53 protein-coding genes and 1 riboswitch (2 of these 54 running past the window's edge) are annotated in these 56,938 nt (G+C 61.1%); of the genes, 36 read left to right on the forward strand and 17 right to left on the reverse strand.

Annotated features, from left to right (window positions below; genetic code table 11):
* The 8 genes from MRK42_RS02620 to MRK42_RS02655 form a co-directional block, all read left to right on the forward strand.
* On the forward strand, positions 1-182 hold the 3' portion of the coding sequence (locus tag MRK42_RS02620) for a hypothetical protein (protein WP_042070494.1). 133 nt of this gene lie to the left of the window's left edge; the window shows 182 of its 315 coding nt (coding positions 134-315); the start codon falls outside the window, past its left edge; the stop codon is at positions 180-182.
* A gap of 351 nt (positions 183-533) precedes the next feature.
* A riboswitch (cyclic di-GMP riboswitch) is annotated at positions 534-612 on the forward strand.
* 158 nt (positions 613-770) lie between these two features.
* Entirely contained in the window at positions 771-3,155 is a 2,385-nt protein-coding gene (gene pgaA, locus MRK42_RS02625) for a poly-beta-1,6 N-acetyl-D-glucosamine export porin PgaA (protein WP_338611726.1), read from the forward strand.
* Positions 3,155-5,158: a poly-beta-1,6-N-acetyl-D-glucosamine N-deacetylase PgaB gene (gene pgaB, locus MRK42_RS02630; RefSeq protein ID WP_338611727.1), complete on the forward strand. Its 2,004-nt coding sequence runs from the start codon at positions 3,155-3,157 to the stop codon at positions 5,156-5,158. Before pgaA ends, pgaB begins: the two co-directional genes overlap by 1 nt.
* Positions 5,151-6,401: a poly-beta-1,6-N-acetyl-D-glucosamine synthase gene (pgaC, locus tag MRK42_RS02635; RefSeq protein ID WP_042070492.1), complete on the forward strand. Its 1,251-nt coding sequence runs from the start codon at positions 5,151-5,153 to the stop codon at positions 6,399-6,401. The genes pgaB and pgaC overlap by 8 nt, the downstream gene beginning before the upstream one ends.
* Positions 6,388-6,702 carry a hypothetical protein gene (locus MRK42_RS02640; RefSeq protein WP_042070490.1) on the forward strand — a complete coding sequence of 105 codons (315 nt, stop codon included), beginning with the start codon at positions 6,388-6,390 and terminating at the stop codon, positions 6,700-6,702. The genes pgaC and MRK42_RS02640 overlap by 14 nt, the downstream gene beginning before the upstream one ends.
* A 461-nt stretch (positions 6,703-7,163) precedes the next feature.
* Positions 7,164-7,826, forward strand: coding sequence for a hypothetical protein (locus MRK42_RS02645; RefSeq protein WP_338611728.1), 663 nt, complete (start codon positions 7,164-7,166; stop codon positions 7,824-7,826).
* 21 nt (positions 7,827-7,847) lie between these two features.
* Positions 7,848-9,191, forward strand: coding sequence for a M12 family metallo-peptidase (locus MRK42_RS02650; protein WP_338611729.1), 1,344 nt, complete (start codon positions 7,848-7,850; stop codon positions 9,189-9,191).
* Between the two features lie 237 nt (positions 9,192-9,428).
* Positions 9,429-10,712: a ferric reductase-like transmembrane domain-containing protein gene (locus MRK42_RS02655; RefSeq protein ID WP_354688884.1), complete on the forward strand. Its 1,284-nt coding sequence runs from the start codon at positions 9,429-9,431 to the stop codon at positions 10,710-10,712.
* Here the strand turns inward: MRK42_RS02655 and MRK42_RS02660 are convergent.
* The gene (locus MRK42_RS02660; protein ID WP_354688885.1) at positions 10,695-13,862 is read right to left on the reverse strand and encodes a S41 family peptidase; all 3,168 of its coding nucleotides are present in this window, start codon (positions 13,860-13,862) and stop codon (positions 10,695-10,697) included. The two genes, MRK42_RS02655 and MRK42_RS02660, sit on opposite strands and share 18 nt — an antisense overlap.
* Before the next feature lie 280 nt (positions 13,863-14,142).
* Here MRK42_RS02660 and MRK42_RS02665 point away from each other — a divergent pair, with 280 nt between their 5' ends.
* The gene (locus MRK42_RS02665) at positions 14,143-14,619 is read left to right on the forward strand and encodes a L,D-transpeptidase family protein (RefSeq protein WP_026457107.1); all 477 of its coding nucleotides are present in this window, start codon (positions 14,143-14,145) and stop codon (positions 14,617-14,619) included.
* An 84-nt stretch (positions 14,620-14,703) separates the two neighbouring features.
* Here MRK42_RS02665 and MRK42_RS02670 read toward each other — a convergent pair whose 3' ends face one another.
* The 6 genes from MRK42_RS02670 to MRK42_RS02695 form a co-directional block, all read right to left on the reverse strand.
* Positions 14,704-15,150, reverse strand: coding sequence for an ion channel (locus MRK42_RS02670; protein ID WP_082043381.1), 447 nt, complete (start codon positions 15,148-15,150; stop codon positions 14,704-14,706).
* 76 nt (positions 15,151-15,226) lie between these two features.
* Positions 15,227-16,258, reverse strand: a complete 1,032-nt coding sequence (locus tag MRK42_RS02675) for a DUF2955 domain-containing protein (RefSeq protein WP_354688886.1) — start codon at positions 16,256-16,258, stop codon at positions 15,227-15,229.
* A 34-nt stretch (positions 16,259-16,292) separates the two neighbouring features.
* Entirely contained in the window at positions 16,293-17,420 is a 1,128-nt protein-coding gene (locus MRK42_RS02680; protein ID WP_201980924.1) for an HlyD family secretion protein, read from the reverse strand.
* 18 nt (positions 17,421-17,438) lie between these two features.
* Entirely contained in the window at positions 17,439-18,968 is a 1,530-nt protein-coding gene (locus tag MRK42_RS02685) for a TolC family protein (protein ID WP_354688887.1), read from the reverse strand.
* A complete protein-coding gene (locus MRK42_RS02690) occupies positions 18,958-20,088 on the reverse strand; it encodes an AI-2E family transporter (protein WP_354688888.1) in 1,131 nt (376 codons plus the stop codon). The genes MRK42_RS02685 and MRK42_RS02690 overlap by 11 nt, the downstream gene beginning before the upstream one ends.
* A 362-nt stretch (positions 20,089-20,450) precedes the next feature.
* Complete coding sequence (locus tag MRK42_RS02695) at positions 20,451-21,431, reverse strand: IS5-like element IS5 family transposase (protein ID WP_279458731.1); 981 nt, start codon at positions 21,429-21,431, stop codon at positions 20,451-20,453.
* 386 nt (positions 21,432-21,817) lie between these two features.
* Here MRK42_RS02695 and MRK42_RS02700 point away from each other — a divergent pair, with 386 nt between their 5' ends.
* The 5 genes from MRK42_RS02700 (at position 21,818) to MRK42_RS02720 (ending at position 25,865) form a co-directional block, all read left to right on the forward strand.
* Complete coding sequence (locus tag MRK42_RS02700) at positions 21,818-22,540, forward strand: AzlC family ABC transporter permease (RefSeq protein WP_201941925.1); 723 nt, start codon at positions 21,818-21,820, stop codon at positions 22,538-22,540.
* A gap of 2 nt (positions 22,541-22,542) precedes the next feature.
* Entirely contained in the window at positions 22,543-22,875 is a 333-nt protein-coding gene (locus MRK42_RS02705; RefSeq protein WP_042070476.1) for an AzlD domain-containing protein, read from the forward strand.
* Between the two features lie 125 nt (positions 22,876-23,000).
* Positions 23,001-24,527, forward strand: a complete 1,527-nt coding sequence (locus MRK42_RS02710; protein ID WP_354688889.1) for a YjjI family glycine radical enzyme — start codon at positions 23,001-23,003, stop codon at positions 24,525-24,527.
* 11 nt (positions 24,528-24,538) lie between these two features.
* Positions 24,539-25,429 (forward strand): YjjW family glycine radical enzyme activase, encoded by an 891-nt coding sequence (locus MRK42_RS02715; RefSeq protein WP_354688890.1) that lies wholly within the window; start codon positions 24,539-24,541, stop codon positions 25,427-25,429.
* A 112-nt stretch (positions 25,430-25,541) separates the two neighbouring features.
* Positions 25,542-25,865 (forward strand): DUF1820 family protein, encoded by a 324-nt coding sequence (locus MRK42_RS02720; RefSeq protein ID WP_026456223.1) that lies wholly within the window; start codon positions 25,542-25,544, stop codon positions 25,863-25,865.
* A gap of 47 nt (positions 25,866-25,912) precedes the next feature.
* Here the strand turns inward: MRK42_RS02720 and MRK42_RS02725 are convergent, their stop codons facing one another.
* The 3 genes from MRK42_RS02725 to MRK42_RS02735 all read right to left on the reverse strand — a co-directional run bounded on the left by MRK42_RS02725 (position 25,913) and on the right by MRK42_RS02735 (position 28,669).
* Entirely contained in the window at positions 25,913-26,845 is a 933-nt protein-coding gene (locus MRK42_RS02725) for a LysR family transcriptional regulator (RefSeq protein WP_354688891.1), read from the reverse strand.
* A 209-nt stretch (positions 26,846-27,054) separates the two neighbouring features.
* Positions 27,055-28,251 carry an amino acid aminotransferase gene (locus MRK42_RS02730; RefSeq protein WP_354688892.1) on the reverse strand — a complete coding sequence of 399 codons (1,197 nt, stop codon included), beginning with the start codon at positions 28,249-28,251 and terminating at the stop codon, positions 27,055-27,057.
* A gap of 142 nt (positions 28,252-28,393) precedes the next feature.
* Positions 28,394-28,669 (reverse strand): metal/formaldehyde-sensitive transcriptional repressor, encoded by a 276-nt coding sequence (locus MRK42_RS02735; protein WP_026456226.1) that lies wholly within the window; start codon positions 28,667-28,669, stop codon positions 28,394-28,396.
* A 70-nt stretch (positions 28,670-28,739) separates the two neighbouring features.
* Here MRK42_RS02735 and dmeF point away from each other — a divergent pair, with 70 nt between their 5' ends.
* The 5 genes from dmeF to MRK42_RS02760 all read left to right on the forward strand — a co-directional run bounded on the left by dmeF (position 28,740) and on the right by MRK42_RS02760 (position 34,761).
* Positions 28,740-29,687 carry a CDF family Co(II)/Ni(II) efflux transporter DmeF gene (gene dmeF / locus MRK42_RS02740; RefSeq protein ID WP_338611742.1) on the forward strand — a complete coding sequence of 316 codons (948 nt, stop codon included), beginning with the start codon at positions 28,740-28,742 and terminating at the stop codon, positions 29,685-29,687.
* 274 nt (positions 29,688-29,961) lie between these two features.
* Complete coding sequence (locus tag MRK42_RS02745; protein WP_338612418.1) at positions 29,962-30,969, forward strand: Fe(3+) ABC transporter substrate-binding protein; 1,008 nt, start codon at positions 29,962-29,964, stop codon at positions 30,967-30,969.
* A 39-nt stretch (positions 30,970-31,008) separates the two neighbouring features.
* Positions 31,009-32,634 carry an iron ABC transporter permease gene (locus MRK42_RS02750; RefSeq protein ID WP_338611743.1) on the forward strand — a complete coding sequence of 542 codons (1,626 nt, stop codon included), beginning with the start codon at positions 31,009-31,011 and terminating at the stop codon, positions 32,632-32,634.
* Between the two features lie 97 nt (positions 32,635-32,731).
* Positions 32,732-33,766, forward strand: a complete 1,035-nt coding sequence (locus MRK42_RS02755) for an ABC transporter ATP-binding protein (protein WP_042070466.1) — start codon at positions 32,732-32,734, stop codon at positions 33,764-33,766.
* Between the two features lie 89 nt (positions 33,767-33,855).
* Positions 33,856-34,761: a Dyp-type peroxidase gene (locus MRK42_RS02760; protein ID WP_338611744.1), complete on the forward strand. Its 906-nt coding sequence runs from the start codon at positions 33,856-33,858 to the stop codon at positions 34,759-34,761.
* A 99-nt stretch (positions 34,762-34,860) separates the two neighbouring features.
* On the opposite strand, the gene argR is transcribed toward MRK42_RS02760, so the two are convergent.
* The gene (argR, locus tag MRK42_RS02765; protein WP_005340378.1) at positions 34,861-35,331 is read right to left on the reverse strand and encodes a transcriptional regulator ArgR; all 471 of its coding nucleotides are present in this window, start codon (positions 35,329-35,331) and stop codon (positions 34,861-34,863) included.
* Positions 35,332-35,533: 202 nt separating this feature from the next.
* Between argR and MRK42_RS02770 the strand changes: the two genes are divergently transcribed.
* The 6 genes from MRK42_RS02770 (at position 35,534) to MRK42_RS02795 (ending at position 40,469) form a co-directional block, all read left to right on the forward strand.
* Complete coding sequence (locus tag MRK42_RS02770; RefSeq protein ID WP_338611745.1) at positions 35,534-36,274, forward strand: ATP-binding cassette domain-containing protein; 741 nt, start codon at positions 35,534-35,536, stop codon at positions 36,272-36,274.
* 24 nt (positions 36,275-36,298) lie between these two features.
* Positions 36,299-37,036, forward strand: a complete 738-nt coding sequence (locus MRK42_RS02775) for a transporter substrate-binding domain-containing protein (RefSeq protein WP_338611746.1) — start codon at positions 36,299-36,301, stop codon at positions 37,034-37,036.
* A gap of 3 nt (positions 37,037-37,039) precedes the next feature.
* Positions 37,040-37,690: an arginine ABC transporter permease ArtQ gene (artQ, locus tag MRK42_RS02780; RefSeq protein WP_026456672.1), complete on the forward strand. Its 651-nt coding sequence runs from the start codon at positions 37,040-37,042 to the stop codon at positions 37,688-37,690.
* 3 nt (positions 37,691-37,693) lie between these two features.
* Positions 37,694-38,356, forward strand: coding sequence for an arginine ABC transporter permease ArtM (artM, locus tag MRK42_RS02785; protein ID WP_338611747.1), 663 nt, complete (start codon positions 37,694-37,696; stop codon positions 38,354-38,356).
* 221 nt (positions 38,357-38,577) lie between these two features.
* Positions 38,578-39,513: a malate dehydrogenase gene (gene mdh, locus MRK42_RS02790; protein WP_042070459.1), complete on the forward strand. Its 936-nt coding sequence runs from the start codon at positions 38,578-38,580 to the stop codon at positions 39,511-39,513.
* A gap of 407 nt (positions 39,514-39,920) precedes the next feature.
* Positions 39,921-40,469 carry a flagellar protein MotX gene (locus MRK42_RS02795; protein WP_224212266.1) on the forward strand — a complete coding sequence of 183 codons (549 nt, stop codon included), beginning with the start codon at positions 39,921-39,923 and terminating at the stop codon, positions 40,467-40,469.
* 97 nt (positions 40,470-40,566) lie between these two features.
* Here MRK42_RS02795 and hmpA read toward each other — a convergent pair whose 3' ends face one another.
* Positions 40,567-41,760 (reverse strand): NO-inducible flavohemoprotein, encoded by a 1,194-nt coding sequence (gene hmpA / locus MRK42_RS02800; RefSeq protein WP_338611748.1) that lies wholly within the window; start codon positions 41,758-41,760, stop codon positions 40,567-40,569.
* A gap of 112 nt (positions 41,761-41,872) precedes the next feature.
* Between hmpA and MRK42_RS02805 the strand changes: the two genes are divergently transcribed.
* Positions 41,873-42,340, forward strand: coding sequence for an Rrf2 family transcriptional regulator (locus tag MRK42_RS02805; RefSeq protein WP_026456667.1), 468 nt, complete (start codon positions 41,873-41,875; stop codon positions 42,338-42,340).
* Positions 42,341-42,373: 33 nt separating this feature from the next.
* Here the strand turns inward: MRK42_RS02805 and MRK42_RS02810 are convergent, their stop codons facing one another.
* Together MRK42_RS02810 and ccsA are read right to left on the reverse strand one after the other, a co-directional pair.
* Positions 42,374-43,654, reverse strand: a complete 1,281-nt coding sequence (locus tag MRK42_RS02810; protein WP_042070453.1) for a CNNM domain-containing protein — start codon at positions 43,652-43,654, stop codon at positions 42,374-42,376.
* Positions 43,655-43,695: 41 nt separating this feature from the next.
* Entirely contained in the window at positions 43,696-44,484 is a 789-nt protein-coding gene (gene ccsA, locus MRK42_RS02815; RefSeq protein WP_042070546.1) for a cytochrome c biogenesis protein CcsA, read from the reverse strand.
* A 205-nt stretch (positions 44,485-44,689) separates the two neighbouring features.
* On the opposite strand from ccsA, the gene ffh reads away from it, so the two are divergent.
* From ffh to rplS, 5 genes are all read left to right on the forward strand, one after another.
* On the forward strand, positions 44,690-46,066 hold the full coding sequence (gene ffh, locus MRK42_RS02820; protein WP_026456580.1) for a signal recognition particle protein: 1,377 nt from the start codon (positions 44,690-44,692) through the stop codon (positions 46,064-46,066).
* 179 nt (positions 46,067-46,245) lie between these two features.
* Positions 46,246-46,494 carry a 30S ribosomal protein S16 gene (rpsP, locus tag MRK42_RS02825; protein ID WP_042026671.1) on the forward strand — a complete coding sequence of 83 codons (249 nt, stop codon included), beginning with the start codon at positions 46,246-46,248 and terminating at the stop codon, positions 46,492-46,494.
* A 24-nt stretch (positions 46,495-46,518) separates the two neighbouring features.
* A complete protein-coding gene (rimM, locus tag MRK42_RS02830; protein ID WP_042026670.1) occupies positions 46,519-47,040 on the forward strand; it encodes a ribosome maturation factor RimM in 522 nt (173 codons plus the stop codon).
* 34 nt (positions 47,041-47,074) lie between these two features.
* Positions 47,075-47,824 (forward strand): tRNA (guanosine(37)-N1)-methyltransferase TrmD, encoded by a 750-nt coding sequence (trmD, locus tag MRK42_RS02835; RefSeq protein WP_005308699.1) that lies wholly within the window; start codon positions 47,075-47,077, stop codon positions 47,822-47,824.
* Between the two features lie 32 nt (positions 47,825-47,856).
* Positions 47,857-48,204: a 50S ribosomal protein L19 gene (gene rplS, locus MRK42_RS02840; RefSeq protein ID WP_005308701.1), complete on the forward strand. Its 348-nt coding sequence runs from the start codon at positions 47,857-47,859 to the stop codon at positions 48,202-48,204.
* Between the two features lie 108 nt (positions 48,205-48,312).
* Here rplS and MRK42_RS02845 read toward each other — a convergent pair whose 3' ends face one another.
* Together MRK42_RS02845 and mutH are read right to left on the reverse strand one after the other, a co-directional pair.
* Positions 48,313-48,636 carry an isoamylase early set domain-containing protein gene (locus MRK42_RS02845; protein ID WP_042070451.1) on the reverse strand — a complete coding sequence of 108 codons (324 nt, stop codon included), beginning with the start codon at positions 48,634-48,636 and terminating at the stop codon, positions 48,313-48,315.
* 82 nt (positions 48,637-48,718) lie between these two features.
* Positions 48,719-49,393: a DNA mismatch repair endonuclease MutH gene (gene mutH, locus MRK42_RS02850; RefSeq protein ID WP_216993098.1), complete on the reverse strand. Its 675-nt coding sequence runs from the start codon at positions 49,391-49,393 to the stop codon at positions 48,719-48,721.
* Between the two features lie 733 nt (positions 49,394-50,126).
* On the opposite strand from mutH, the gene rppH reads away from it, so the two are divergent.
* The 4 genes from rppH (at position 50,127) to thyA (ending at position 54,633) form a co-directional block, all read left to right on the forward strand.
* Positions 50,127-50,654 (forward strand): RNA pyrophosphohydrolase, encoded by a 528-nt coding sequence (rppH, locus tag MRK42_RS02855; protein ID WP_042070448.1) that lies wholly within the window; start codon positions 50,127-50,129, stop codon positions 50,652-50,654.
* Positions 50,655-50,668: 14 nt separating this feature from the next.
* Positions 50,669-52,948 carry a phosphoenolpyruvate--protein phosphotransferase gene (ptsP, locus tag MRK42_RS02860; RefSeq protein WP_042070447.1) on the forward strand — a complete coding sequence of 760 codons (2,280 nt, stop codon included), beginning with the start codon at positions 50,669-50,671 and terminating at the stop codon, positions 52,946-52,948.
* A 66-nt stretch (positions 52,949-53,014) separates the two neighbouring features.
* The gene (gene lgt / locus MRK42_RS02865) at positions 53,015-53,839 is read left to right on the forward strand and encodes a prolipoprotein diacylglyceryl transferase (RefSeq protein WP_338611749.1); all 825 of its coding nucleotides are present in this window, start codon (positions 53,015-53,017) and stop codon (positions 53,837-53,839) included.
* On the forward strand, positions 53,839-54,633 hold the full coding sequence (gene thyA, locus MRK42_RS02870) for a thymidylate synthase (RefSeq protein ID WP_026457734.1): 795 nt from the start codon (positions 53,839-53,841) through the stop codon (positions 54,631-54,633). The genes lgt and thyA overlap by 1 nt, the downstream gene beginning before the upstream one ends.
* A gap of 124 nt (positions 54,634-54,757) precedes the next feature.
* Here thyA and MRK42_RS02875 read toward each other — a convergent pair whose 3' ends face one another.
* Entirely contained in the window at positions 54,758-55,171 is a 414-nt protein-coding gene (locus tag MRK42_RS02875) for a hypothetical protein (protein WP_042026667.1), read from the reverse strand.
* Between the two features lie 263 nt (positions 55,172-55,434).
* On the opposite strand from MRK42_RS02875, the gene pulA reads away from it, so the two are divergent.
* Positions 55,435-56,938, forward strand: the start of a protein-coding gene (gene pulA, locus MRK42_RS02880; protein ID WP_354688893.1) for a pullulanase-type alpha-1,6-glucosidase. 2,180 nt of this gene lie beyond the right edge of the window; the window shows 1,504 of its 3,684 coding nt (coding positions 1-1,504); it begins with the start codon at positions 55,435-55,437; its stop codon lies off the right edge, out of view.

Consider the following 56,938-nt stretch of genomic DNA (forward strand, 5'->3'; position numbering starts at 1 on the left):
GGTTCAGCTACCTGGAAACGGGGGCGGAGGGAAACTTCATCGGCTCGCTCGATATGGTGGAGGTGGGGCAGCTGTTTCTGGCGCTGCTGTTCGGCATCTTCCTGCTGATCCACTCCTGGGCCAAATACAACAAGTTGTTGTACCGCCTGATGCGAAAGCGGGCGGCACAGCAGGACAAGTAAGCGAGAGGGGCCATGGGCCCCTCCGCCATTTTTGATATTCATCTATGGCGGGTTCAAGGCCTTTTCACTGAATTATTGTTGTCGCCTTGCTGCTGACCTGTGTTGCCTGGCCGCAACCACTGCCGGTTAAAGACGTCCTTGGGGTATTGGCGAGATATCGCCTTGCAATGGGACGACGCTGTTTCCTCTTCATACCCCATTTCGCCGCTCATTATCACCGGAATTAATCACTCAAGATAAAGTGCGGCATAGCCGAGAATTGGTGGTCTTTTCTTATGGCTGTAAGGGCAAAAGATAGCTTGTTGATACATTTATTATTATTGTTGATTAATAATTGTGCTTTGGCACAATGAATTTCATAGCCACTCCCGATGTGAGTCGGGTTCGGAAAGCCACAGATCTCCGTTTGCGAGATAGCTGGGCCGCACAAGGAAAGGTGTCGGCGTCATGGCCACCCTGATTACCCTCGAAGTTACTACAGAGGTGAGTCAGTCACTCTGCTCACCAGGCAGTATCGGTCACATCTGTCTATCTGCTTGAACGCTCAAGAGCGATGCTGCCCTCGTTTGTCATGGGGGAGTGTGTCGAATGAATAGTTATTTCTGGTTGTTGGCTCTGTGCCCTCTGCTGGCCTGTGCCAATGAAGTGGATCGCCAGCGGGAGGCCTGGGTACTCCAGGCCCGGGCTGGGGATCTCGAGTCTGCAGCAAAGGGACTCGATGCCCTCTACCGCCAATCCGGTGATCACAAGGTACTCGACGATCTGATTGCGGTGCAGCTCTGGCGCGGGGATCGCAAGGGGGCGCTGGCGGCCTGTGCCCCCTGTGATTTCAAGCCCATCGCCAACAGCACCCTGGAAGGGGTGGCCCGCGCCGCCCGGGACGAGGGGCGCTATTTTGAAGCCATCAGCTATTACCGCATCCTGCAAAGGCGCGATCCCGCCAACCCCGACGGCTGGCTCGGGCTGCTTCTGACCGCCAGCGATCAGGGCAATCACGAGTTGGCTCGCCAGGTGGCCGACCAATATGAAGCCCGTTTTGGTCGCGATCGCGCCATTCTCGACGCCCGTATCTATGCGGCCCGCCAGCAGGACGACGCCATGGGAGAGTTGCTGGCCCGTCAGCAGTGGCTCGAACTGGAGCCCGGCAATCCCGATCAGGTGCTGGCGCTCTATCGGGTGGCGGTCAGTCTGGGCGCCGGTCCGGCGGCGGCCGATCTGATGGTGCGTTATCCCGCCCTGTTCAAACCGGTGGACAGGCTCTGGCTCGACTATTACCAGGCCACCAATTTGCTGCGTCATTCGACCCAGGGAGGGGATCCCGCCCAGATCCGCCGATCTCTCACGCAAGCCCTGCGACTACAGGAGGGGCTGGTTGTCCGCGCCCCCCCTGATCATGTGCTCCACATCAGCGCCCGGCGGGATCGGGTGGTGACCCTGGTTGCCCTCGGCGAGTTTGAACGGGCAGAGCGGGAGTCCGCCATCCTGCAAGGTGAAGGGCCGCTCCCCGACTATGTGCAAGAGGCGCGCGCCGATGCCCTGGCCGGGCTGGGGAGAACGGCTGAGGCCTCGGCTCTCTATGAACGTCTTGCCACTCCCGCGTGGGGGAAAGACAGAGATTTGCTGGAGAAGCGTTTCTACACCTACACGGATGCAGAGCACTACGATGTCGCCCAGGCGTTGCTGGACGGCTGGCAGGAGCCTCCGACCCGCTGGGATTTCACCGGTAACCAGCGCATGGCCAACGATGACTACGAGAAGCTGCTGCAACTGCAAACCCTGCTGCAGGCCTGGCGGGGTCAGGCCGAAGAGGCGGAGGCGCGGCTGGCACGCTTGTTGGCTACGGCGCCGGCCAACCCCTGGCTCTGGTTGCAGATGGGGGATATCCGGCGCTGGCGCGGTCATCCTGACGGAGCCGAGCAGGCCTACAGAGAGGCGATACGCTGGTTGCCGCCGATGCAGCAGGTTCAGGCCGCGCCGGGACGCCTCCATGCCCGGCTCGACCGGGGGGAGTGGCAGCAGACGCCACAAGCGGTGCGAGCCCTTGGCAACCTGACCCGGGATCGCCGGGAGCTGCAACAACGGCTGGCTCTGGAGCAGGCCCCCATGCTCACGACCGAACTGACCCACGGTCGCAACGAAGGAGGCTCGGTACAGGCGAGCCGGGAGTGGTATTACGAGGCCAGGGTATACAGCGGGCGCAGCGATGCAGGTCATCGCTTGTTTGCACACCATCAGGGCAGTTTTGGCGACTATGAGGAGCAAGGGGAGAGAGCCGCCTACAGCGGGATCGGGGCCGAGATCTCCTTCTATCCGCTGCTGCTGACCCTGGAAGGGGGGGCGGGCAGCGAGCTCAACCACAAGGGCTACCTGTGGAGCCGTCTCGACTGGCGGCTGGACGATCAGTGGCAACTGGGGGCCGCCGTCAATCTCAACAGTGCCGACACCCCGCTGCGAGCCCTGGCGCGGGGCCACTACGCCGATCAATACCTGCTGGATCTTGGCTGGCGCCGGGACGAAACCCGTGAGGGTGGCCTGCGTCTCGAGCGCATGGACATAGACGATGGCAACCGGCGGCTCACTGCCTCCGGCTGGCTGCGTCAGGATCTCTGGCGCCGGGATCGCTGGTGGTTTGACGGCACCCTGCGGGCCGCCACCTCCCGCAACGAGGAGGTGGACGCGGACTACTTCAACCCCTTGAGCGATCGCAATCTGGAGCTGGAACTGGCGGCGCGCTACCGCTTGCCGCTGGATGGTCGTCGCTCCCTGCTGCAGAGCCTCACCATGAGCGGCAATCACTACTGGCAGGAGGGCTATGGCAGCGATCAGGGCTGGCAGCTCAGCTATCGCCATGACTGGGTGCTCAGTCCTGCGCTGAGCCTTGGCTATGGTCTGGGGCGGCGCATGGCCATATACGACGGGCATCCCGAGTCGGGCAATTTCGTCTTCGCCCATCTGCAATGGAGCTTCATGTGATGAGACGCAAGCTTGCTCACCTTATCCTTATCTTCTGCTGGCTGGTGTCGCCGTTTGCAGGTGCCGCTCGCCAACCCGACGACTACGTGGTGCTCTGCTATCACGATATCGTCGACCTAAAACTGACCCCCAACCTCAAGCTTTACCCCCAGACGATCCGGCGCGACACCCTGATCCGCCACTTCAACTGGATCCGGCTGCACGGCTATCAGCCGGTCAGCTTCCAGCAGGTGCTGGACGCCAGGGCGGGCAAGGTGCCGCTGCCGGACAAGGCGATCCTGCTCAGCTTCGACGATGGCTACGAGAGTTTCTACCGGCTGGTTTACCCCCTGCTCAAGCTCTACCGCTATCCGGCCGTGCTGGCGCTGGTGGGCAGCTGGCTGGAGGTGGCGGATGACCAGATGGTTTCTTATGGCAACGACAAACTGCCCCGCAGCTATTTCGTCAACTGGCCGCAGATCCGCGAGATGCAGGCCTCCGGGCTGGTGGAGATCGCCTCCCACTCTTTTGCCTCGCACTACGGCTTGCCGGCCAACCCCCAGGGCAACGTACAACCGGCGGTGACCACGGCGGGCTGGAGCCAGGCCGGTTACGAGTCCATGGCCGCTTACCAGGCGCGGGTGAAGGCCGACTTCGACGCATCGGCTCGCCAGTTGAAGCGGCAGACGGGGCAGGCACCGCGCATCATGGTCTGGCCCTATGGCGCCTTCAACGAGACAACGCTGGCGCTGGCCCGGGAGGCGGGTATGCCCTTTGCTTTTACCCTGACGGAGGGGATCAACCGGCTGGATGAGTCGGGCAATACAGTGCGCCGCTATCTGCTGGATGAGGACACCAGCCTCGAGACCCTGGACGAGATCCTGGGAGGCAATACCTGGGAGTCACCGGTTGAGCGGCTGGTGCACGTGGATCTGGATTATGTCTATGACCCGGATCCCCGCCAGATGAACAAGAACATCGACATGCTGCTGGACAGGATCAAGGGCTACGGCATCACTACCGTCTATTTACAGGCCTATGCCGATGACAACGGGGATGGGGTGGCGGAGGCGCTCTACTTCCCCAATCGCCATATGCCGGTCAAGGCGGATCTGTTCAACCGGGTGGCCTGGCAGCTCAAGACCCGGGCCGGGGTCAAGGTGTATGCCTGGATGCCGGTGATGGCCTACGACATGGGGCCGAACCATGCCTATGTGACCGACAGCCGCACCGGTAAACCCGCCAGGGGGCAGTATCTGCGCCTCTCACCCTGGGATCCGGCCAGCCGCCGGATCCTGCTGGATATCTACGAGGATCTCGGTTTCTACACCAAGTTCGACGGCCTGCTGTTCCACGATGACGCCTTTCTCAGCGACTACGAAGGCCCCTTCCCCCTGGAGCGCACCCCAGAGGCACTGCAGGCACAGGGAGAGCGCAAGACCGACCTGCTGATCGACTTCACCATGGAGCTTCGTGATGCCGCCGCCCGTTACCGTCAGGGGGGCGCGGATGGCCTCAAGACAGCCCGCAACATCTACGCGACCCTGGTGACCGAGCCTGAGTCCCAGCAGTGGTTTGCCCAGAGCATGGCCGCGTTTGCCAAGGCCTACGACTACACTGCCGTGATGGCCATGCCCTACATGGAGCAGGCGAAAAATCCGGACGAGTGGCTGGCCAGACTGGCGGAGGATTCATTGGCTCAGGTGCCAGCCGAGCGCCTGGTGTTCGAGCTGCAGAGTCGCAACTGGCGCACCGAACAGCCCATACCCGACGCCGAACTGGCGCGCTGGATGCAGATCATCCAAAGCAAGGGGGTGAACAACTTCGGCTACTACCCGGATGATTTTCACAACAACCAGCCGGATCCGGCGGTGCTCAGACCGGTCTTTTCGGTGCAGACCCGACCCCGGCCAATGCTCTTGCCGCAGGTATCTGCCTCTGCGAAGGGGGGCGCTGATGCGTCCATAGAGAGCGCCGGCCAGCCTGCGGTATCAGGCAATCGACGGGAGGTGAAGGATGAATGAACTACTTCACGGTATTGCCATGTTCACCCTGGCCTATCCGAGCGTGATGGCCATGGTGTGGATCTGTGGCGGCCTCTACTACTACGTCCAGTGGGAGCGGCGGGACATAGCGCAGGCCAAAGCCGGTCTGGTGCTGCCCCGTTATCCCAAGGTGACCCTGATGGTGCCCTGTTACAACGAGGGGGACAACGTGGAGGAGACCATCAGTCACCTGCTTCGTCAGCGTTATCCCGATTTCGAGGTGCTGGCCATCAATGACGGCAGCAAGGATGACACCGGCGAACGGCTGGATCGGCTGGCGGCGCAGGACCGCAGGATCACAGTGCTGCACCAGCCCAACCAGGGCAAGGCCATGGCCCTCAACAACGGATTGGCGCTGGCCAGGGGGGAGATCCTGGTGGGGATCGATGGGGATGCGGTGCTCGACTATGACGCCGTGGCCTGGATGGTGAAAAACTTTATCGAGAGTCCCCGGGTGGGCGCCGTCACGGGCAATCCCAGGGTACGCACCCGCTCCACCATCATTGGCAAGATCCAGACCGGGGAATTCAGCGCCATCATAGGCCTCATCAAGCGGGCCCAGCGCATCTACGGTCGGGTCTTTACCGTTTCCGGCGTGGTGTCAGCGTTTCGCAAATCAGCGGTGGAGGAGGTGGGCGGCTGGAGCACCGACATGGTGACCGAAGATATCGACATCAGCTGGCGGTTGCAGCTGGCGGGCTGGCGCATCCACTACCAGCCCCAGGCGCTGTGCTGGGTGCTGATGCCCGAAACCCTGGGCGGACTCTACAAACAGCGGCTGCGCTGGGCCCAGGGCGGGGCCGAGGTCTTCCTGCGCTATGGTCTGCAGGCACTGCACTGGCGCAATCATCGCTTCTGGGTGCTGCTGCTGGACTATCTGTTCAGTGTCTTCTGGTGCTACAGCATGCTGTTCCTGTCGCTCATCTGGGTTATTGAACCGGATCTGAGCGGCCTGACCAACGGGCACCTGTTCGAGTGGACCGGCGTGGTGATGACGGTCATGTGCCTGCTGCAATTCTCCGTCAGTATCTTTATCGACAGCCACTACGACAAGACCATGATCCGCAGCTTTCTATGGTGTGTCTGGTATCCCCTGATCTACTGGCTGCTCAATCTGGTGACAGTGGTCGTCGCCGTCCCCAAGGCCATCTTGCGCCGCCGTGGTCGACTGGCGGTCTGGGAAAGCCCCGACAGAGGAGAGTCATTCCGTGACAGAACCTAAGCTTGCCAAGAAGATGATCATCGAAAATGGTTCGCGGCGCAGCTGGCAGTATCGGCTGCGTGACCTGCTGATCCTGCTGGTGACCTGGGGAGGATGGCTGTTTTTGGTGTTGCAGCCCTGGTTCAACTACCTGGAGACGGGGGGAAGGGGAGACTTCATCGGTTCGCTCGATATGGTGGAAGCAGGGCAGCTGTTTCTGGCTCTGTTGATAGGTATCTTCCTGCTGATCCACTCCTGGGCCAGGTACAACAAGTATTTGTATAGGCTGGTAAGAAAGCGCAAGGCGCGCAAGAAGAAGTGACAGAGGGGCCATGGGCCCCTCCGCCGTTTCTGGTGGCCGCACAGGGCCATCCATAAAAGCTGCCGGTGCCGGGATCTCCCGTGGGTGTGACCAGAGAAAATGCCAGTCTGTCGCCCGACGCATTCACTTTGATAAACCTGAGGGCCATCAGAGGCTGATAGCGTCTTTGCCTGATCTGCCGACGCAGATTGTCGCGAGCGAGGCGCTGATGGATGTTCCCGGCACCCGATTGCAACCCGCTTACTCTCCTGTCCTGGTCAGTGCCGCGAGGGGATCTCCTTCCTTTAAAAAGCTCCTCTTGGCCCCTGTTTCTTTGTCATCTCGCTCAGTGTTGTGGCGACACTCCATCTAGGAAGGGTTTCAAAAGACTATTGCCATCCCTTGTGGTTCATGTTTAGTATTCCAGCTCTAAATTTTTTAAGTCATTGTTTTATAAGGTTGTTTTTGACATGGATATCAGTATGAACCGAAAGAGATGGGTTGGCGTGCTGGTTGTGTGTGCTCTGTTGGCGGGGTTGGCCTGGTGGGTCAGGGGACCGCAATCCAAAGAGACAAACGACACTGTTGCCATCGGTGTGGAGGCAGAAACCGCCATGGAGCCTCTGGTATTGGCCGAACCCGTGGCTTCGGCTGCCTTGCCGGTACCGAAGCTCAAACCCATGCCGGTGGCAGAGAAGCCCGGTCGGCTCGGCGCACAGGGGGGTTATGAACTGGATGAGCCCTGGCAGGCCGCCGAGGTAGATGCCGACTTCCCGTTGGCGGAGCCGGGCGAGGGGGTTGAGCTGCTTCAACCCATCGCCCTGCAGGGTGACGAGCTGGGACGGGCCCAGATCGGTGACAGCGTGACTCTGCCGCTGCCCGATGGCAGCACCCTGAAAGCCAGGGTAACCAAGGTGCAGTTGCAACGGGGCGGTGAGCGCAACTGGCAGGGCGAAGTGCAGATCGACGGTGGCAGCTATCCGGTCAATTTCACCGTCGGCAAGCAGGCCACCTTCGGGTTTATCGGCACGCCGCAAGGCAGTTATTCCGTCGAGACCCTGGGGGGCAAAGGGTGGGTTTACAAGAACCCGCCACTGGATCGGGGTCATGGTGACAATGACGGCCTGATCCCGACACATCAATAACAACAGAAAAAGGAAAATCACATGCAAAGAACCACATTGGGAATCGTGGTCGCAGGCTTGTTGGGTGCTACACCGGCAGTGGCCAATACCATCGATCTGATGGTGCTGCACACCCCCGGGCTGGCCGCCCGCTATCAGGGGGATGCCCAGACCCGGATCCAGCACATGGTGAACGTCACCAACCAGATCTACGCCGCCAGCGGCCTGGATCTGACGGTGCGCGCCGTGCACAGCGTCGAGGTGGACTATCCGGATGGTGGCACCGACAACTCGGCGCTCAATGCCGTGACCAAACAGACCCACAAGGCGTTCAAGGAGGTGCCGACCCTGCGCACCCGCTATGGCGCCGACATGGTGGCGCTGTTGCGTCCCGATACCGGTAATCACGGTAGTTGCGGTCTGGCCTGGGTCGGCGGTTCGACGACCTATGCCGACGGTCGCAAGGTCTACGCCGACGGGGATCTCTCCAAGGAAGCGGACAAGATGTTCAGCCATGTCACCGCCACCGGTTGCGGGGATGTGGTGCTGGCTCACGAGCTGGGCCACAACATGGGGCTCAACCACTCCCGTCTGCAGGATGGCACGGGCGGCACCTATCACTATGCGCTGGGCCACGGAGTGAAGGGATCGTTCGCCACCGTGATGGCCTATCCCTCCAGCTTCGGGGTCTTCAGCAACGAGTACAAGTTCTCCAGCCCCGACCTGGTCTGCAAGGGCCAGCCCTGTGGCGTGGATCACCTCGATGCGGCCAATGGCGCCGACGCGGTGCGAGCCCTGAAGGTCACTACGCCGCAGATCGCCGCCTTCTATCCCACCATGGTGACGGAGGAGGTGCCGGATCTGGGCGAGCTGGAGCGCACCCTCGAGCAGCGTCGTCAGGAGCTGGAGACGGCACGAACTCACTATAGTGAGCAGCTGGCGGCCCAGACTGCCCTGAAGGAGCGGCAGGAGACGCTGCTGGCCAACTTCGAGCGTTACCAGCGCGAGCAGGCGGATCTCAACCAGCGCAGCAACAAGGCGATCAAGGAGAGCAACCGGCTGGTACAGCAGTACAACAGCTACAACGGCCGTTACAGCCTCGCCGAGTACCAGAAGATCCGCGTGATCCAGAACGACCTGCTGGCGCAAATCAACCAGCTGCGCAGCGAGAGCAACGAGCTGATCCGCCAGTACAACGGGATCAGCCAGCGCTATAACGACGAGGTGAAGGAGTACAACGGCAGTTGGGATCGTTACAACCAGCTGATTGCGGCTGTGAAGAGTGCCGATGGCAAGGTGGAGGGAGCCCGCCGCGAGGTGGAGCTGGCCGAGCACAGATACCAGTTGGCACTGCTGCGCCAGCCGGCCGAGGTGCTGCCAGCCTGACAAGGCCTACCCGGGCTTGCCGGCCCGGGCGTGGTGATTGACACCGGGAGACCGAACCGCCTCGTGGGCAGTTCGATCTCTGGGGGAAGGGGCCTGCGGGCCCCTTCGTTGTCTGCGCTTGTCACACATTGCCACAAACTTTCCCCCTGCTGGCAAAGTCTTGTGACCTGATGGGTCTGTAATGAAACCATGGACAGGGAGACGAGGCCCTGTGGTATGCAAACCAAGGAGCATGTGATGACGGGCAAACAGATGCTGTGGGGATGGCCACTGCTGGCGGTGGCCATCTGGTGGCTTGGCTATGGGGGGGATGCCGGCAATTTCTGGCCCTGGCGCCATGAGATGTTGCTGCTGACCGGCCTGCTGGGGATGGGATACATGGCGATCTCGCTGGTGCTGGCGCTGCGTCTGCCGCAGCTGGAAGCCTGGTGTGGCGGGCTGGATCGGATGCTGCGACTGCATCGTCACAGCGCCATTGCGGCGGCCCTGACCCTGACCGGCCACTGGTTTCTGGTGGAGGCTCCCAAGTGGGCGGTCTCGGCCGGCTGGTTGACGCGCCCCGCCCGCCGTGGCGCGGGTGGTGGCAACGGTGGGGGCGTTTCCCTCCATGCGCTGGGCAATGAACTGGGAGAGTGGGGTTTTTATCTGCTGATCGCCCTGGTGGTAGTGAGCCTGCTGGCGCTGGTGAGCTACGGGCGTTTTCGCCTGATCCATCGGCTGGCGCCCCTCATCTATCTGGCGGGCTGGATCCACGGGCTCTGTCTGCTGCCCAACATTGGCTGGTTGAGCCCGCTCGGCATCGCCATCTGGCTGCCCGGCGGGGTGGCGGCCCTCGGTGCGTTTTACTCCCTGCTGGGACGGGTGGGGGCCAGCGATCGACATGCCGGCCGCTTGGTTGCCGTGCGGGAGCTGGCGGATCAGACCTGCGAGCTGACCATGGCCCTTGAGACACCACTCGCCCACTATCGCCCCGGTCAGTTCGCCTTCTTCGAATTTGATGCCAAAGAGGGGCCGCATCCCTTCACCCTGGTGCGGGTCTCGCCGGATCGGCGCGAACTGGTGATCGCGGTGCGGGCGCTCGGGGATCATACCCGCGAGCTGGTAGCGGCGGCCCGGGTCGGGGATCCGGTACGGGTGACCGGCCCTTACGGCGCCTTCGTCGCCCCCCTTGGCCGCGGGCGGTCACTCTGGCTGGGAGCCGGGATCGGCATCACCCCCTTCGTCGCCTGGCTGGAGGCAATGGCGGCCCGTGGTGAGCGCGGCGAGGGGATCACCCTGATCCAGTGTGCCCCCGACAAGGCCGGCGCCGTCTATCGGGCGCGGATCGCAGAGCTGTGCCAGCGCACCGGGGTGCGTTATCAGTTGCATCTGGACAAGGAGGCGGGACGGCTGGATCTGGCGCGGGTCGCCGAAGGTGCGCCCGGCCAGGTCTGGTTCTGCGGCCCAGAGGGGATGGCAGACGCCCTGACCCGGCTGCTGCCGGACGGGCGTCTGCACCGCGAGTTATTTCGCTTTCGCTGACAACTGCTCGAGGGCAGCCTGTACCGCGGCCTCCAGCTGGGGGTCGCGCCCCGCCAGCATGTCGGTCGGGGTGAGGGGAACCTGGCGATCCGGGATCAGCTCCTGATTTTCGTAGAAACTGCCGTCGGGTTTGCGCAGCCCCAGGCTCGGGATGCCGTAACCGAGCCCCGGGATCAGGCGGGACTCATGGGCATAGACGGTGGTGCCGGTGCCGGGAACCGGCTCACCTATGATGGGGCCAATCTTGAGGGCGCGGTAATACTCGGGAAAGGCGGAACCTTCCGAGTAGCTGCCTGCATTGGCCAGCACCACCGAGGGTTTGGTCCACTGGCGGGTGGCGGCATCCGTCGCCCCCTTGCCAAGGCGTGGCCAGTTGACCGCCATCCCCTTGGCGCGGCCGTTGCCGGTGAGAAACTCCACCAGGGTATTGGCAAGATAACCCCCCTTGTTGAAACGCACGTCGACGATCAGGGCCTCGCTGCCGCGCAGCCGCCCGAGCGCCTGTGCCACCAGCTCCTCGTAGACGGCGTTGCTCATCTCCGGCAGATAGACGTAGCCGACGCGCCCCTTGCTCAGGGTCGCCACCCGATCGCGCCGCTTGGCGACCCAGGCATCGAGTTGCAGGGCATACTCTTGCTGCAGATCGATGGCGGTCACCTCCACCTCGTCAGGCTCCTTCTGGCCCGCCTGCAGGAAGGTGAGGGCAAGCCGGGTCCCGGCCTGGTGGTTGAGCGCCTGATCGAGGGCGGCCAGATCCGGGATGGGGGTGTCGTTGATGGCGAGCAGGCGCGCGCCGACCCGGATATCGCTCTCCTGATCCAGCGGGCCGCCGGCCAGCAGGCTGGTCAGCATCACCCCCTGTTTACTCTCCTGCCAGTAGCCCCCCAGGCTGGCAGTGTCATCCGCCAGACGCTGGAAGGGAGCCGGGCCATAGCCCCAGGTGTGGGAGACGTTCAGCTCGCCGGCCAGTTCGGCCAGCAGATTGCCGAAGTCGCGGCCATTGCTGATGCCGGGCAGCAGGGCACGGTAGCTGGCGACATAGCCGTCCCAGTCCACCCCGTTCATGTCGTCGCGATAGAACTCCTCCCGGGTGAGCCGGGTGATCTGGTCGAAGGCTGCATTCATGCGGGCCTGCCAGCCGCTGTCCGATGGCAGGGCAAAGGGGGCGCTGATGGCTTCGCCAGATTCGAGCGCTACCTGGGTGACCTCTCCCTCCCGTACCAGGGTGGCGAGGGTGGCCTCCTTGTTGAGGCTGGCCAGGGCAGGACCGGGTTGTTCGGCAAACAGTTGGCGAGTCTCTCCCTTGCGCAGATCCAGGGTGTAGCCCTTGATCTCGCTCTGTTCGCCGGTGCCAGGCTCTTCCACCAGATAGGTCAGCTGATCATTGACCAGACGGCTGGCGAGCAGGGTGCCGGCGGGCAGCAGTTGCAGTGCCTCCCGATGGGCCAGGCGATCGGTCTCGAAGCCATAGCCCTCCTTGGGCGGATCCTGTTCGGCCAGGAAGTCGGCCTTGGCGGCGCGGCTGCTGTAGATGCCGAGCAGGTTGTTGCCAAGAGGCTCACCATCGGCCCCCAGGACGCCGTACTTGGTCGATTGCCAGTAGAGGATGCCGCCATCCTCGCTCCAGGCGGGGGCACTCTCCTGATAGCCGCTCAGGCTCACGTTGACCGGCTTGGCCTTGGCATCGCCGGTGTCAATGACGGCGATCTCCTGCTGGGCCGAGTCGGGGCGCAGGGTGAGCGCCAGATAGCGGGAGTCGGGGGCGAAGGCGAGATCCACCTCGTGGCGGGCGGGGTTGAAGCTGGCGGGCACCAGTTCGCGCTGCTTGTTGCTCGCCAGATCCAGCAGGTGGATGGCCTGGCCGTCCACCACGAAGGCGAGCTGCTTGCCATCAGGGGAGAGTACGGGCCGGCTGATCCCCTTGCCGGGAATGGCCAGCAGCAGGCTCTCTTGCAGGCTGCCCGGATCGCTGAAGAGGCGTTCCGGATCCGCCTTGCGCAGGCGATAGAGGGCGGCTGGCCCCTGCTGTTCGGAGAGATAGATAAGCGAGCGCTCCTTCTCGGCGTAGAGGGGGCTCGACTGCTCGCCGGGATCCCGGGTCAGCCGGCGTACCCGCTCCCGCTCCGGATCGACGGCAAACAGGTTGCCTTCGCTCACCAGGATCAGCTCCTTGCCCTCCTCGTTGACCAGCGCCTCGTCGGCATGGGTCAGGGACTGGCTCTGTTCATCCGGCGCCGTCGCCACCTGCGGCGCGATGGCCAGCTTGCGTGGCTGGGCGCTGCCGGCGTCGAGCCGGTAGAGCTCTCCCAGCCAGGACCAGACCAGATCGCCACTGCGGGAGGCGCTGAGCCCCCGCACTGGATGGCCCTGGTAGTGGGTGAGCTGCTGCTCCTTGCCGCTGACGAGATCCCGTTGCCAGACGTTGAAGTCCCCGCTGCGCTCGCTGAGATAGAAAAGGGCGTTCCCGTCGTCGCGCCAGACCGGATCGCTGGCGGCGATCCTGTCTTCGGTCAGCTGTCGGTGCTGCTTGCCGTCAAACAGCCAGAGGCGGGAGACGGCGAAGGATTGCTGGTGTTTGCGAAAGGGTTGATCCATGGTCGGCATCTGGTAGGCCAGTCGCTCCCCGTTGGGGCGGGCCAGGGTGGCTGGCAGCGGCAGATCGGCCTGCAGCTTGCCGCCAGTCACCGGCGTCCAGTAGAGGGCGCTGCCCTGCATCCCTTCGGCGACGAAGTGGTCGGCCTTGGGATCCCAGGGGCGCTGGCTGCTCAACAGCAGGCGCTTGCCATCCGGGCTGAAGGCCTGGGGCAGATCGGCGCGCGAGTCGCGGGTGAGGCGCACCATCTCCCCGCCGCTGGCAGGTACCACAAAGACGTCTTCGTTGCCGTAGAGGTTGGCGGCAAAGGCGAGCAGCTTGCCATCCGGCGACCAGATCGGTCGCTGGCTCAGGTAGTCGCTGCCGGTCAGCGCAGTGGCGGGCCCCCCGTCGGCGCTGCCGACGAAGATGCGCCCCTGCCAGGTGAAGGCGAGTTGCTTTCCATCGGGGGAGAGGGCGGGCTCGCGTAGCCAGAGTGCCTCGGCGGCGAAGCTGGCGGGCAGCCAGAGCAGCAGGGGAGAGAGCAGCAGGGGGATGAAACGGCACGAAGAGCGCATGGCGGGGTCCTGTCGAAGAGTCGAATCCTTATCTTCGCCGATCATCGGTGTGGGGGCTAGCTGGAATTGCACTCGTATCTTGTTGTTTTAATTATTAATTAATAAAAAACAAACAGGCGACTCAAGGAAAGGCACAGCGGGGACGCAAGATATGTTTATCTGACATATTGAGTATTGATGGCGATCCAATATCATGGCGCTCGCTTGCCAGTTGGCTGGCGAGATTCAGATGATGAGATCAAACGCAAAAGCCCGCACCAGAGGCTTGCCGAGGGATGGAATGAGAGCCGTATTGCTGTGTCTGTTGGGGCTTTGGCCCGCATTGAGTTTTGCCACCCTGTCTGCCGACATGGTGGTGGTGAAGAAATCCACCTATAGCCTGACCCTGATGAAGGATGGCAAGGAGGTGAAACGCTACTGGATTGCCCTGGGGCCGGCTCCCATGGGACACAAGCAGCGGGAAGGGGATCAGCGCACACCGGAAGGGCGCTACACCCTGGACTACAAGAAGACCAACTCCGGCTTCTACAAGGCCATTCATATCAACTACCCGAACCTGCAGGACATCCAGCGTGCCAATGAGCTGGGGGTCAATCCTGGTGGCATGATCATGATCCACGGTCAGCGCAACAACGTGGGCAACGTTAGAGTACAGCCCTCCAACTGGACCAACGGCTGCATCGCCATGCTGAACCACGATCTGGATGAGATCTGGGATGCCATCGAACCTGGTACGCCCATCGTCATCGAGCCCTGATCTGGGTTGAGACAGGTAGAAATACAAAAACGGCAGACCCTGGGTCTGCCGTTTTTTATTGCCATTTTTTATTGAAAAATAGCCTTACTTCAACCGGTTGGCGTTGTTGAGCTGGGTCTTGATCAGCGCTTGCAGCACGGCCATCAGGGCCGCCCCCGTCATGCCGAACATCAGCACGCCATTGGCCGCCTCCAGCGGCCCCAGCATCTTCCACTGCTGCTGCATCACTATGTCGCCATAGCCGAGTGAGGTGAAGTTGACCCCGGAGTGGTAGACGGCCTCATAGATCTGGTCGAACTGGCCAAGGCCGAGAAACAGCAGGCCCCAGATCATGATCTGGATGAAATTCCCCAGCATCAGCAGGACCATCACCACCAGCAGGGGGCCGACGCCACGGCCCAGCCAGCCCGGGGTGGGGTTGTTGTGGACCTGGTTGATATAAAAACGCACCGCCCGAAAGGTCAGGCTGGCTTGCAGGACAAGGCAGATCAGCATGGTAGGCAATCCCACCAGCAGGTTCATCAGCATCATGGGTGGCCCTCATGGTTGGTTGGATCAAACGGGATGGCGGTCCCGGGGATCGGGCCCGCCAGTAGTGACATCATCGTCATGGGTGACGCTCCCCGGGGATCATAGAGATCCTGTTTCTGCGCCCCGCCCGCCAGCGCTCCAGCACCCAGATGGCGCCCCAGGCGTAACAGGAGACCAGGATGAACAGGGCGAGCCGGAACAGGGAGGCCTGCATCACATCCTTGCCGTTGGCGCTGTCCTGGATCGCCGGCCCCAGCAGGATGATCACCGTCATCAGGGCGTTGCTCCAGAAGGAGGCGGGCAGACGGCTCGGCACTATCCTGAACAATCGACGGCCGAGCCAGAGGCAGATCAGCATGACCCATAGCATCAGCATCCAGAGGCTGGGCAGCAGGGCCAGGCCGAACCAGGCGAGAGCCGCGATCAGGGCGCCCATCAGGGTCGAGCCCACCAGCTCCTTGCCGGCGTTGCGCGCCTGGGTGGTGCAGGCCTGCTGGCTCAGCGCCACCGTCTTCATGATGGCGGCCAGATAGTGGGCCGGATCCTGCAGTGCCATCACCAGCACGGGCAGCACTATGATGACGGCGCGTAGCGCCACCCAGCCAGCATTGTCCGGACTGAGGTGTTCGGGTTTGGGGAGGGGGGCCCCCTCATCCGGAAACAGGTTGTGGGAGACCGAGCTGATGAAGGCGCCCAGTATGATGCCGATCGCCAGCGCCTGGATCACCACGAAGGCGAGGGCCTGGCTTGCCGTGCCTGCCACCGGGATCAGGGTGAGGGTGGCCACGAGCAGCAACAGCAGCGGGTTGCCGTTTTTCAGCCCCAGATAGAAGAGGCCGAACAGCAGCAGGGCGATCAGCAGTATGGCGCTGGTGCCATAGTGCTGGAGCAGGGGCACCATCAGCACGCCGGTGCCCATCAGCACCATGAGTGCGCCCCCTATCATCAGCCCCTTCACGGTGGAGAGTGGCGGGCCCGGCTTGCACAGCAGCATGATCACCACCAGGTTGCTGAGGTGGGGCAGGGGCAGCGCCAGGCCATAAGTGATGAGGATGCACAGCCCCATGCCCAGGGTCAGCCTGAGGATTGCCTTGTCGGCCCTGTGCATCAGCCTTTTCCTCGCTGGTTCATGACGGGCACGCTCAATAGAGATAGGAGAGCAGGCTCATCAGCCTGATGAAGAGTGCTCCCAGGCCGTTCATCAGCCAGTTGTCGCCACTGTAGACCAGTACTTCGGCCTGGCCGCCGACCCGGATCCCCTGCAGCCGGGCCAGCTCTTCCTTGTCGAACTCGATGGCCACCGGGAAGCGCTGGGCCTGGCGCAGCCAGTCGCGGTTGTTCTGCACTGTGGGCAGGCTGCCCGCCGCCGTCTGGTTGCCGGCACTGACCCCGTTGCCCAGGCTGCGGATCCGCCCCTTGAACACCTGACCCGGCATCACATCCAGCACGATGGCGACCTCGTCGCCCGGGGCCAGATTGCCCAGGTTGTTCTCCGTCATGTCGGCGCTGATCCAGACGTCGTGGATGGCGATCAGCGTCATGGCGGGAGCCCCTGCCGAGACAAACTGGCCGACGTCGGTACGCAGATCCGTCACCAGCCCGCGGGAGGGGGCGAGCACCCTGGTGTGGGCGAGATCCAGCTCGGCCTTCTCGATGGCGGAGCGGGCACTCATCAGCTGGGAGTTCTTGTCACCGCTGTTGCCGGCGGCCTCCTTGGCCTGGATCAGGCTGGCCTCGGCCGCCTTGACCTGGCTCTGGGCCTGTACCCTTGTGGCGCGGGCCACTTCGAGGCGGCGCACCGAGATGGCGCCCGGATCCTCGGCATAGAGCCGCTCCTGGCGATTGGCATCCTGCTCGGCCTTGAGGCGGTTGGCCTTGGCGGCCTGGAGCGAGGCCTCGGCGGCGGTGACACCGGCCGAGGCGGCGTTGACCGAACGCAGCACCGAGTCGTAATCGGATCTGGCCCGTTGCAGCGCTATCTGGTACTGGCTCGGATCAATCTCGAACAGGGGCTGGCCCTGGGCCACGTCGTCATTGTTCTTCACCAGCACCTGCTGTACCTGGCCGGAGACCTGGGCGGCGATGGGGACCACGAAGGCCTGCACCCTGGCCTGTGAGCTGTAGGGAGTCAGGCGATCGGCGGCAAAATACCAGAGCAGGCTCAGGCCGATGAGGGCGAGCAGCAGCTGGGTCGCGACGCGGCTCCCCTTGCCCGCAGGGGCTGGGGGAGCAGACGGAGTGGGTTGGGAAGGCTGGGGATCTTGGCTCATGGTCTTCTCGTCATCACATTAGGGGGCACGGGCGGCGGGCAGGGGATCGGTCAGCATGGGGCCCCAGTCGCTGCGCGATTGCATCTCCTGGCGGCTCTGCTCGTCGAGCAGGGGACGAGTGCGTCCTTGTTGCCAACCGCCTCCCATCGCCTTGTAGAGGGAGATCAGGCTGAGCATCACGTTGCCGCGGCTGCTGACCAGTCGCTCCTGCTGACTGAACAGGGCGCGCTGGGAATCGAGCACCCGCTGGAAGTCGGCCATGCCCTCACGATAGCGGATATTGGCTATCTCGAGGGAGCGGCGGGCGGCCTGCTCCGTCTGCTCCAGCAGCACTATCTGCTCTTCGTTTTTGGCAAGGCCGATGGCGGCGTCGTCGATCTCGCGGGCCGCAGTCAGCAGGGTGTTCTGGTAGCTCTCCTTGAGCTGCTGGAAGCGCGCATCCTGCACCAGCACGGCATTGCTGAGCAGGCCATGGTCAAACACATTCCATTTGAAGCTTGGCCCTATTCCCCAATCCAGGGTGGTGCTACTGCCGGAGAGTGAGGTGGCCGAGAGGCCGAGGGATCCCAGCAAGGTCAGGGAGGGGTAGAGCTCGGCCTCGCTGACGCCGATCAGGGCCGACTGGGCCGCCATCAGCCGCTCGGCACTGCGCACATCGGGGCGACGGCGGATCAGATCTGCCGGCAGCTCACTGGCCAGCTGCAGGCTGGCGTGCGGGATTTTGCCTGTGTTGTCGCTCATCTCGGGCAAGGGGCCGGGGGCGCGAGCCAGCAGGGTGCTCAGGGCATTCTGGCTCTGCCGCAGGCTGGCCTCCAGCGCCGGGATCCCGGAGAGGGTGCTCAGGTACTGGGTCTTGGCCTGCTGCACGTCCAGCTCGTCGCTGTTACCGCTGCGAAACTGCTTCTGGGTGATCTCCAGACTGCGCTGTTGCAGGCGGGCGTTCTCCCGGGAGATCTGCAGCCGCGCCTCCAGGGTGCGGATGTTGACGTAGAGAGTGGCGACCTGGGCGGTCATCAGGACCTGGATGTCGTCGTACTGGGCCAGGGTCGCAAAGTAGCTGGCATCGGCCGCTTCAATGCTGCGCTGGAATTTGCCCCAGAAATCGATCTCCCAGCCGAGGTTGGCCCCAAGGTTGTAGCTCACGAAATCGGTGTTGGGGCCATCCCGCACCTGGCCGACCGGCATGGCGCTGCCGCTGACCTGCTGCAACTGGGGATAGCGGCTGGCATCTGCGATGCCGAGCTGGGCCCTGGCCTCCAGGATGCGCAGGCCGGTGGCGCGCACGTTGTGGTTCTTGCTGAGCGCTTCCTGTACCAGGGCGTCGAGCACGGGATCCTGGAACTGGGTCCACCACTGGTCGTTGGTGTCGGCAAACGAGCCTCCCTTGACCTGGCCGAGGGAGCCCCCCTGCCAAGTGTCGGCGGCGCCGCCCCCGGGTTTGACATAGTCCGGCCCCAGGGTGGTACAGGCGCTCAGCAGCAGGCTGCCGAACAGGGCGACCCCGAGGGGCGCCCTGTGATGAAGGTGACGACTTGGCTTAGGGGGCATCTTGCGGCTCTGCGGCTTGGTTGTCGCCGCCCTGGGGGGCGAGATGGTGTCCGGCCACCCAGGACATGAAGACCTGATAGCCGATGGCGAGCAGGGTGGCACCGACAAACATGCCGAGGATGCCGCTCGATACCATGCCGCCCAGGGCGCCCAGCAAAATGATCGGCATGGGGGCGTCGACACCGCGTCCCAGCAGGATGGGCTTGAGCACGTTGTCAGCCAGGCCGGAGGCAACCAGCATCACGGTGTAGATGATGGCCGGCACGGTGGCGTAGTCGCCGCTGCTCCAGATGTAGATGACGGCGGGGATGAAGATCACTGCGGCCGGGATCTGGGCGATACCGAGGATCAGGGCAACCAGGGCGATGAGGCCGGGTGCCGGGATGCCGGCGATGGCGACCGAGAGACCCAGCAGGATGGCCTGGATAAAGGCGACCCCGATCACCCCCATGGCCACGGCGCGGATGGTCGCGGTGCAGAGGGTGGCGAATTCGTCACCCCGGGCATCGCCCATGACGCGGGTGGAGATGGCCTTGGCGCTCTGATGGCCCGGCATGCCGTAAGCCATGATGATGCCGGCGATGGCGAAGGAGAGGATGAACTGCAGTATGCCGGTCCCCATGCTGGCCACCATGCCGAGCGCCGTCTTGGCGATGTTGCCAATCTTGGGCTGCATGCTCTGGATAAAGGCGGGCAGATCGGTCGCCGCCATGTGCCAGGCGGCATAGAGCTTGTCACCTATGACAGGCCAGCCCGCCACCGACTCCTTGGGCAGGGGAAGTTGCAGGGTGTTGTTCCTCATGTCGTGGATGAGGCCTGTGATGGTGTCGGCCAGCGAGCTGGTCAATATCGCCGTGGGCACCACGATCAGGGCTATGCCTCCCAGCACCAGCAGGGTCGCCGCCCGGCCCTGATGGTTGCCCAGTCGTGCCGCCAGACGCTGGTGAGCGGGATAGAGGGTCACGGCCAGGATCAGAGCCCACAGCATCAGGGTCAGGAAGGGAGAGAATATCCCGTAGCAGATGATAACCAGGGCCAGGATCAGTCCCGCCTTGATAAGTACATCCAGCAACTTGTTAAACAAGCGGCGTTCCAGTTCCGGGTTGGTATCGTATTGCATAGCTGGCTCTCACGGTGGAAGTGACGTTGAATTCATCTCATGGCGTTAATTTCAGCGGGGCATTTTTAAATTCCCTAGCTGTCCCCAAGCTTAACCAGATAACCATTTATAAAATTAAGATGGCTAAATGCCATTGTGTATCAACCTATTAGATGGTGGTTTTGAGGGGACTCACATTCTGATGAATATCAAATATCCCTCTTTTATATTCGCTAGGGAAAGTGCGAATAAGCAGGTCATTTCTTCCCAAGCTGGCTCGCTGATTAAAATTTCGCGGATCCGGGCCGATTGTTCTCCCGTAAACACCTCGAATTAGCCTATTTAGGCCGTTTTTTCGCCATTCCTGGCGTTATTTCCGGTTTTTAGTGAGATCTCTCCCACTGACGTATCATCTGGTCCACCCGAAACAGGTTGGCCAGGGTGAATAACATCGCCAGTTGGTTATCGTTTTTCTGTAGCCCCTTGTATCTGGCTTTCACGAAGCCGAACTGCCGCTTGATGATGCGAAACGGGTGCTCCACTTTGGCCCGGATGCGGGCTTTCATGTATTCGATGTTGATGGCCGTTTTGTTCTTGCGTGGATGCTGTTTCAAGGTTCTTACCTTGCCGGGGCGCTCGGCGATCAGCCAGTCCACATCCACCTCGGCCAGCTCCTCGCGCTGTGGCGCCCCTTGGTAGCCGGCATCGGCTGAGACAAATTGCTCCTCTCCATGCAGCAGATTACCCAGCTGATTGAGGTCATGCTCGTTGGCCGCGGTGGTGACTAGGCTGTGGGTCAGGCCACTCTTGGCATCGACACCAATGTGGGCCTTCATGCCAAAGTGCCACTGATTGCCTTTCTTGGTCTGATGCATCTCCGGATCGCGTTGCTGCTCTTTGTTCTTGGTCGAGCTGGGTGCCTCAATGATGGTGGCATCGACCAAGGTGCCTTGAGTCATCATGACGCCTGCTTCGGCCAGCCAGCGATTGATGGTCTTGAACAATTGGCGGGCCAGTTGATGCTGCTCCAGCAGGTGGCGGAAATTCATGATGGTGGTGCGGTCCGGCAAGGCGCTATCCAGGGATAACCGGGCAAACAGACGCATGGAGGCGATTTCGTACAGAGCATCTTCCATCGCGCCATCGCTCAGGTTGTACCAATGCTGCATGCAGTGAATGCGTAGCATGGTTTCCAGCGGATAAGGTCGCCGGCCATTACCAGCCTTGGGGTAAAACGGCTCGATGACTTCCACCATGTTTTGCCATGGCAGAATCTGCTCCATGCGGGACAAGAAAATCTCTTTTCTGGTCTGACGGCGCTTACTGCTGAATTCACTGTCGGCGAAGGTGAGTTGATGACTCATGATGGCCCTCGGAAATGCGGCTCCGGATGAACATTATGATCTCATATCACAGACTTGTTCGCACCTTCCCTAGTCATTATTTGAATATAGAGCCTGATGATTAATTAGAAAGTTTAATAAATGGTGTTATTTATATTTTTCAGAATAAAGCTTTGCTCATTTATGGTTGTTAGCTGAGTTATCAGTATCTATTTCTGCGGCGCGTCTTGAAGGGCGTGGAAAATATTTTTTGCATCCTCCATGACAGAAATCATACCGGTTATGGGCAGGGGGCGCCGGGCAAGCACGACGTGCTGGCACTGACAGAGTCATCACTTGCGACAGAAGTTAGCGTTTCTGCACGGCTATGGTAGCTTGCTGGTTTTGTTCGGTTGTGGAAAACAGATATGGACGTCAATCCTGCAGCGCTGTCTGGCGGTGCTTCTCGCCTGTCCCGAGTGCGCTGGTGGCAGGCGACACTCGATATTTTGCCCCTCTCCATCTCGGTCATCCCCTGGGGGATATTGTGCGGCGCCCTGGCGCTGCAGGTGGGGTTGAGCCCGCTGCAGGCTCAATGCATGTCGCTGCTGGTCTATGCCGGCGCGGCCCAGCTTTCGGCCACCACTTTGTTCGGGGCGGGCACGCCGCTGCTGCCCATCATGGGGTCGACGGTTGTCATCACCTCCCAGCATCTGCTGTACGGCTTTACCTTTCGCCGTGACGTGCTGCCGCTCTCCCTGCGCTGGCGGGCGAGTCTCGCCTTCTTTCTGACCGACGAGATGTTTGCGGTGGCGCTCAAGGACAGGGAGCACAACGGGCGCTTCGACCCCGCCTATGCCCTGATCGCGGGCTTCGTCTTCTATCTGTTCTGGAATCTGGCGACCCTGCTCGGCATCGCCGCCGGCCAGTACATCGACGGTCTGGATCAGATGGGACTGGATTTCGCCATCGCGGCCACCTTTATCGCCATGACCATTCCCGCCATGAAGAACCTGCCCATGGTGGCGGCGACCCTGGTGAGCGGATCCATGGCGCTGCTCACCAAGCCGTTGTTGGCGGAGGTCTACATCATCGTCTCGGCTCTCTCCGGCATGGTGGTGGGATACGTGCTGCACCGGATGAGGAGATAAGCATGACCTGGCTGATGATAGGCCTGCTGGCCCTGATCACCTTCTGCAACCGCTTCGCCTTCTTCTCGCGCCTGACCCGCTATCAGCCCGGTGCCGAGATGGGGGCCTTCCTCAGCTTCTCGGCCCAGTCGGTGCTGACCGCCATCTGGCTGCCCATCGTCTTCAGTTACGAGCCGGGGCAGGGGATCTCCTGGGATCCCGACTATCTGGCCGCCACCCTGCTGGTGACGGTTCTGACCCTGCTGCGGCTGCCGACCCTGGTGGTGGTCGTGGTCGGCATGGGGGGCTTCTTCCTGCTGCGCTGGTTGGGGGGCGTGGCAGTGCTGTTGTCCTGATGGCGAACGGGGCGTGATCCCGCATGGCGGATGTCATTTATTGACATCCGCCATGTTGCCAATGTCACTTCAAAAAAAGGCCTTCAAAGGGTAAGGATATGGTGTCATCTGTATAGGAGCGCCCCATGTCTTTCACCCAAGCCTGCCAGCGTATCGTTCGCGATCCCCTGCTGTCACCGGCCCAGAAGAGCCACGCCCTGGCGCTGGCCGCCGAAAATGCCCTGCCCTATCCCGACCTGCCCGAGGCGGTAAGCGAGGCGATGGCGCAGGGGTTTATCTGCGACATGTTCGAAGGGCATGCTCCCTACAAACCTCGCTATGTGTTGCCCGATTATGAACGTTTCCTCCGTCAGGGTTCCGCCTGGCTGGAGCTGGCCCCGCCACAGGACTTTGACGAGGCGCTCGATGCCCTGCGCATCCTTTATCACCATGTTCCCTCCGTCACCGGCATGCCGGTCTGGCTGGGGCGGCTCGATCATCTGCTGCTGCCTTTCGTCGGCGGGCTGGATGACGATGCGCTCTATCGCAAGCTGAAAGCATTCTGGATCTATCTGGATCGGGTGCTGCCGGATGCCTTCATGCACGTCAACATTGGCCCTGATGACAACCGTCTGTGCCGCCTGATCCTGCGCATCGACGGCGAGCTCAAGCAGGTGGCGCCGAATCTGACCCTGTTCCACGATCCTGCCGTGACGCCGGAGGCGCTGCTGTTGCAGGGGGTGAAGAATATCGCCAGTTGCAGCAAGCCCCACATCGCCAACTACCCGATCCACAGCGCGACCTTCGACGAGCGCGGCTTTGGCATCGTCAGTTGCTACAACGCCCTGCCGCTGGCCGGTGGCGCCAACACCCTGGTGCGCATTTCCCTCAAGCGGGTGGCCGAACAGGCGCAGGGGATAGACGATTTTCTCGGTTGCCTGCTGCCCCACTACTGTCGCCTCGCCTCCCAGTTGATCACGGCGCGCGCCGCGTTTCTGCACAGTGAGTCCGGCTTCTTCGAGAGCTTCCTGATCAAGGAAGGACTGCTGGAAGAGGCGCGCTTCGTCCCCATGTTTGGCATCTATGGCATGGCGGAGGCGGTCAATATCCTGATGGACAAGGAGAATCTGCCGGATCGCTACGGCCGTGAGGAGGAGGCGAACCAGCTCGGCTATCGCATCTCTGCCCAGCTCGCCCGTTACGTGCAGGAGACGCCTCAGCCCCACGCCTGGCGGGGCCATGCGCTGCTTCACTCTCAGGGCGGTCTCAGCGTGGATGTGGACGTGACCCCGGGAGTGCGCATTCCCTATGGTCAGGAGCCGGATCCCGCCAGCCATGTGCTGGCCCTGGCGCCCCATCACGGCTTCTACCACTCGGGGATCAGCGAGATCCTCACCCTGGATCCCACCATTCGCCAGAATCCGCAGGCGTTGCTGCAACTGTGCAAGGGAGCACTCGCTATAGGTATGCGGGAGTTCACCGCCAACGTGGCGGACAGCGATCTGGTGCGGGTGACCGGCTACATGATCCGCAAAAGCGATGTGGCCCGTTTTGCCGAAGAGGGTTCGCGGCTGCAGACCACCTGTCTCGGTGCCGAGGCGAGCAAGGTGACCGCCATTCGCCAGCGGGCGGCGCGGGTCATCGCCCATGAGGCGCTCGTCAGCGAACTGTGAATGGCGGCGACATGAAAGATAGCGCCAGGCAGTGCAGCGCCCGGGTCAGCCGGGTGTTGCCCTTCTCCTGCGTCGACGGGCCGGGCAACCGTCTGGTGCTGTTTCTGCAGGGGTGCAATTTCAACTGCCCAAGTTGCCACAACCCCCACACCATAGGCTTGTGCGATCACTGCGGTGACTGCGTGTCAGGTTGCCCAAGCGGGGCCCTGACCCTGGATGAAGGCGGGGTGAGCTGGCAGGAGGCGCTTTGTACCGATTGCGATGCCTGTCTGGATATCTGCCCCCGCAGGGCCAGCCCCAAGACCTGCATCATGACGGTGGCCGAGGTGCTGGCCCTGCTGCGCCGCTACGGCCCATTGCTTACCGGCATTACCGTCTCCGGCGGCGAGGCGACGACCCAGCTCCCCTTCGTGATCGCCCTGTTCACCGCCATCAAGCAGGCGCAGGATCTGGCGCACCTGACCTGCCTGCTCGACAGCAATGGATCTCCGGCGGAAACCGGCTGGCGGCGACTGTTGCCCGTGCTCGATGGCGCCATGATCGATCTGAAGGGGTGGCGAGAGTCGGTACATCTCTCCTTGACCGGCTATGGCCGCGAGCGGGTGCTGGCCTCGCTGCAACTGCTGGCGGAGGAGGGCAAGCTGGCCGAACTGCGCCTGCTCCATGTGCCGGGGCGCAGCGATTTTCTCGATGAGCAGGGGGAGCTGGCGCCTGACCTGGTCGCCTTCTTGCGGCGATTGGGATCTGTGCCCATCCGCCTCAACGGTTTTCGTCACCACGGGGTGCGCGGCGAGGCACGAAACTGGCCGCAGGCATCCCGCAGCGAACTGGTCTTGCTGGCCAATCGGCTAACCGGGATCGGTTTGGGGCCAGTCTCGTTGCCAGCCTTGATGAGTGAGTAGTTATCCGGATCTGCCGGGCAGGATAAAGGCTGCAACTGTGATTTCTGTCTATTGGTCGGGGAGCCGGACGGCGGCTAGAATATCGGCCATTCTCCCTCAATGACAGATAATCATGAGTGAAAGCAAGGCGTTATATCGGGTTCAGTTCATTTGCCACAGCGAGCGCTATGAGGTGTATGTGCGCGAGGTCAATCAGGGGCAGCTGTTCGGCTTTATCGACATTGCAGATTTTGTCTGGGACACCCACTCGGCTCTCATCGTCGACCCCAGCCACGAGAAGCTCAAGAGCGAATTTGCCGATGTGCGCCACACCCTGATCCCCATGCACCAGGTGCTGCGTATCGATGAGGTGCAAAAACAGGGGGCTGCCCGCATCACCGAGCTTGGCAACAACGTCTCTCCCTTCCCCGGTCCCATCTATACCAAGCGTCCCTGATAGCCGGGGTCATGTTTCGCCCAGCCTGAATATGACTTGCCGCCCGCTCAGGGCGGCGAGAGAGCCCGCCCCAGCGCCAGGATCCGTTGCCGGAACCAGTTGCGTGCCGAACTCTCTCCGGTCGGGCCATACCACACCAGGCTGTGGCTCACCTTGCCGTAATCGAACGGGGCGGGACGCAGCGCCAGATCCGCCTGCTTTGCCATGTGGGCGGCCCAGCCGCCGACGGCGGTGAGGATCAGATCCGTCCCGGGCAGCAGGGCTGCCGCGCTGGAAAAATCCGGCATGGTTGCGCCAATTTGGCGCCTTACCTGCTGCTGGGCCAGGCTCTGCTCGAAGAAGGGATTGGCCAGTTCACTGTCGCGAATGGCGATATGGCGCCAGCTCAGGTAGGCGTCGAGATCCCAGTGTCGCGCCAGGGCCGGGTGATTTCGGCGCAGCAGGCAGACGAGCTTCTCTTCCCGCAGGGTTTCCCATACCAGCCCGGATTGGCGGGGCGGGGGCTGGCTCTGATCATGGGGCAGGATCACGAAATCGAGCTTGCCCGCGACCAGCGCCTCCAGCCCCTGTTCATCCTTGTTCCAGATCTCGGGAACCAGCCCGGGCACCTCCTGCATCAGCTGACCCAGAATGGGGCCGACCGGCCAGGTCATCATGCTCTCCCGCATCCCCAGGCGCAGGGTGCCCTGCCACTGCAGAGGGTCGAAGGCGTTTTGCTGGGTCAGGCCGCTCAGCTCGCTCAGCAGCCGGTGCAGGGTAGGCGCCAGCCGTTCGGCGAAGGGGGTGAGCAGCAACTGGTTGCCCTGGCGGTAGAGCAGCTGGTCACCGAGCAGTTCCCGCAACTGGTTGAGGGTCTTGCTGACGGTGGAAGGGGTGGTGCAGAGTCGCTCAGCGCAGCGGGTGACGCTCTGGCAGTCGAGCAGCAGGTGCAGGGTGACCAGATGGCGTCCTCCCAATCGGGACAGGGCAATCAGATCCATAAAGGCTCCTGAAAGAGGATGAAAGCGAAAAGAATCGACAAGCTGCCTACGGTACTGGCGAGCGCCAAGGTTGGGAAGTCAATTCGGGGTGACTGGATGGCGTACTCATGTTTGGGCGGGAGAGGGCAATCAGGTATCTGATGACTTCTGAAGCTGCATAAAGCGGGCAGGGGACAAGAAAAAGCCCCGCCAAAGCGGGGCTGACGGGATTAGCCCTGGAGCACGGCGGCCATGGCATCGGCCACGTAGTCGACGTTGCGGCTGTTGAGGCCGGCCACGCACATGCGACCGGAGCGCACCAGGTAGACGGCGAACTCCTCGCGCAGGTGGTCGACCTGCTCCGGCGTGAAGCCGGTGTAGCTGAACATGCCGCGCTGGTTGATGAAATAGCTGAAGTCGCGGCCTGGCACCTTGGCGCTCAGCACTTCGTAGAGCTTCTGGCGCATCCCCTTGATGCGGGTGCGCATCTCGGTCACCTCATCCACCCACATGGCGTGCAGCTCGGGCTGGCTCATCACGGCCGCGGTGATCTGGCCGCCGTGGGTGGGGGGGCTGGAGTAGTTGCGGCGCACGGTGGCCTTCATCTGGCCCAGCACCCGGCTTGCCTCTTCGGCGCTCTGGCAGATGACAGACAGGCCGCCGCAGCGCTCGCCGTAGAAGGAGAGGTTCTTGGAAAACGAGTTGCTGACGAAGAAGCTGACGCCGGCGGCGACCATGGCACGAATGGCGTAGGCGTCCTCCTCCAGGCCGTCGCCGAAGCCCTGATAGGCGATATCCATAAAGGGGATCAGCTGGCGTTCAACTACGAGCGTGATGACCCGATCCCACTGGGCGCGGGAGAGATCCACCCCGGTCGGGTTGTGGCAGCAGGGGTGCAGCAGCACGATGCTTTGCGGCGGCAGCTGGTTCAGACAGTCGATCATGGCGTCGAAACGGACGCCGCCGGTGGCCGCATCATAGTAGGGGTAGTCGTGCACCTTGATGCCGGCCCCCTCGAACATCGCCTTGTGGTTGTCCCAGGTGGGGTTGCTCACCCACACCTCGGAGGTTGGGAAGTAGCGCTTGAGCAGATCGGCGCCGATCTTGAGGGCGCCCGAGCCACCAATGGTCTGGATGGTGGCGATCCGCCCCGCCTTGACCGCCTCGTGGTCGGCGCCAAACAGCAGGTGCTGCACCGCAGTGCGGTAGTTGGCGGCACCCTCCATCGGCTGGTAGGGACGCGGGGCCGGGGCGGCGGCGCGCTGGGCCTCGGCCTGCTGCACCGACGGCAGCAGCGGGATACGACCCTGCTCGTCGTAATAGAGACCGATCCCCAGGTTCACCTTCTGCTCACGGGTGTCTTTGTGAAAGGTCTCGACCAGGGTCAGGATGGGGTCGCCAGCGTAGGCGTCGACGTGTTCAAACATGGGGGGTCCTTGCGAAATAAAATCCAGATGATGGCGATCAATGATCGGCGGTCATCATGGCGTAAAGCGGGCGAGGGCTCAAGCCCGGCGCACGTGGGGATGGCGGCTTCAGGCGATCATTTGCGGGCCGGGGGCTCCCCGATTATTTCAGGTAGGATCGCAGGACGCTGACCACCTGGTCGAGATCTTCCATGCGCTCGGCCGGAGTGGCTTCTGCGGCGCCGAGATGCTCGCGCATATGGCCCTCCAGCACCTCCAGCATCAGGCCGTTGACGGCGCCGCGAATGGCCGCGATCTGCTGCAGGATGGCGGCGCAGTCGCTCTCCTGCTCCAGGGCATGCTCCAGTGCGCTGGCCTGGCCCTTGATGCGGCGAACCCGCGTCAGCAGCTTCTTCTTGCCGTGAATGGTGTGTGACATCAGGATCCTCTCGATCGATAAAACTATACTGGGGTATAGTATATGGCATGTCCCGCATCAGGAGAAATCCATGTCATCCCTCGCCTCGTCCCACTGCCATCAACCCGTCATTCACGAGGGGAATCCGCTCGCCGAACGCAAGACCCGCTGGGCCGTGCTGCTCACCGTCATCATGATGGTGGCCGAAATCGGGGGCGGCTGGTGGTTCAACTCCATGGCCCTGCTGGCCGACGGCTGGCACATGAGCTCCCATGCCCTGGCACTGGGCCTGTCGGTGTTGGCCTATCGGGCGGCGCGTCACTTCGCGCGGGATCACCGCTTCTGCTTCGGCACCTGGAAAATTGAGGTGCTGGGGGGCTTCACCAGCGCCCTGATGCTGGTGGGGGTGGCCCTGCTGATGTTGGTGGAGTCGGGGGAGCGGCTGCTCCACCCGAGCGAGATCCACTACCAGCAGGCGATCGCCATCGCCCTGCTGGGCCTGCTGGTCAACCTGGCCTGCGCCTGGCTGCTCAAGGACGACCACGGCCATCACCATCACGGCCATGATCACCACGGTCACGCCCATCATGGCCATGATCATCACGATCATCATGGTCATGGGGACTTGAACCTGCGCGCCGCCTATATCCACGTGCTGGCGGACGCCGCCACCTCGGTGCTGGCCATTCTGGCCCTGGTGGGGGGCATGTTGTGGGGAGCCGACTGGCTGGATCCCGTGATGGGCATAGTGGGGGCCGGTCTGGTGGGGGTTTGGGCTGTCGGGCTGCTGCGCCAGACCGGGCGGGTGCTGCTGGACGCCGAGATGGACGACCCCGTGGTGGCGGAGATCCGCGAAGTGATCGCAGAGCTGCCCGATACCGAGATCCGCGATCTCCACGTGTGGCGGGTGGGGCAGGCGCAGTATGCCTGTGTGCTGTCCCTGCTGATGGCGGCGCCTCTGTCGGCTGAAGAGATTCGCGAGCGGCTCGCCATCCACGAAGAGCTGGTGCATGTGACCATAGAGGTCAACGGCCATTGAGCCTCAAGGGGGTCATCGACCCCCGCATCCCAACCGCGACCACCAGGTTGCGGCACTGGGGGCGTGAGTGTGCTACCTCTTTCTCTCTCCTGATTTGTTGCTGGAAAGCCTCCTGTGGACGGAGGCTTGTTCGCCGCAGAGTGCTTCGCCCGCATTATTCATCCTGATTTAAATATGTGACTCCACACATCTGGTCGGCCTTGATTCCAGGGTGGGTAATATGCAGAATGCAAACGGCAATAGTTCTCACTCTAACTACCTCAAGGAATGGATGATGAAAATGAAGATGTTGGCACTGGCTTTTTCTGCGTTGGCGGCTCAATCGGCTTTTGCAGCAGGGGAAGTGAATGTCTACTCCAACCGCCAGGATGAGCTGATCAAGCCCATCATCCAGCAATTCGAGAAAGAGTCGGGCATCAAGGTCAATGTGGTGTTCGCCAAAGAGGGTCTGAACGAGCGTCTGGAGCGGGAAGGCAAGCTCTCCCCGGCGGATCTGATGCTGACCGTCGACATCAGCCGGCTGACCGATCTGGTGGACAAGGGCCTGGTGCAGCCGGTAGACAGCAAGATCCTGCAGGAGAACATCCCCTCCATCTATCGTGATCCGGAGAACCGCTGGTTCGCCCTCACCACTCGCGTGCGCGCCATCTATTCCAGCAAGGAGCGCCTCGGCAAGCTGGACACCATCAGCTACGAAGATCTGGCAAAACCTGAATTCAAAGGGAAAATTTGTACTCGCAGCGGCAAGCATGAGTACAATGTGGCCCTGGTCTCCTCCATGATCGCTCATCACGGCATGGCGGATGCAAAAACCTGGCTGGAAGGGGTCAAGGCCAACCTGGCTCGCAAGCCGCAGGGCAACGACCGGGATCAGGTCAAGGCGATCAAGGATGGCATCTGTGATGTCTCCCTGGGCAACAGCTACTACCTGGGCGCCATGCTGAAGGATCCGGCGCAGAAGTCCTGGGCCGATGCCGTCTATATCAACTTCCCTAACCAGGGGGATCGCGGCGCCCACGTCAACGTGAGCGGCGTGGCCATGACCAAGTATGCCAAGAACAAAGAGGCTGCCCAGAAGCTGATGGAGTTCCTGGCCAGCGACACCGCCCAGCACATGTATGCTGACGTGAATGCCGAGTATCCGGTCAAGGCCGGGGTCGAGCCTTCCGCCATGGTCAAGTCCTGGGGCAGTTTCAAGTCTGACCCCATTCCGGTCAGCGATTACGCCAAGCACCGCAAGGACGCCTTGCAACTGCTGGATGAAGTGAAATTCGACTTGTAATCAGATGGGGCCAACGGCCCCATCAACATCTGTGGACACATGAAAAATTTTGGATGGATTACCGGCAGCTGGGCCACCGCCCTGCTGCTGGCTTTGCCGGTGCTTGCCCTCGTCTTCTCCGCCTTCTCGGCTGACGGAGATCTGTTTCGCCATCTCGCCGATACGGTGCTTCCCGCTTATCTTGGCAATACCCTGGGGCTGGTTATCGGGGTGGTGCTGCTCAGCCTGCTGTTCGGCGTGCCCACCGCCTGGCTGGTCGCCATGTGTCAGGTGCCGGGGCGCCGTGCCCTGCAGTGGGCCTTGATGCTGCCCATGGCTATGCCCTCCTACATAGTGGCTTATGTCTACACGGATCTGCTCGACTACTCGGGTCCGCTGCAGGCGGGGCTGCGCACCCTGTTTGACTGGCAATCCCCCGCCGATTACTGGTTTCCGGCCATCCGCTCCCTCGGTGGCGCCGCCTGGGTGCTGGCGCTGGTGCTGTTTCCCTACGTCTATCTGCTGACCCGCGCCTCCTTTCTGGAGCAGTCGGTCAGCCTCATTCACTCCAGCCGTCTGCTGGGTTGTACCCCCTGGCAGAGTTTTCGCCGCCTCAGCCTGCCGCTGGCGCGCCCGGCCATCATGGTGGCGGTATCGCTGGTGGCGATGGAGACCCTGGCCGATTTTGCCACCGTCCACTTCTTTGCCATCAACACCCTGACCACGGCGGTCTACGACACCTGGCTCGGCTATGGCAGTTTGGCCACCGCCGCCAAGCTCTCCTGCCTGATGCTGCTGGCGGTAGTGCTGCTGATCGCGATGGAGCGTCGCTCTCGCCAGCGCCAGCAGGTGTTCCAGAAGTCGATGGGTCACGAGCAGCCGCTGCGCTACCCGCTCAAGGGGGCGCGCCGCTGGCTGGCTGCGATCTGGTGCTGGGGGCTGGTGCTAGCTGGTTTCGGCCTGCCGTTCGTCATCCTGCTGGATTATGGGGTGCGCTACTTCGAACTCTCCTGGACGCCGGAGTTTGTCCGCTTCGCTGGCAACAGCCTGCTCATCTCGGCGCTGACCGCCCTGCTGGCCATGGGGATCGCCCTGCTGCTCGGTTTCTTCCGTCGCCTCGACGGTGGAGTCAAAAGCCTGCTGCCCCTTCGCATCGCGGCCATGGGCTACGCCATGCCGGGTACAGTGCTCGCCATCGGGGTGCTGGTGCCGCTGACGGCCCTCGATTTTGGTATCAACGATCTGGCCGAGTGGCTCGGCCGTCAGGGCCCGGGCCTGCTGCTGACCGGTACCCTCACCGCCATCGTGTTCGGTTATCTGGTGCGCTTCGTGGCCATCGCCATCGGCTCGGTGGAGAGCAGCATGGGCAAGATCTCCCCCAGCCTCGACATGGCTGCCCGCTCCCTGGGACAGGGAGATGGCGGCATGCTGCGGCGGGTGCATCTGCCGCTGGTGCGCCGCGGCCTGTTTGCCGGTGCCATGCTGGTGTTCATCGAAGCCATGAAGGAGCTGCCCGCCGCCCTGCTGCTGCGGCCGTTCAACTTCGATACCCTGGCGACCCATGTCTACCAGTTCGTGTCGGACGAGATGCTGGAACGGGGGGCGCTCGGCGCCATCGTCATCGTGCTGGTGGGCCTGTTGCCGCTCATCTGGGTCAACCGCAGCCTGGATGGCCCGGGCCACTGACCCCGAAAACATGTTATAAACAGCGCCACCCCGCACTGGCGCGGATGGTCGACCGGCCACGGCCGGTTTGAATCAAAAGCATATGAGGATGTAAGTCGTGTCTTGCCTGCAGGTTGAGAATGTCAGCTGCCGTTACAACGGTCGCAATGTGCTGGAACAGCTGTCCCTGACGGTGGCCGACAACGAGATCGTCTGTCTGCTGGGGGCTAGCGGTTGTGGCAAGACCACCTTGCTCAAGGCCATCGCCGGTCTGATGCCACTGGCCGAGGGGGCGATCCGCCTGGGCGACACCCTGCTGGACGGGCCGGGGGCGAGTGTGCCGCCCGAGGCGCGCAACATCGGCATGATCTTCCAGGATTACGCCCTCTTCCCCCATCTGACGGTAGCGGACAACGTTGGCTTCGGGCTGACCCGGCTCGATCGTTCGGCTCGCCAGCAGCAGGTGGAAGAGGCGCTGGCGCTGGTCAACCTGCAGGGGCTGGGGGATCGCTATCCGCACCAGCTCTCCGGTGGCCAGCAGCAGCGGGTCGCCATCGCCCGCGCCCTGGTGTGCAAACCCAGGCTGATGCTGCTGGATGAACCCTTCTCCAACATCGACACCCAGGTGAGAATGAAGCTGATCCTCGAGATCCGCGCCCTGCTCAAGCAGCAGGGGATCGGCGCCATCTTCGTCAGTCACAGCAAGGAGGAGGCGTTCGCCTTCGCCGATCGACTGGCGCTGTTCCGGGCCGGTCATATCGAGCAGGTGGGCCAGCCGGAGCAGCTCTACCGCCGCCCGCAGAACCGCTTCGTGGCGGAGTTTCTCGGTGGGGTCAACTATCTGGCCGCCGAAGTGGTGGACAGCCACTGCGTGCAGACTGCGCTTGGCGTGGTGTGCGGCACCGAGCCCCACGGTCGGGCGGTGGGCGAGCGGGTGCAGCTGATGCTCAGGCCCCAGCAACTGTCGCTGGAGGCTGCGGTCGGTGGCGAGCTGAAAGTGCTGGAACAGCAATTCCTCGGCCACCACTGCCGGGTGATATTCGACATCCAGGGGCAGCGGCTGGAGGCGAGCATAGGCGAACCCCTCGCCGGTGAGCGGGCGCGGGTCAACATTGCCCCCCATGCGCTGGTGCTGTTTGATCCATTGCCGTGACAGACCTGATATCGTTGTGAAATCAAGGAACTGACCCGATAGCGGTTTATAATCGCGCCATGCCCATTGCCCATACAGGGGAGAGATACATGAAAGCCCAAGCCGGGATCTGTGCAGAGCCGAATCTGCATGCCCTCTATCTGATGTTCAATCGTACCGGTGATGCAGCCGAGCTGGTTGCCCGTCTGGCCAAGATGCCTGCCCTGTGGGAGGCCGTCGCCGCCGATTTTCCCGATGCCGGTTTCAGCGGTCTGGTCGCCGTCGGCGCCGATGCCTGGGATGACCTCTATCCCGCTGCCCGTCCTCCCCAGTTCCGCGGCTTCATGGCCCAGTCCGCCAATGGTCAGGAGGCGCCCAATACCCCATTCGATCTCTTCGTCCAGCTGCGTGCCGATCGGGTCGATGTGCTGCATCACGCCGGTCAGCGCGTGATGGCGCTGCTGGCCGGGCTGGTGGAGCTTGCCGAAGAGGTGCGCGGTTTCCGCAATCTGGATTGTCGCGATCTGACCGGTTTCGTCGACGGCACCGAGAACCCGCAGGATGACCACCGCGCCGAAGTGGCGTTGATCGACGGTGGCGAATTTGCCGGTGGCTCCTACGTCCACGTCCAGCGCTGGGTACACGCCATGAGCGACTGGGAGAAGCTGGCCCTGAAGGATCAGGAAGACATCATCGGTCGCACCAAGGCCGACAACATCGAATACGAGTCGGCCGACAAGCCGCTGACCTCCCACATCAAGCGGGTCAACCTCAAGACTCCGAAGGGGGAGTCCATGGAGATCCTGCGCCAGAGCATGCCCTGGGGCACCATGACCGAGCAGGGGCTCTACTTCATCTCCTGCTGCCGCACACCGCTGCACTTCAACGCCATGCTGGCCAGCATGTACAAGGGGGAGGGCAGCCATTTCGACCATCTGCTGCGCTTCACCAGGGCGGTGACAGGGGCGGCCTTCTTCGCGCCATCGGTCGACTTTTTGCTGGCCCGGGGCCGTTAAGTCCGAACTGGCAACAAGCCCGAATCAGCAGAGAGTGCAGATAACAAAAATCCCGGCCAAGGCCGGGATTTTTCGTTCAGGTCGGGTCGTCAGGCCTGATTAAGGGGTCTGTTCGAACAGCTCGAGGGCGGAGAGATAGAGCTCTTCGATGTCGGTATCGCTGGTGGGGGTGATGAAGATGGTGTCATCACCGGCGATGGTGCCGAGGATCCCTTCCGCCTTGCCGAGGGAGTCGAGCAGACGAGCGATCAGCTGGGCCGCACCCGGACTTGTGTGGATCACCACCAGGGCGCCGTTGTGGTCGACGTCCAGCACCAGGTTCTTGAGCGGGCTGGAGGTGGTGGGCACGCCCAGTTCCACCGGCAGGCAGTAGACCATCTCCATCTTGGCATTGCGGGTGCGAACGGCGCCGAAGCGGCTCAGCATGCGCGATACCTTGGACTGGTTGATGTTCTCGAAGCCCAGCTCTTGCAGGGCGGTAACGATTTCTGCCTGGGAGCCGAATCGCTCTTCTTTCAGCAAGGCTTTAAAGGCCTTGGCCAGTTTTTCTTGCTTGTCGTTGTGTTTCATCTTGGTCTCACGAATGAGGAGGTGTAGCGGCCTGCGAGAGGGCAGGCGGCAGATACGAACAGCGCGGCCATTTTGCATTCATATGCCGATTTTTGCAAGGAAGCGGCGCTTGTTCTGCATATTGATTCAAAAATGGCTTGCGCGAGCCTTGATAAGGGGTAGAATCAGGACGAAATTTTGCAAACTTATTCAATTTGGTTGTATGGGTATTGAATTAGTCGGTATCGAAAAATCCTGGCACAAGGTGCCGGTGTTGCAACAGGTCAGTTTCCGGACCGCACCCGGCGAGACCCTGGTATTACTGGGGCCGAGCGGCGCGGGCAAGAGCTCCCTGTTGCGAATGATGAATCTGCTGGATACGCCGGATGCCGGTGTGCTGCGCATTGGCGAGAGTGAATTTTCTTTCCCGAGCGCTCTGTCTGCCGCCGATTTCAATCGCCAGTCACAACTGTTGCGGCGCAAGGTGGGCATGGTGTTCCAGCAGTACAATCTGTGGCCCCACCTCACGGTCATGGAGAATCTCATTGAGGCGCCGATCAAGGTGCTCGGCATGAGCAAGGTGGCGGCCATCGAGAAGGGGGCCTATCTGCTGGCCCAGCTGCAACTGGCCGACAAGCGCGATGCCTGGCCGGCCCGTCTCTCCGGTGGTCAGCAGCAGCGGGTGGCCATTGCCCGCACCCTGATGATGGATCCGGAGGTCCTGCTGTTTGACGAACCGACGGCGGCGCTCGATCCCGAGATCACCAAGGAGGTGGCCGAGATCATTCGCAACCTGAGCCAGACCGGCATCACCCAGGTGGTGGTGACCCACGAGGTGGAATTCGCCCGCAAGGTGGCCAGCCAGGTGATCTATCTGGAGAAGGGGCGGATCATAGAATCAGGTAGTGCCGCCATTTTCCAATCTCCGCAGACCAGCCGGTTTGCCGAATTCTTGATGCATTGATATTGAGTCGATAAGGAAGCTGTCATGAAAAAGAGTCTGTTGCTGGTTGCCGCCATGGGGCTGCTGAGCACCCAGGTGCTGGCGAAAGAGATCAAGTTCGCCACCGAGGCGACCTATGCGCCGTTCGAATATCTGGATGAGAAGAACGAGTTCCAGGGGTTTGACATCGATCTGGCCCGCGCCATCTGTGCCCAGGCCAAGCTCGAGTGCAGCTTCCACAACCAGGCCTTCGACAGCCTGATCCCCAGCCTCAAGTTCCGCCGCTATGATGCCGCCATCGCCGCCATGGACGTGACCCCGGAGCGGGCCGCCCAGGTCGACTTCTCCGACATCTATTACGAGAACTCGGCGGTATTCGTGGCCAAGAAGGATGCCTTCAAGCAGCCGGAAGAGATGGTGGACAAGACGATCGGCGTGCAGAACGGCACCTCCCACCAGTCTTATCTGGTGGACAACTGGGTCGGCAAGGGGTTGCTCACAGTCCCTTACGCCAGCTATCAGAGTGCCTTCCTCGACATGATGAATGGCCGCACCGACGGGGTCTTTGCCGATACCGCAGTCGCTGCCGACTGGCTCAAGCAGCACAAGGACTACGCCGTGGTCGGAGAGCCTGTGACCGATGACAAGTACTTCGGTACCGGCTTTGGCATCGCGGTGGCCAAGGGCAACCAGGAGCTGCTGACCAAGCTGAACAAGGGGCTGGCCGACATCAAGGCCAACGGCACCTATCAGAAGATCTTCGACAAGTACTTCGCCCAGTAAGCCATGTTGAGCCTGTTGTTGGACGCAGCCTGGATGACCCTCGGGCTGGCCTTGGCATCACTGGTCGGGGGTATGGTGCTGGCGCTGGCGTTTAGCGCCGCCGAGCTCAGCAAGCGCCGTTGGCTGGTGTGGCCGGTGGCCACGCTCACCACCCTGATACGCGGTCTGCCCGAGCTGCTGGTGGTGCTCTTCATCTACTTCGGCTCGACCCAGGTGCTGTTTCTCATCACAGGTGAGTATGTGGAGTTCAGCCCGTTCGCCTGTGGCGTGCTGGCGCTCTCTCTGCTGTTCGCCAGCTACGCGACCCAGACCCTGCGGGCGGCACTCAATGCGGTGCCCGCAGGGCAGCGGCTGGCGGCGCTGGCGCTGGGCCTTGGCAAGGGCCACATCTTCTTTCGCATCGTGCTGCCCCAGGCCTGGCGCCACGCCCTGCCGGGGCTGGGCAACCAGTGGCTGGTGCTGCTGAAAGACACGGCCCTGGTCTCCCTCATCGGGGTCAACGAGATGATGCGCCAAGCCCAGATGGCGTCGGCCAGCACCTATCAACCCTTCACTTGGTATGCTGCCGCCGCACTCATCTACCTGGCCATCAGCCTGGTGAGCGAATACGGCCTTGGCCTCGCGGCCCGTTATACCCGCCGCTACGGAGGCTAATCGATGCAAGAGTATCTAATCACCCTGCTGGGGGGTCTGCTGACCACCTTGGAGCTGACCCTGTTCAGTCTGTTGCTCGGTATCACGCTGGCGCTGCTGATGACCTGGGTGCTGGAGCGGCGCATCCCGCTGGCGACCCAGTTGGTGCAGCTGTGGGTGCTGATCTTCACCGGCACGCCGCTGCTCATCCAGATCTTCCTCATCTACTACGGGCCCGGCCAGTTCGAGTGGCTTAAACAGAGCCCGCTCTGGCCGCTGCTCAAGCAGCCCTGGTTTTGTGCCGTGCTGGCACTCGGCCTGAACACGGCTGCCTATTCGACCCGCTTGTTCAAGGGGGCACTCGACGCCATTCCGGCTGGTGAGGTGGAGGCGTGCCGCGCGCTGGGGTTTTCGGCGGGGCAGACCCTGTGGATGAAGGTGCGTCATGCGGCGCGGCGACTGGTGCCCGCCTACTCCAACGAGGTGATCCTAGTGCTCAAGGGCAGTTCGCTGGCCAGTACCATCACCATCATGGACATCATGGGGCTGGCCCAGCGTCTCAACGCCCAGACCTATGACACCCTGGCGGTGTTCGGCGTCGCGGGTGCCCTCTACCTGGCTATGAACGGATTGTTAACAATTGGTTTTCGCTGGTGTGAACGGCGAGCCCTCGCCTTCCAGAGCTGAAACCAGTCAATCTACCTCTTTGTGGTGAGGGGTGATGCAGGGAATCTGTGCTTCCCCTCCAATTTTTCGCATTTTTCCCCATTTTTATTCGCCGCCTGTCTTCTGGTTCACATAACCCGTTATTGCAACTGTTATCAGATTGTTTTTTATGGGGGGATCCATTAAGGTTGGGCGCACAACAACAAACAACCTTAAACCTACGCTTAAACATGGAGTTGATCATGAAAGTTGCCGTTCTGGGTGCCGCTGGTGGCATCGGTCAAGCCCTCGCTCTGCTGTTGAAAAATCGTCTGCCTGCCGGTTCCGAACTGAGCCTGTATGACATCGCTCCCGTGACCCCGGGTGTTGCCGTTGATCTGAGCCACATCCCCACCGACGTGGCCATCAAGGGCTTCTGCGGTGAAGACCCGACTCCCGCCCTGGCCGGTGCCGACGTGGTGCTGATCTCTGCCGGTGTGGCGCGCAAGCCGGGGATGGATCGCTCCGATCTGTTCAACATCAACGCCGGTATCGTCAAGAACCTGGTAGAGAAGTGTGCGGCGACCTGCCCGAAAGCCCTGATCGGCATCATCACCAACCCGGTCAACACTACCGTCGCCATCGCCGCCGAAGTGCTGAAAAAAGCCGGTGTCTATGACAAGCGTCGCCTGTTCGGTGTCACCACTCTGGACGTGATCCGTGCCGAGACCTTCGTGGCCGCCGCCAAGGGCCTGAATGTCGACAACGTGCGTGTCAACGTGATCGGTGGCCACAGTGGTGTGACCATTCTGCCGCTGCTCTCCCAGGTTGAAGGGGCCTCCTTCACTGCCGAGGAAGTGGCTGCCATGACCAAGCGTATCCAGAATGCCGGCACCGAAGTGGTAGAAGCCAAGGCGGGTGGCGGCTCCGCAACCCTCTCCATGGGTCAGGCTGCCTGCCGTTTCGGTCTGTCGCTCATCAAGGGTCTGAAGGGCGAAGCCAACGTCATCGAGTGCGCCTATGTGGAAGGCAATGGCGAGCACGCTACCTTCTTCGCCCAGCCGGTGCTGCTCGGCAAGAACGGTGTCGAGACCGTGCTGGACTACGGCAAGCTGAGTGCCTTCGAGCAGGAAGCGATGGAAGGCATGCTGGCTACTCTGAAAGCCGATATCCAGCTGGGTGTCGACTTCGTCAAATAAGGGGTTCATCCTCGCGCAAAGGGAGCTTCGGCTCCCTTTTGTTTTATTGGGCAAGGTGACAGGCTAAGGGGAGCGGGATTTTGGCCGATAACAGAGAGCAGCAGGAGATCCCTATGATGAAACCCCTTACGCTTCTTGTTCTGAGCATTCTGTTTACCTCGCCCTTGTACGGCGCCGAGGCGGTGTCGGCTGCTGCGCCAAGCGAGACGCCCGCTGTTGCTGTCGTGGCCCCTGCTGCGAGTGCAGCTGCGCCTGTCCCCTCTGCCGCGACCCCGAGTGCTCCCGTGTTGTTGCCGGCAGAACCCCTGTCGCCTGCGGCAACAAGCAGTGCTGCACCTACTTCAGCGGCCGCTCCCTTGCCACAGGCAACACCGGCTCCTGTCGTGACGCCGCTGTCGGTCGGCGAGTTGCAAGCGGTGCCCCTCTATCGCCAGGACGAGCTGCTCAACTGGATTGAACAGGGGCGCCATCTCAAACAGGTCAAACAGGACCGCTGTCAGTTGACCCAGGATATCGAGGCGCGGGCCTCGGTGATGAAGATACCGGCCTATCAGTTCCTGTGGGGCGATATGCTGGCCTGGGGAGTTTGCACCAAGTCCAATGCCGAGCTCGGGGTGCAATATATGTGGGAGGCAGCCAATCAGGGACTGGCGCCTGCGCTGGAACAGTTGGGTCGCTACTACTGGAAGGGGACGCTGGTGCAAAAGGATCTGGTGCGTGCCGAAACCCTGATGCGCGAGGCGGCCAGCCAGGGTTTTCTGCGGGCCAGGATCGAGTGGGTCGAGATGCTGCTACAGGGAATGGGCAGTCCCCTTGACTACGAGGATGCCTACCGTTGGTTGCACGGCTCCGTGATAGGCGACAAGGCATTGCACCAGAAGGCGGCGAGCCTGCTGAAGCAGCTTGGCAACCGCATGCCCGCCAACGTGGTGGCTCGGGCCAAGGCCATGCACTGAAAAAATGACCCACGGATCTGCATCCGTGGGTTGGGAGTGGGAGGTTACCGTGCCGTGACCGGCTGGCTCCTCGTCAGGAGAAAGTGTTTAACCTGCCTTACAGATCCTGATGGGGACCAAACACTTCGTAGTGCAGCTGTCCGGCAGGAATGCCCGCCGCGAGCAGCTGATCCTTGATGGATTGCATGAAGCCAAGCGGCCCGCAGAAGTAGTAGTGGGCATCGGGCGCGAGCAGCTCTGCCACCTGAGCCAGATCCATGGTTCCCCGGAAGTCATAATCTTTCCCCTGCTGATCCTGAGCCATCGGCTCCCGGTACCAGACCCGGCTCTGCAGCCTGTCATGCTGCGCGCACTTGTGCCGGATATCCTCCCTGAAAGCGTGCAGATCCCCTCGTTCGCAGGCGTGTAGCCAGCTGATGCTGGCGCCATGGTCTCTGGCCAGCAGCTGGTTGAGCATGCTCAGCATGGGAGTGAGGCCCACTCCGCCGGAGATCAGTACCACCGGGGTCGTCTTGTCAGCCTGCAGGAAGAAGTCGCCAGCCGGTGGCATGACGTCGATACTGTCACCGACATGCAGATGATCGTGCAGCAGGTTGGAGACTTGCCCATCGGGCTCGCGCTTGACGCTGATGCGGTATTCCCGGCCGTTGGAGGCATCGGAGAGGGAGTATTGGCGGATCTCCTGATACTCGAGCTGGGGGTGAGCCAGCTTGATGCTGAGATATTGCCCCGGCTTGAAGTCCAGCACGGGTTGACCATCCGCCGGAGCCAGCACGAAGGAGGTGATGAGCGCGCTCTCGACCCGCTTCTCCTTGATGATGAAGGGGCGGGTTCCCTGCCAGCCACCGGCCTGGGCCGCCTTCTCCTGATAGATCTCCCGCTCCCGGCCGATGAAGATGTCGGCCAGTACCCCGTAGGCCTTGCCCCAGGCATCCAGAACCTCGTCAGTGATCGCACTTCCGCCCAATTCTTTGAGCGTGGCCAAGAGATGACTACCCACAATGTGATATTGTTCGGGCTGGATCAGGAACCCCGTGTGCTTATGAGCGATGCGCTCGACCGCACCGGCCAGGGCACCCAGATTGTCGATATTCTTCGCATAGGCGGCCACGGCATTGAACAATGCCAGCGGTTGGCCGCCACTGCGCTGATGGGCCAGATTGAAGATGTCTTTCAATTCCGGGTTATGACTGAACATGCGCTGATAGAAGTGTTGAGTCAGCGCCGGACCTGCCGATTCGAGCAAAGGGATGGTGCTTTTGATGACGGCAACGGTCGTTTGGTCTAGCATAGGGAACCTCTTTCTAATTGAACATATAAAATGTCATTTAATAAATGACATCCTAGATGTTTATTTGATTTGGATCAACACTTCACTTTTCGCATTGCGCTAATCAGGCTTTATGAGACTAACCAGTTATACAGATTTTGGATTGAGAGCCCTGCTTTATCTGGCCACCCTGCCGGAGGGAGAGCTTTCAAGTGTTGCCAAGGTATCGGCCTTGTACGGCGTGTCACGTAACCACATGGTGAAGGTGGTCAACCAGCTGGTGAAGCTGGGGTATCTGCAATCCCAGCGCGGCAAGAACGGCGGCATTCGCATGGCATGCGATCCTGCGACCGTCAACATTGGCCAGGTGATCCGGGCGCTGGAGGGAAATCTCGACGGTATCGACTGCAACTCGCCAGCCTGCCACATCGTATCGGTCTGCCTGTTGAAGAGTGCCCTGAAGGAGGCGATGGATGCCTTCCTGGCGGTGATGGACAGCTACACGCTGCAGGATCTGCTGGCCAACCGTGACGAGTTGCAGAAGGTGTTCGGGGAGCTGATCCCGACCTTGGTGCTGGAGCCCGAGGAAGAGGGCGAATAAGCACTAAAAAGGGCTGCCAGAGGCAGCCCTTTTTCAATCTTCATCGTGGGTATCCGGACGATAGGATGCCGGCATGATCCGCGCCATCTTCACCATGTTGTTCTCCACTTCCAGGATCTCGATGGGATAGCCCGCCAGCCGGATGCCGATGTTGGGCTGGGGGATCTCCTCCAGGTATTCGAGGATCAGGCCGTTGAGGGTCCGCGGGCCGTCGATGGGCAGCTGCCAGTTCATCTCCTTGTTCAGCTCGCGCACGTTGGCCGAGCCCTCCACCAGGAAGGTGCCATCCGGCTGGGGGTGGATCTCGTCGCTGGGGGCTGGGGTCATGGAGGTGGTGAAGTCACCCACAATCTCTTCCAGAATGTCGTCCAGGGTGATCAGACCCTGGATATCGCCATATTCATCGACGATGAGGCCGATCCGCTCCTTGTTGCGCTGGAATTTGGCCAGTTGCACGTTGAGGGGCGTCCCTTCCGGAATGAAATAGATCTCGTCCACTTCCCGCAGCAGGCTCGACTTGTTGAACTGATCCTTGGCCATCAGGCGCAGGGCGTCGCGAGCGTGCAGGAAGCCCACCACGTCGTCGATGTTGTCGCGATAGAGCAGGATCTTGGTATGGGCGCAGTGGGCCAGCTGGCGCAATATGGTCTTCCAGTCGTCGTTGATGTCGATGGCGTAGATATCATTTCTGGGCACCATGATGTCCTCGACCAGCATCTTGTCGAGGTCCAGGATGCTGAGCAGCATCTCCTGGTGGCGCTGGGGGATCAGGTTGCCCGCCTCGTTGACGATAGTGCGCAGCTCCTCGGTATTGAGGGAGTCATCCTTGTTCGGATTGATCTTCAGCATCTTGAGCAGGCCGCTGGTGATACCGTTGATCATCCAGACGAAGGGCGAGAGGGGCACCATCAATCCCTTGAGCACCCAGGAGGCAGGATAGGCGATCTTCTCAGGGAACATGGCCGCCAGGGTCTTGGGGGTGACCTCGCCGAAGACCAGCACCACCAGGGTCAGGCCGAAAGTGGCGACAGCTACCCCGAGATCGCCAAACAGGCGGATACAGACGATGGTGGCGATGGCGGAGGCGAGAATATTGACCAGGTTGTTGCCGATCAGGATCAGTCCCAGCAGGCGATCGGGTCGGGACAACAGTTGCTCGACGCGGCGTGCTGCCTTGTGTTTGGTCTGTGCCAGATGCCGCAGCTTGTAGCGGTTGATGGACATCAGACCGGTTTCGGAACTGGAGAAGAAGGCGGATAGAAGGATCAAGAAAACGAGAACAATCAGCAATGTGCTCGTTGAGATGCTGTCCAAGAAGGGCTCCTGTGGATGGGGTCGCTAAAGGGTAAAACGGGTCAGCTCAGCAGCACTTCTTTGACGAAGCGGCTGCCAAAGTAGGCCAGGGTCAGGATGACGCTGCCAATCAGGCTCAGGGTGATCACCTTGCGACCGCGCCAGCCATAGGTGTGATGACCCCACAGCAGCAGTACATAGACACACCAGGCCAAGATGGAGAGCACTGCCTTGTGGGACTTGCCCTGGGCGAACATGTCCTCAAGGAAGAAGAGGCCGGAGGCGATGGAAAGAGTGAGCAGCAACACACCCGCAGAGATGAGCTGGAACAGACGCTTCTCGACCGTCATCAGGGGCGGCATGGCCGGCAGCTGGCTGATTTTTCTCGATTTCAGCTGCTTGTCCAGACAGGCGAGCTGCAGCGCAAACAGGCAGGCGATCATCAATACCGAATAGGCCATCAGGGCGAGGCCGATGTGCAGCAACAGCTGGGGATGGGCCTCCAGATGGGTGATGTAGCGACCGGGAATGAGGGCGCTGGCGGCCAGCAGCAGGGCCGAGAAGCTGTAGACCACCGGCAGCAGGATCCAGCCGTTGAAGCGGCGGGTGACGCAGGTCATGAAGCAGCTGATGATGAGGCTGACCAGCGAGGCCACGTTGAGCATGCTCAGGTTCTGGCCGGAACTCAGCAGCACTTCCGAGCCGAGAGCGCCAGCGTGAGTCATCAGGGCCAGTCCGATGCAGGCGAACAGGGGGCGCTGTCCCACCGGCTTGGCGCTCAGTAACAGATGCAGGGAGGCGACGATGGCCAGCAGATAGAACGCCAGGGCCAGAACAGAGATCACGATCATAACCAGGTCGTTGTTGCACAAGCATTTAGGGATACAAGAGGGGCAGTATACCTTGCACAAGATATGCTCGCCAGTTGTGCTGCCGCCGATCTGCCCATATATAGGGAGGAAGACGCTTGCTGCGACAGTGCGGTGAATAATCGTTCTCGCGCCAGCTCTGGGTTATAATGCCCCCCATTTGTTACGCCAAGAACCGGAATGCGTCATGTTTGAGAATTTGACAGAACGACTCTCGCGCACCTTGCGCAATGTCAGTGGCCGTGGTCGCCTGACCGAAGAGAACATCAAGGATACCCTGCGCGAAGTCCGCATGGCGCTGCTCGAGGCGGACGTCGCCCTGCCGGTGGTGCGTGACTTCGTCGCGCGCGTCAAGGAGCGGGCGGTAGGCCAGGAAGTGGCCAAGTCCCTGAGCCCGGGCCAGGCCTTCATCAAGATTGTCCACGGCGAACTGGTCTCCGTGATGGGGGAGGCCAACGAGCAACTCAATCTGGCGGCCCAGCCGCCGGCCATCATCCTGATGGCGGGTCTGCAGGGGGCCGGTAAGACCACCACGGTTGGCAAACTGGCCAAGCTGCTCAAGGAGCGCAACAAGAAGAAGGTGCTGGTAGTCAGTGCGGACGTCTACCGTCCCGCAGCCATCAAGCAGCTGGAAACCCTGGCCGGCGACATCGGTGTCGACTTCTTCCCGAGCGATGCCAGCCAGAAGCCGGTGGACATCGCCAACGCGGCCATCGATCAGGCACGCAAGAAGTTCTATGACGTAGTGATCGTCGATACTGCCGGTCGTCTGCACGTCGATGGCGAGATGATGGAGGAGATCAAGCACCTCCACGCCACCATCAAGCCGGTAGAGACCCTGTTCGTGGTCGACGCCATGACAGGTCAGGATGCCGCCAACACCGCCAAGGCGTTCAACGAGGCGCTGCCGTTGACCGGCGTGATCCTTACCAAGGCGGACGGTGACGCCCGCGGTGGTGCCGCCCTGTCGGTGCGCCACATCACCGGCAAGCCGGTCAAGTTCATCGGTATGGGCGAGAAGACCGACGCGCTTGAGCCGTTCCACCCGGATCGCCTCGCCTCCCGCATCCTCGGCATGGGTGACGTGCTGTCACTCATCGAAGAGGTGGAGCGCAACGTCGACAAGGAGAAGGCCGCCAAGCTGGCCAGCAAGGTCAAGAGCGGCAAAGGCTTCGATCTGGAAGACTTCCGCGAGCAACTGGCCCAGATGCGCAACATGGGTGGCATGATGGGGATGCTCGACAAGCTGCCCGGCATGTCCGGCCTGCCCGATAACGTCAAGGATCAGATGGATGACAAGCTGACCGTGCGGATGGAGGCCATCATCAGCTCCATGACGCCCAAGGAGCGTGCCCATCCCGATCTCATCAAGGGCTCCCGCAAACGCCGTATCGCCGCGGGTTCCGGCATGCAGGTGCAGGACGTGAACAAGCTGCTCAAGCAGTTCACCGAGATGCAGCGCATGATGAAGAAGATGTCCGGCAAGGGCGGTATGCGCAAGATGATGAGCCAGATGAAGAACATGCTGCCTCCCGGCTTCGGTGGCGGCCGCGGTCCGTTCTGATCATCCATGCCGTATTGAGAGAGGGTCTGCCAGCGGCAGGCCTTTTTCATTACTGCCCTGCGCAAAAAATGGCTGGCTTGGTTGCAATTATTACGAATCCAAGTAGAATTATGCGGCTTATTTTAAGCTAGGGTCCGCGTGTTTGCGGGCCTTGTTCATTAGATGTTAATGAGGACGATATGGTAACCATTCGTTTACAACGTGGTGGCGCGAAAAAGCGTCCGTTCTACCAGGTAGTAGTTGCTGACAGCCGTAACGCCCGCGACGGTCGTTTCATCGAGCGCGTTGGTTTCTTCAACCCGGTTGCTTCTGGTAACGCTGAAAAGCTGAACCTGGACCTGGCTCGTATCGAGCATTGGGTTGCTACTGGTGCCGCTGTTTCTGAGCGCGTTGCCAAGCTGATCAAAGACGCTGCCAAAGCTGCTTAATCAGCCAGACGGTAAGGAGTTAAGGTGGAAAAACCTGTAGTTCTGGGCACCCTGGGTACCGTTTACGGCATCAAGGGCTGGCTTAAAGTGAACTCCTTCACCGATGTTGCCGAAGCGATTTTCGATTACAACCCCTGGCTGATCAATCAGAACGGGGCGTGGCGTGAAATTCGGGTTTCATCCTGGAAGCGTCACAACAAGGGTCTGATCTGCAAGCTCGATGGTATCGACGTGCGCGAGGAAGCCCTGGCATTGACCAACGTCGAGATTGGTGTACCCGCCGATCTGTTGCCTGCGTTGCCCGAGGGCGAGTTCTACTGGCGTGACCTGATTGGTTGTTCCGTAGTGACCACCAAGGGATACGACATGGGCAAGGTGACCGAATTGATGGAAACCGGCTCCAACGATGTGTTGGTGGTTGAGGCCAATGTAAAAGATGCCTTTGGTGCAAAGGAGCGGTTGATTCCGTTCCTGGAAGAGCAGGTGATCAAGAATATTGATCTGACTGCTCGAACAATCGAAGTTGATTGGGATCCTGGTTTCTAGTTTCCCGCGGTAACACGAGTGCCGGAGGTTTCTTATGTGGATTGGGGTGATTAGCCTCTTCCCTGAAATGTTCCGAGCCATTACCGAGCACGGGGTAACGGGTCGGGCCGTCAAGAGTGGCCTGCTGCAGATTGAGTGCTGGAACCCCCGGGACTTTACCCACGACAAGCACCGTACGGTCGATGATCGTCCTTATGGTGGTGGGCCCGGCATGTTAATGATGGTTCAGCCGCTGCGTGACGCGATTCATGCAGCCAAGCAAGCGGCAGGAGACGGGGCGAAAGTCATCTATCTCTCTCCTCAGGGACGCAAGCTGACTCAAGCGGGCGTAACCGAGTTGGCGACGAATCAGAAACTGATTCTGGTTGCCGGTCGATACGAAGGTATCGATGAACGCGTGATACAAACCGAAGTCGACGAAGAGTGGTCTATCGGGGATTACGTGTTAAGTGGTGGCGAGTTGCCTGCCATGACCCTGATCGATGCGGTTTCGCGTCTGGTCCCTGGGGTTTTGGGTGATCAGGCCAGTGCCGAGCAGGACTCCTTTACGGATGGCTTGCTGGATCATCCCCACTATACTCGGCCGGAGGTGTTGGATGGGCTGGCGGTGCCCGAGGCGCTGACAAGCGGCAATCACGAAGTGATTCGACGCTGGCGTCTCAAGCAATCGCTCGGACGAACCTGGCAAAGAAGGCCGGAACTTATTAACAACCTAGCTCTGACTGACGAGCAAGAATCACTTCTTGCCGAGTATGTCCGCGAAGTGCGTGACAGCGTTAAGTAGAGTTTTCAGTTTATCCTAGGTAAGGAAAGACAATGAGCAAGATTATTCAGCAGCTTGAACAAGAGCAAATGCGTACCGACATCCCGGCTTTTGCCCAGGGCGACACCGTACGTGTTCAAGTTCGTGTTAAAGAAGGTGGTAAAGAGCGTCTGCAGGCTTTCGAAGGCATCGTGATTGCCAAGCGTAACCGCGGTCTGCACTCTGCTTTCACCGTTCGCAAGATCTCCAACGGCGAAGGTGTTGAGCGTGTATTCCAGACTCACTCTCCGCTGATCCACAGTGTAGAACTGAAGCGTCGTGGTGATGTTCGCCGCGCCAAACTGTACTACCTGCGCAACCTGTCCGGTAAAGCTGCTCGTATCAAAGAGAAGCTCAACTAATTCGATTCGAATTGGTGTCGATATGTCGGCGAAAAGCTCGACAGGTAGTGAAAAGGCTCGCCAATGGCGAGCCTTTTTTGTTTCTGCGTCTGAACTGGCGAGGGAGCCTTACTGGTTCACTCGCACCACAGAGTTATCCCGCCCAAAGGGGCCTGGCACATAGCCATCGGCCTCCCAGTCGTTGTCATAGAGCGTTTCCCCCTCAGGGGTGATGAGCTGGTAGCAATATTCGAAATAACCGGGCCCGTCGGTGGGCAGGTTGAGGGTGGTCTTGAACTCGCCGCTCTTCATTTTTTTCAGATCGACCGGCTGCCATTGGGTGAATTCGCCCAGCAGGCGAACCTGCTCGGCGCCGGCGGCCGCCTCTTTCTCCACGGCAAAGGTGACTTTGACTTCGGGTTTTGATTTGAGAAATTGCTTGATGAGTGGCATGACGCCTCCTTGTCAGTGAGTACAAAAAATAGATGCTGCCTATTTTTATACCAGCTTATGGCAAGGATGTTGATACAGCAGGTCAAACCGGCAGGGCGAAATGGCGTTGCAGCAGGCCGTGGGTAAAGTTGATCTTGAGATAGAAGCCCCGTGGCAGCGTCATGATGGGCTGACCATCACGGCCGATGGCCCGGGTCAGCGCCTTGTTGTTGGCCGCCTTGGGTCGCAGTTGCATCACCTGGCCGTGGCGAGCACTGATCTGCTCCACTTCTCCCAGCACTATCATGTCCATCAGCTCTTCCCAATCCTGACGCAGCAGTCGATCCTCCTCTTCGTTCGGGCTCCACATCAGCGGCATACCGACTCTGCGCTCCCCGATGGGGATCTCCCTGCTACCTTCCACCGGGATCCAGAGTACCCGTGACAATTTGTTGCGCACGTTCGATTCCTCCCAGCGCTGGCCGGTGACACCGATCAACGGGGCAACGCAGACGAAGGTGGTTTCCAGCGGTTTGCCCTGAGGATCGATGGGGATCGTCTTGAGCTCGATCCCGAGATCCGGGAAGTCCTGCTCCGGCTTGCTGCCGGCACTGGCACCCAGCTGCCATTCTATCAGCTGGCCGACCCAACCCTTGTCCCGGCGCAGATCCCCGGGAACGGCTATGCCCGCCTGTGCAGCCAGCTGGGCCAGCGTGAGACCTGCCATGGCATAGGCACGGGCCAGCAACTCCTGCTCGGATTGGGGATTGGTCGGCATACTTGGTTCCATCTTGTTCGCTCTCTCCTCGCCAGCCTGGATCCAGAGAAGGATCGCTGTTTTTATAGCCGATCCTGCATGGAGACGGGCAAATGGGGATAATTTGGCTGTTATCAGCACATCTCAATGATTTTAAAGGGTTTTGGTTATTTTATCGAGGCCAGTAAAGAGTGGCTTTTTAGCTTAAAACAGTTGTCCAAGGGTTTGTGCCTGATGTTGCACACAGTTATCCACAGAAATCTTGGATAAGTGAATGTAACTGGGAAGAGTCGCCGAGATGTTACAAAAAAATGTGAATGCCGCCCCATTTTTACAGGGGAAAGCGGGCAGATAGTGTGCCACTCCTGTGGATAATTTGGCCGTGGTGGATCTTTGAACAGTTGGACTTGTTCACAATCCATGGCGTGGATCCTGCGGGGTTGCTATCGAGGATCCAGAACCGCTATTTTACATTTAACTATATGTATAATAAAGTTTTTACTTGTTTGCTACGGGATGGGGATATACCGTTGGCATTTTTACTCATCATCAAAAAGTACTGTATATACCCGTTTACTAACAGCTTTATGCACAGTCTGGGTGGGCAACTTGCCATCGCAGATCCTGCGATTTGTTTATAAGTATGTTTGAAATTGAAAGTTATTCATGAAACGGGGGATTCACTCCTTGTTTGCTGCCACGGGGTGAATGTGGAACAATCTCTTTATAGATTCAGCCTTTATAAGGTGATCACGTGATTGATGGCGACGGATTTCGTCCCAATGTCGGTATCGTGATCTGTAACCGTGACGGACAAGTATTGTGGGCTAAGCGCTATGGGCAGCACTCCTGGCAGTTCCCGCAGGGGGGGGTTGATGATGGTGAATCGCCGGAACAGGCCATGTATCGAGAGCTATATGAGGAGATTGGCCTCAAGCCCGAAGATGTGACCATATTGGCCACCAGTCGTAACTGGCTAAAGTATCGTTTACCCAAGCGTCTCGTCCGTTGGGACAGTTCACCGGTCTGTATTGGCCAAAAACAAAAATGGTTCCTGTTGCAGCTGAATTCGGGCAGGGAGTCCCGGATCCAGTTTGGCTGTCATGGCCATCCCGAATTCGATGATTGGCGCTGGGTCAGCTTCTGGTACCCGGTGCGCCAGGTTGTCTCGTTCAAACGGGAGGTTTATCGTCGGGTCATGAAGGAATTTGCCCCGCTGGCGATGCCGGTCGCGGCAACCCAGGTCAACAAGAAGGATGGGCGGCGCCATCGCGCACGCTAAGGAGCACAGATTAGTTGTTAACGGAACTGAGACGTATCGTCGAGAGCATGGCCGAGGCCAATACCCTCGAGCAAGCCCTGCAGGCCCTGGTCAGCCAGACCCGGCATGCCATGAAGGTGGACTGCTGCTCCGTCTATGTCTCGGAACCCGACATGCGCCGCTACCGGCTGGCGGCCACCGATGGTCTGGCCCCCTCTGCCGTTGGCAAGGTCACTCTGCCCTTCGAGCAGGGCATCGTCGGTCTGGTGGGTCAGCGTGAAGAGCTGATCAACTTGGCCGATGCCCCCGCACACCCCAGCTTCAAGTTTCTGCCCGATGTGGCCGAGGAGGCGTTTCGCTCCTTCCTCGGCGCCCCCATCATGCATCAGCGCCAGGTGGTCGGTATCCTGGTGGCCCAGCAAAAAGAGAGTCGCCGTTTCGATGAGGGGGAAGAGTCCTTCATGGTCACTCTGGCGGCCCAGCTGGCGGCGCGCATTGCCCAGGCCCAGGCCAAGGGGTGGTTGCAGAAGACCGACTGGAGCAAGCCCCTGCGCGGCATCGCCGGGGCCAGCGGCATCGCCATGGCCAAGGCCTGGGTGTGGCGGCCCCGCAAGGCGCTCAACTCCATCACCCCGCGCAAGGATGAGGAGCACGGCAAGCAGCTGGCTCGGCTGGAAGAAGCCGTGGAGGAGGTGCGCCACGATCTGGAGAGCCTGGCACTGCGCTTTCGCGAGAGTTACAGCCAGGACTCGGTGGCGATCTTCGATATCTACCTGCACCTGCTGAACGATCCCGGCTACATCAAGCCGATCCGCAACAAAGTGAGCAAGGAGCACTGGACGGCGGTCTCGGCGGTCAAGATCATCAGCGATCGTCTGATCGAGCAGTTCAAGGGGATGAAGGATCCCTATCTGCAGGAGCGCGCCGCCGATGTGAAGGATATCGCCCTGCGCCTCATCAGCCGACTGGTGCAAAACGAACCGGAACATATCTCCATCGGTGAACCCGTGGTGCTGGTTGCCGACGAGGTGACAGCCACCATACTGGCCGAAGTCCCGCGCGAGTTTCTGAGCGGCGTGGTCTCCCTCAAGGGGGGCACCAACTCCCACGCCGCCATCCTGGCTCGTGCCATGGGGGTGGCGGCCATCATGGGGGTGGATCTGCCGCTCGGCGATATCGGCGGCCGCATGCTGGTGGTCGACGGCTACAGCGGCGATCTCTTCATCGAGCCCAACCAGGTGATCCTCACCGAGTATCGCCAGCTGCTCAATGAGGAGCGGGCCCTCGACACCCTGGTGCGCAGCGTCGACAACCAGCCGTCGGAAACCGCCGATGGCACCCCCGTCTCCCTGCTGCTCAACGCCGGCCTCAGCGCCGATACCGAGATAGCCCTCAATCATCTGGCGGACGGGGTCGGTCTCTATCGCACCGAGATCCCCTTCATGCTGCAGGACAGCTTCCCCTCCGAATGGGAGCAAACCGCCCGCTATCGCGGCATCCTGGAGACTTACCGTAATCGTCCCGTCTGCATGCGGACCCTGGACGTAGGGGGCGACAAGCAGCTGCCCTATTTCCCCATCGTCGAGGAGAACCCCTTCCTTGGCTGGCGGGGGATCCGGCTCACCCTGGATCACCCCGAACTGTTCCTGGTGCAGCTCAAGGCGATGCTGCGGGCCAGCGAAGGGCTCGACAATCTGGCCATCATGCTGCCGATGATCAGCAGCGTGAACGAGATCAAGGCCTCCCGCCGCCTGCTGGATCAGGCCTGGCGGGAAGTGTCGGAAGAGGCGGCCGGCCGGGGAGCCGAGATCCGCTACCCCAGTCTCGGGGTGATGATAGAGGTGCCCTCCGCCCTCTATATCCTGCCGGAGATGGCCCCCCTCATCGACTTCTGGTCGGTGGGCAGCAACGACCTGACCCAGTACCTGCTGGCGGTGGATCGCAACAACGCCCGGGTCGCCAGCATCTATGACGCCTTCCATCCGGCGGTGATCCGCGCCCTGCAACTGCTGTCCGATGCCTCTCGCCGCTACCACAAGCCGGTCTCGGTCTGTGGCGAACTGGCCGGGGATCCGGTCGGCGTGCTCCTGCTGCTGGCCATGGGTTATCGCCGCTTCAGCATGAACACCCACAACATCGCCCGCATCAAGTACGTGCTGCGCCAGTCCCGGCTGGATGAGCTGACTACGCTGCTGGCGGACGGCCTCAAGCACGACAATCCCCACATGCTGCGCGGCCTGTTTGCCCGCTATCTGGAAGAGCATGGGCTGGGCGGCTTGTTGCGGGCCGGCCACAAGGTCAAGTTGCCCGATTGATATTCAGTCTTGTTCCCGCTGGCAATTGATCGGAGAATGCGGCTTTTCTTATGACTGGGGCCGCTTATGCAGCACGACGGATATTGGGTTTTCTCGCAGATTGATCCCGTAGCATTCAGTTTGGGACCACTATCGGTACGCTGGTATGGTCTCATGTACCTGTTTGGCTTCGCGTTTGCCATGTGGCTGGCGGGGCGCCGTGCCGCCCAGCCGGGCAGCGGCTGGACCCGTGACGAGGTCTCCGATCTGCTGTTTTACGGTTTCCTCGGGGTGATCCTGGGTGGCCGAGTCGGCTATGTCCTGTTCTACAACTTCGATCTCTTCCTCGCGGATCCGACCTACCTGTTCAAGATCTGGACCGGTGGCATGTCGTTCCACGGTGGCCTCATCGGCGTCATCACCGCCATGATCTGGTTTGCCCACAAGACCAAGCGCCACTTCTTCACCGTGGCCGATTTCGTGGCGCCGCTCATTCCGTTTGGTCTCGGGGTCGGCCGCATCGGCAACTTCCTCAACGGCGAGCTGTGGGGCCGGATCACCGATGTGCCCTGGGCCATCATCTTCCCGGAGGCGGGTCCGGAGCCGCGCCACCCGTCCCAGCTCTACCAGTTCGCCCTGGAAGGGGTGGTACTGTTCATCATCCTCAACCTGTTCTGGCGCAAGCATCCGCCGCGCGGTGCCATCTCCGGCATGTTCCTGCTGTTCTACGGCCTGTTCCGCTTCCTGGTGGAGTTTGTGCGCCAGCCGGACAGCCAGCTGGGTCTCTACTTCAACGAGATCAGCATGGGCCAGATCCTGTCCACCCCGATGATCCTCATCGGAGCCCTGATGATTTGGGCCGCCTACAAGCGCCCGCAGTTGTTTGGTAATGCCGTGAAGGAGGCAAAATAATGAGAGCGTATCTCGACCTGATGCAGAAGATCCTGGATGAGGGCACCGTCAAGTCCGACCGTACCGGCACCGGCACCGTCTCCCTGTTCGGCCATCAGATGCGCTTCAACCTGGCCGAAGGCTTCCCGCTGGTGACCACCAAGAAGTGCCACCTGCGCTCCATCATTCACGAGCTGCTCTGGTTCCTCAACGGCGACACCAACACCGCCTATCTGAAAGAGAATGGCGTCAGTATCTGGGACGAGTGGGCCGACGAGAACGGCGATCTGGGCCCAGTTTATGGCGCCCAGTGGCGCTCCTGGCCGACCGCCGACGGCGGCGTGGTGGATCAGATCCAGAAGGCGGTGGATGACATCAAGCACAATCCGGATTCCCGTCGCATCATCGTCTCCGCCTGGAACGTGGGCGAGCTGGACAAGATGGCGCTGGCTCCCTGCCACGCCTTCTTCCAGTTCTATGTGGCGGACGGCAAGCTCTCCTGCCAGCTCTACCAGCGCAGCTGCGATGTCTTCCTCGGCCTGCCGTTCAACATCGCCAGCTACGCCCTGCTGACCCACATGATGGCCCAGCAGTGTGGTCTGGAAGTGGGCGACTTCGTCTGGACCGGCGGCGACGTGCACCTCTACTCCAACCACATGGAGCAGACCGCGCTGCAGCTCACCCGCGAGCCGCGCCCGCTGCCGACCCTGGTGATCAAGCGCAAGCCGGACTCCATCTTCGACTACCAGTTCGAGGACTTCGAGATCCAGGGTTACGATCCCCATCCAGGTATCAAGGCGCCCGTCGCCATCTGATCCCGGCCCGAACCTTGTCGATGCCAGTCAGTGAATGCTGACTGGCATTTTTCTTTGGTCGGACGGCCCTCTTTGCACCGTTTGGTCGCGCTATTCCTGCGCATGGTGGAAGGAGGCCCCGGCCTCAATGGGTGTGGCCGTTGTTCTCCGGCTCGGGCTTGTGTTGCCAGATGGCCCCCAGCAGCAGCTTGAGCAGCAGCCCGGGCGGGTTGTCCAGCAGCTTGCCCGACTCCAGCAACAGCTGGCCATCGGCGCGAAAGCCGAGGCTGGCATCTATGGCCTCATCCTCCGTGACCACCTGGATCAGCCCATGCAGGGCGCCCCGCTCCCCCGGCTGACAATGCAGGCGCAGCTCGCGGGGCTCTCCCAGCAGGGTGAAGGCGCGACTCAGGGGAGGGGAATCTTCATAGTCCGGCCAGCTGAAGAACTGGTACTGCTCGGCGAGCGTGCCCGCCTGCTGGCAAAACTGGTCGAACAGCTGGGCAATGGCCTGGTACTCCTGATCAAGCTGTCTGGCTTGTTCCTCAATCCTTTTCATCCCTTGCTCCTTGTATATCCACTTGATCGGAAATGGTTTTTCTGACCCTGTGACAGGCATTTTCTAGATATGGAGCCAAATGCCGGAAAGGTCTGTGAGCCGGATCCAAGTTTCAGCCTGAAAACGTTATCTTGTTGAAACTGGTCGGTTTTTTTGCCCACCCGCTCACATTTGAAACGATTGTCGCTGATTAATATGGCACCACCTGGCAACGACCGGGTGCTCGACTATCGAGACTAACTACAGCGGGAATTATAAAAATCATGGATATGAAAAAGACCAAGGTGGCGCTGGTAACAGCCTCACTGCTCGTGCTTTTGTCTGGCTGTAATGACAACGGCTCTACCACCCCTGATGTGCCTACCAACCCCGAGATCCCTACCAACCCGGATGTAGCCGTCCCTCCCGGCACCGAAGACGGGCCTGTCGCCCGTCTGCCCAAGGTGCAGGCCCCCGCCGAATTGCTGATGGCGGGTGACAATCAGGCGGTCATCGCCCTGGTGGATACCCAGACCAGTGCCGTCCGCGGGGGGGATGGCCCCTTCGCCAGTCATAGTCTTCATCTCTGGAACAACGAAGCTTGTTCCGCCACTGCCGATAGCGGTCTGAATGGCGGTTGGGATGACAAGAGCAATACGCCGACGGCAGCCGACAGCTTTGGCCCTGCCTGGGTGATCCCGCTGGCCAAGGTGGAAGGGTGTATCAACTTTATCGCCCGGGATGGTTCCCTCGGCAACCTGACCGGCGCCGACATGAAGGTAGTCTTCAGCGATCATTCGGATCGCACCGTGGCCATCGTTGCCGGCAAGAACGAGATCTTCGACAGCCGGGCCAAGGCCTTCACCGCCGCCTTCGGCGTTGCCGGGGCCAGCGCCCACCTGATCGACGGCAACACATTGATCTGGCAGGGGGGCAAGGACAAACCTCACGTCCGCCTCTACTACACAGAGTCGGGTACCATCGAGGCCAATACCGACGGGGTATTCGACTTCCCCTATATCAGCCTGACCCCGACCAGCCTGACGGCGGAGCAGCAGGCCAGGTATCCGCACCTCAAGGATGCCGCCGCCTTTGCCCTGCCGGCCGGGAAAGATCTCAAACCCCTGCTCAAGGGGGAGCTGGTGGCCATCGGCACCGATGCCGAGGGCATCCTGCAGGGGGCAACCCTGGTGCAGAGCGCCGGCGCTCTTGATGCTCTCTATAGCGATGCGGCGAGCAAGCTCGACTATGGCGCCATCGTTGAGGGGGGCAATGTCACCTTCCGGCTGTGGGCGCCGACCGCCAGAATGGTCAAGCTGGCGCTGTTTGACGAGCAGCACAACTCCCTCGGTGAGCGCGCCATGACCCTGGACGAGGCCAGCGGCAGCTGGAGCGTGCAGGGCGGCAGCGAGCTGGTGGGCAAGTTCTACCGTTACGACATCCAAGTCTATCACCCGGTCAGCCGCAAGCTGGAATCCTATCAGGTGACCGACCCCTATTCCCTGAGCCTGGCGATGAACTCCGAGTTCAGCCAGGTGGTGGATCTCGACGATCCGGCCCTCAAGCCGGCCGACTGGGACGAGCTCAAGGCCCCCCACAGCCAGCAGAACCCGGCTGACATCACCATCTACGAGGCCCATGTCCGCGATCTGACCGGCAACGACGACTCGACCCCGGCGGAGCACCGCGGCAAGTTCCTCGGCCTGGCCGAGAGCGATACGGTACCGGTCAGACACCTGCAATCCCTGGCGCAGAGCGGCGTCAGCCACCTGCACCTGCTGCCGGTGT

The sequence above is a fragment of the Aeromonas sp. 19NY04SH05-1 genome (assembly GCF_040581895.1).
Lineage (GTDB): Bacteria > Pseudomonadota > Gammaproteobacteria > Enterobacterales > Aeromonadaceae > Aeromonas > Aeromonas enteropelogenes.

Bases quoted from the DNA above. Each gene is read 5' to 3' on its own strand.
- pgaA (WP_338611726.1), top strand. From the start codon at position 771: ATGAATAGTTATTTCTGGTTGTTGGCTCTGTGCCCTCTGCTGGCCTGT.
- pgaB (WP_338611727.1), top strand. From the start codon at position 3,155: ATGAGACGCAAGCTTGCTCACCTTATCCTTATCTTCTGCTGGCTGGTG.
- pgaC (WP_042070492.1), top strand. From the start codon at position 5,151: ATGAATGAACTACTTCACGGTATTGCCATGTTCACCCTGGCCTATCCG.
- MRK42_RS02645 (WP_338611728.1), top strand. From the start codon at position 7,164: ATGAACCGAAAGAGATGGGTTGGCGTGCTGGTTGTGTGTGCTCTGTTG.
- MRK42_RS02650 (WP_338611729.1), top strand. From the start codon at position 7,848: ATGCAAAGAACCACATTGGGAATCGTGGTCGCAGGCTTGTTGGGTGCT.
- MRK42_RS02655 (WP_354688884.1), top strand. From the start codon at position 9,429: ATGACGGGCAAACAGATGCTGTGGGGATGGCCACTGCTGGCGGTGGCC.
- MRK42_RS02660 (WP_354688885.1), bottom strand. From the start codon at position 13,862: ATGCGCTCTTCGTGCCGTTTCATCCCCCTGCTGCTCTCTCCCCTGCTG.
- MRK42_RS02665 (WP_026457107.1), top strand. From the start codon at position 14,143: ATGAGAGCCGTATTGCTGTGTCTGTTGGGGCTTTGGCCCGCATTGAGT.
- MRK42_RS02670 (WP_082043381.1), bottom strand. From the start codon at position 15,150: ATGATGCTGATGAACCTGCTGGTGGGATTGCCTACCATGCTGATCTGC.
- MRK42_RS02675 (WP_354688886.1), bottom strand. From the start codon at position 16,258: ATGCACAGGGCCGACAAGGCAATCCTCAGGCTGACCCTGGGCATGGGG.
- MRK42_RS02680 (WP_201980924.1), bottom strand. From the start codon at position 17,420: ATGAGCCAAGATCCCCAGCCTTCCCAACCCACTCCGTCTGCTCCCCCA.
- MRK42_RS02685 (WP_354688887.1), bottom strand. From the start codon at position 18,968: ATGCCCCCTAAGCCAAGTCGTCACCTTCATCACAGGGCGCCCCTCGGG.
- MRK42_RS02690 (WP_354688888.1), bottom strand. From the start codon at position 20,088: ATGCAATACGATACCAACCCGGAACTGGAACGCCGCTTGTTTAACAAG.
- MRK42_RS02695 (WP_279458731.1), bottom strand. From the start codon at position 21,431: ATGAGTCATCAACTCACCTTCGCCGACAGTGAATTCAGCAGTAAGCGC.
- MRK42_RS02700 (WP_201941925.1), top strand. From the start codon at position 21,818: ATGGACGTCAATCCTGCAGCGCTGTCTGGCGGTGCTTCTCGCCTGTCC.
- MRK42_RS02705 (WP_042070476.1), top strand. From the start codon at position 22,543: ATGACCTGGCTGATGATAGGCCTGCTGGCCCTGATCACCTTCTGCAAC.
- MRK42_RS02710 (WP_354688889.1), top strand. From the start codon at position 23,001: ATGTCTTTCACCCAAGCCTGCCAGCGTATCGTTCGCGATCCCCTGCTG.
- MRK42_RS02715 (WP_354688890.1), top strand. From the start codon at position 24,539: ATGAAAGATAGCGCCAGGCAGTGCAGCGCCCGGGTCAGCCGGGTGTTG.
- MRK42_RS02720 (WP_026456223.1), top strand. From the start codon at position 25,542: ATGAGTGAAAGCAAGGCGTTATATCGGGTTCAGTTCATTTGCCACAGC.
- MRK42_RS02725 (WP_354688891.1), bottom strand. From the start codon at position 26,845: ATGGATCTGATTGCCCTGTCCCGATTGGGAGGACGCCATCTGGTCACC.
- MRK42_RS02730 (WP_354688892.1), bottom strand. From the start codon at position 28,251: ATGTTTGAACACGTCGACGCCTACGCTGGCGACCCCATCCTGACCCTG.
- MRK42_RS02735 (WP_026456226.1), bottom strand. From the start codon at position 28,669: ATGTCACACACCATTCACGGCAAGAAGAAGCTGCTGACGCGGGTTCGC.
- dmeF (WP_338611742.1), top strand. From the start codon at position 28,740: ATGTCATCCCTCGCCTCGTCCCACTGCCATCAACCCGTCATTCACGAG.
- MRK42_RS02745 (WP_338612418.1), top strand. From the start codon at position 29,962: ATGAAAATGAAGATGTTGGCACTGGCTTTTTCTGCGTTGGCGGCTCAA.
- MRK42_RS02750 (WP_338611743.1), top strand. From the start codon at position 31,009: ATGAAAAATTTTGGATGGATTACCGGCAGCTGGGCCACCGCCCTGCTG.
- MRK42_RS02760 (WP_338611744.1), top strand. From the start codon at position 33,856: ATGAAAGCCCAAGCCGGGATCTGTGCAGAGCCGAATCTGCATGCCCTC.
- argR (WP_005340378.1), bottom strand. From the start codon at position 35,331: ATGAAACACAACGACAAGCAAGAAAAACTGGCCAAGGCCTTTAAAGCC.
- MRK42_RS02770 (WP_338611745.1), top strand. From the start codon at position 35,534: ATGGGTATTGAATTAGTCGGTATCGAAAAATCCTGGCACAAGGTGCCG.
- MRK42_RS02775 (WP_338611746.1), top strand. From the start codon at position 36,299: ATGAAAAAGAGTCTGTTGCTGGTTGCCGCCATGGGGCTGCTGAGCACC.
- artQ (WP_026456672.1), top strand. From the start codon at position 37,040: ATGTTGAGCCTGTTGTTGGACGCAGCCTGGATGACCCTCGGGCTGGCC.
- artM (WP_338611747.1), top strand. From the start codon at position 37,694: ATGCAAGAGTATCTAATCACCCTGCTGGGGGGTCTGCTGACCACCTTG.
- mdh (WP_042070459.1), top strand. From the start codon at position 38,578: ATGAAAGTTGCCGTTCTGGGTGCCGCTGGTGGCATCGGTCAAGCCCTC.
- hmpA (WP_338611748.1), bottom strand. From the start codon at position 41,760: ATGCTAGACCAAACGACCGTTGCCGTCATCAAAAGCACCATCCCTTTG.
- MRK42_RS02805 (WP_026456667.1), top strand. From the start codon at position 41,873: ATGAGACTAACCAGTTATACAGATTTTGGATTGAGAGCCCTGCTTTAT.
- ccsA (WP_042070546.1), bottom strand. From the start codon at position 44,484: ATGATCGTGATCTCTGTTCTGGCCCTGGCGTTCTATCTGCTGGCCATC.
- ffh (WP_026456580.1), top strand. From the start codon at position 44,690: ATGTTTGAGAATTTGACAGAACGACTCTCGCGCACCTTGCGCAATGTC.
- rpsP (WP_042026671.1), top strand. From the start codon at position 46,246: ATGGTAACCATTCGTTTACAACGTGGTGGCGCGAAAAAGCGTCCGTTC.
- trmD (WP_005308699.1), top strand. From the start codon at position 47,075: ATGTGGATTGGGGTGATTAGCCTCTTCCCTGAAATGTTCCGAGCCATT.
- rplS (WP_005308701.1), top strand. From the start codon at position 47,857: ATGAGCAAGATTATTCAGCAGCTTGAACAAGAGCAAATGCGTACCGAC.
- MRK42_RS02845 (WP_042070451.1), bottom strand. From the start codon at position 48,636: ATGCCACTCATCAAGCAATTTCTCAAATCAAAACCCGAAGTCAAAGTC.
- mutH (WP_216993098.1), bottom strand. From the start codon at position 49,393: ATGCCGACCAATCCCCAATCCGAGCAGGAGTTGCTGGCCCGTGCCTAT.
- lgt (WP_338611749.1), top strand. From the start codon at position 53,015: ATGCAGCACGACGGATATTGGGTTTTCTCGCAGATTGATCCCGTAGCA.
- thyA (WP_026457734.1), top strand. From the start codon at position 53,839: ATGAGAGCGTATCTCGACCTGATGCAGAAGATCCTGGATGAGGGCACC.
- MRK42_RS02875 (WP_042026667.1), bottom strand. From the start codon at position 55,171: ATGAAAAGGATTGAGGAACAAGCCAGACAGCTTGATCAGGAGTACCAG.